The 57,671-nt window shown below is 38.4% G+C and carries 52 protein-coding genes and 3 tRNA genes (1 of these 55 running past the window's edge); 20 read left to right on the forward strand and 35 right to left on the reverse strand.

Annotated elements, in window-relative coordinates; genetic code table 11:
* Positions 1–190: 190 nt before the first annotated feature.
* Positions 191–757: a D-glycero-beta-D-manno-heptose 1,7-bisphosphate 7-phosphatase gene (gmhB, locus tag M997_RS15140; RefSeq protein WP_064720994.1), complete on the reverse strand. Its 567-nt coding sequence runs from the start codon at positions 755–757 to the stop codon at positions 191–193.
* Positions 758–951: 194 nt separating this feature from the next.
* Here gmhB and metN point away from each other — a divergent pair, with 194 nt between their 5' ends.
* From metN to proS, 6 genes are all read left to right on the forward strand, one after another.
* On the forward strand, positions 952–1,983 hold the full coding sequence (metN, locus tag M997_RS15145; RefSeq protein ID WP_064720948.1) for a methionine ABC transporter ATP-binding protein MetN: 1,032 nt from the start codon (positions 952–954) through the stop codon (positions 1,981–1,983).
* Positions 1,976–2,629 (forward strand): methionine ABC transporter permease MetI, encoded by a 654-nt coding sequence (locus tag M997_RS15150; protein WP_064720949.1) that lies wholly within the window; start codon positions 1,976–1,978, stop codon positions 2,627–2,629. The genes metN and M997_RS15150 overlap by 8 nt, the downstream gene beginning before the upstream one ends.
* Positions 2,630–2,695: 66 nt before the next feature.
* Complete coding sequence (locus tag M997_RS15155) at positions 2,696–3,511, forward strand: MetQ/NlpA family lipoprotein (RefSeq protein ID WP_064720950.1); 816 nt, start codon at positions 2,696–2,698, stop codon at positions 3,509–3,511.
* 134 nt (positions 3,512–3,645) lie between these two features.
* A complete protein-coding gene (gene rcsF, locus M997_RS15160; protein ID WP_082918456.1) occupies positions 3,646–4,056 on the forward strand; it encodes an Rcs stress response system protein RcsF in 411 nt (136 codons plus the stop codon).
* Positions 4,053–4,760 carry a tRNA (N6-threonylcarbamoyladenosine(37)-N6)-methyltransferase TrmO gene (tsaA, locus tag M997_RS15165; protein WP_064720951.1) on the forward strand — a complete coding sequence of 236 codons (708 nt, stop codon included), beginning with the start codon at positions 4,053–4,055 and terminating at the stop codon, positions 4,758–4,760. Before rcsF ends, tsaA begins: the two co-directional genes overlap by 4 nt.
* Positions 4,761–4,985: 225 nt before the next feature.
* A complete protein-coding gene (gene proS / locus M997_RS15170; RefSeq protein WP_064720952.1) occupies positions 4,986–6,701 on the forward strand; it encodes a proline--tRNA ligase in 1,716 nt (571 codons plus the stop codon).
* 103 nt (positions 6,702–6,804) lie between these two features.
* Here the strand turns inward: proS and nlpE are convergent, their stop codons facing one another.
* The gene (nlpE, locus tag M997_RS15175; protein WP_082918457.1) at positions 6,805–7,479 is read right to left on the reverse strand and encodes an envelope stress response activation lipoprotein NlpE; all 675 of its coding nucleotides are present in this window, start codon (positions 7,477–7,479) and stop codon (positions 6,805–6,807) included.
* 261 nt (positions 7,480–7,740) lie between these two features.
* Here nlpE and rof point away from each other — a divergent pair, with 261 nt between their 5' ends.
* Positions 7,741–8,001: a Rho-binding antiterminator gene (rof, locus tag M997_RS15180; protein WP_064720954.1), complete on the forward strand. Its 261-nt coding sequence runs from the start codon at positions 7,741–7,743 to the stop codon at positions 7,999–8,001.
* Positions 8,002–8,033: 32 nt separating this feature from the next.
* On the opposite strand, the gene tilS is transcribed toward rof, so the two are convergent.
* The 18 genes from tilS to rpsB form a co-directional block, all read right to left on the reverse strand.
* Positions 8,034–9,374, reverse strand: a complete 1,341-nt coding sequence (gene tilS, locus M997_RS15185; RefSeq protein WP_064720955.1) for a tRNA lysidine(34) synthetase TilS — start codon at positions 9,372–9,374, stop codon at positions 8,034–8,036.
* A gap of 171 nt (positions 9,375–9,545) precedes the next feature.
* Complete coding sequence (accA, locus tag M997_RS15190; RefSeq protein WP_064720956.1) at positions 9,546–10,505, reverse strand: acetyl-CoA carboxylase carboxyl transferase subunit alpha; 960 nt, start codon at positions 10,503–10,505, stop codon at positions 9,546–9,548.
* A 12-nt stretch (positions 10,506–10,517) separates the two neighbouring features.
* Complete coding sequence (gene dnaE, locus M997_RS15195; RefSeq protein ID WP_064720957.1) at positions 10,518–14,000, reverse strand: DNA polymerase III subunit alpha; 3,483 nt, start codon at positions 13,998–14,000, stop codon at positions 10,518–10,520.
* A 22-nt stretch (positions 14,001–14,022) separates the two neighbouring features.
* Positions 14,023–14,613: a ribonuclease HII gene (rnhB, locus tag M997_RS15200; protein ID WP_064720958.1), complete on the reverse strand. Its 591-nt coding sequence runs from the start codon at positions 14,611–14,613 to the stop codon at positions 14,023–14,025.
* A 2-nt stretch (positions 14,614–14,615) separates the two neighbouring features.
* On the reverse strand, positions 14,616–15,785 hold the full coding sequence (gene lpxB / locus M997_RS15205; RefSeq protein ID WP_064720959.1) for a lipid-A-disaccharide synthase: 1,170 nt from the start codon (positions 15,783–15,785) through the stop codon (positions 14,616–14,618).
* 7 nt (positions 15,786–15,792) lie between these two features.
* Complete coding sequence (gene lpxA / locus M997_RS15210) at positions 15,793–16,596, reverse strand: acyl-ACP--UDP-N-acetylglucosamine O-acyltransferase (protein WP_064720960.1); 804 nt, start codon at positions 16,594–16,596, stop codon at positions 15,793–15,795.
* A gap of 3 nt (positions 16,597–16,599) precedes the next feature.
* Complete coding sequence (gene fabZ, locus M997_RS15215) at positions 16,600–17,052, reverse strand: 3-hydroxyacyl-ACP dehydratase FabZ (RefSeq protein WP_064720961.1); 453 nt, start codon at positions 17,050–17,052, stop codon at positions 16,600–16,602.
* Between the two features lie 124 nt (positions 17,053–17,176).
* On the reverse strand, positions 17,177–18,205 hold the full coding sequence (lpxD, locus tag M997_RS15220; RefSeq protein ID WP_064720962.1) for a UDP-3-O-(3-hydroxymyristoyl)glucosamine N-acyltransferase: 1,029 nt from the start codon (positions 18,203–18,205) through the stop codon (positions 17,177–17,179).
* Between the two features lie 3 nt (positions 18,206–18,208).
* Positions 18,209–18,706 carry an OmpH family outer membrane protein gene (locus M997_RS15225; RefSeq protein ID WP_064720963.1) on the reverse strand — a complete coding sequence of 166 codons (498 nt, stop codon included), beginning with the start codon at positions 18,704–18,706 and terminating at the stop codon, positions 18,209–18,211.
* A gap of 85 nt (positions 18,707–18,791) precedes the next feature.
* Entirely contained in the window at positions 18,792–21,185 is a 2,394-nt protein-coding gene (gene bamA, locus M997_RS15230; protein WP_064720964.1) for an outer membrane protein assembly factor BamA, read from the reverse strand.
* Positions 21,186–21,224: 39 nt separating this feature from the next.
* Complete coding sequence (gene rseP / locus M997_RS15235; protein WP_064720965.1) at positions 21,225–22,577, reverse strand: sigma E protease regulator RseP; 1,353 nt, start codon at positions 22,575–22,577, stop codon at positions 21,225–21,227.
* Between the two features lie 9 nt (positions 22,578–22,586).
* The gene (gene cdsA, locus M997_RS15240; RefSeq protein ID WP_064720966.1) at positions 22,587–23,450 is read right to left on the reverse strand and encodes a phosphatidate cytidylyltransferase; all 864 of its coding nucleotides are present in this window, start codon (positions 23,448–23,450) and stop codon (positions 22,587–22,589) included.
* 1 nt (position 23,451) lies between these two features.
* On the reverse strand, positions 23,452–24,153 hold the full coding sequence (gene uppS, locus M997_RS15245; RefSeq protein ID WP_239994702.1) for a polyprenyl diphosphate synthase: 702 nt from the start codon (positions 24,151–24,153) through the stop codon (positions 23,452–23,454).
* Between the two features lie 282 nt (positions 24,154–24,435).
* Positions 24,436–25,629 (reverse strand): 1-deoxy-D-xylulose-5-phosphate reductoisomerase, encoded by a 1,194-nt coding sequence (gene ispC / locus M997_RS15250; protein ID WP_064720968.1) that lies wholly within the window; start codon positions 25,627–25,629, stop codon positions 24,436–24,438.
* A gap of 194 nt (positions 25,630–25,823) precedes the next feature.
* The gene (gene frr, locus M997_RS15255) at positions 25,824–26,381 is read right to left on the reverse strand and encodes a ribosome recycling factor (RefSeq protein ID WP_064720969.1); all 558 of its coding nucleotides are present in this window, start codon (positions 26,379–26,381) and stop codon (positions 25,824–25,826) included.
* 111 nt (positions 26,382–26,492) lie between these two features.
* Positions 26,493–27,221: a UMP kinase gene (gene pyrH, locus M997_RS15260; RefSeq protein ID WP_064720970.1), complete on the reverse strand. Its 729-nt coding sequence runs from the start codon at positions 27,219–27,221 to the stop codon at positions 26,493–26,495.
* 140 nt (positions 27,222–27,361) lie between these two features.
* Positions 27,362–28,213: a translation elongation factor Ts gene (gene tsf / locus M997_RS15265; RefSeq protein ID WP_064720971.1), complete on the reverse strand. Its 852-nt coding sequence runs from the start codon at positions 28,211–28,213 to the stop codon at positions 27,362–27,364.
* Between the two features lie 134 nt (positions 28,214–28,347).
* Positions 28,348–29,073 carry a 30S ribosomal protein S2 gene (gene rpsB / locus M997_RS15270; protein WP_036934040.1) on the reverse strand — a complete coding sequence of 242 codons (726 nt, stop codon included), beginning with the start codon at positions 29,071–29,073 and terminating at the stop codon, positions 28,348–28,350.
* Between the two features lie 691 nt (positions 29,074–29,764).
* On the opposite strand from rpsB, the gene map reads away from it, so the two are divergent.
* The 4 genes from map (at position 29,765) to M997_RS15290 (ending at position 34,683) form a co-directional block, all read left to right on the forward strand.
* Entirely contained in the window at positions 29,765–30,562 is a 798-nt protein-coding gene (gene map, locus M997_RS15275; RefSeq protein WP_064720972.1) for a type I methionyl aminopeptidase, read from the forward strand.
* A gap of 159 nt (positions 30,563–30,721) precedes the next feature.
* Positions 30,722–33,367, forward strand: a complete 2,646-nt coding sequence (gene glnD / locus M997_RS15280) for a bifunctional uridylyltransferase/uridylyl-removing protein GlnD (RefSeq protein ID WP_064720973.1) — start codon at positions 30,722–30,724, stop codon at positions 33,365–33,367.
* A 34-nt stretch (positions 33,368–33,401) separates the two neighbouring features.
* Positions 33,402–34,226 carry a 2,3,4,5-tetrahydropyridine-2,6-dicarboxylate N-succinyltransferase gene (dapD, locus tag M997_RS15285; protein WP_064720974.1) on the forward strand — a complete coding sequence of 275 codons (825 nt, stop codon included), beginning with the start codon at positions 33,402–33,404 and terminating at the stop codon, positions 34,224–34,226.
* Between the two features lie 70 nt (positions 34,227–34,296).
* On the forward strand, positions 34,297–34,683 hold the full coding sequence (locus M997_RS15290; RefSeq protein ID WP_064720975.1) for a DUF3461 family protein: 387 nt from the start codon (positions 34,297–34,299) through the stop codon (positions 34,681–34,683).
* Positions 34,684–34,853: 170 nt separating this feature from the next.
* On the opposite strand, the gene M997_RS15295 is transcribed toward M997_RS15290, so the two are convergent.
* From M997_RS15295 to syd, 7 genes are all read right to left on the reverse strand, one after another.
* Positions 34,854–35,297 carry a flavodoxin gene (locus tag M997_RS15295; protein ID WP_064720976.1) on the reverse strand — a complete coding sequence of 148 codons (444 nt, stop codon included), beginning with the start codon at positions 35,295–35,297 and terminating at the stop codon, positions 34,854–34,856.
* A gap of 83 nt (positions 35,298–35,380) precedes the next feature.
* Positions 35,381–35,686 carry a hypothetical protein gene (locus M997_RS15300; RefSeq protein ID WP_064720977.1) on the reverse strand — a complete coding sequence of 102 codons (306 nt, stop codon included), beginning with the start codon at positions 35,684–35,686 and terminating at the stop codon, positions 35,381–35,383.
* Positions 35,687–35,708: 22 nt separating this feature from the next.
* Positions 35,709–37,046 (reverse strand): hypothetical protein, encoded by a 1,338-nt coding sequence (locus M997_RS15305; protein WP_064720978.1) that lies wholly within the window; start codon positions 37,044–37,046, stop codon positions 35,709–35,711.
* Between the two features lie 156 nt (positions 37,047–37,202).
* Positions 37,203–38,648 carry a PTS glucose transporter subunit IIBC gene (gene ptsG / locus M997_RS15310; RefSeq protein ID WP_064720979.1) on the reverse strand — a complete coding sequence of 482 codons (1,446 nt, stop codon included), beginning with the start codon at positions 38,646–38,648 and terminating at the stop codon, positions 37,203–37,205.
* A 300-nt stretch (positions 38,649–38,948) separates the two neighbouring features.
* Positions 38,949–39,713 (reverse strand): tRNA pseudouridine(65) synthase TruC, encoded by a 765-nt coding sequence (gene truC, locus M997_RS15315; RefSeq protein ID WP_064720980.1) that lies wholly within the window; start codon positions 39,711–39,713, stop codon positions 38,949–38,951.
* An 11-nt stretch (positions 39,714–39,724) separates the two neighbouring features.
* Positions 39,725–40,045, reverse strand: a complete 321-nt coding sequence (locus tag M997_RS15320) for a YqcC family protein (RefSeq protein ID WP_064720981.1) — start codon at positions 40,043–40,045, stop codon at positions 39,725–39,727.
* Between the two features lie 463 nt (positions 40,046–40,508).
* Complete coding sequence (gene syd / locus M997_RS15325) at positions 40,509–41,060, reverse strand: SecY-interacting protein (RefSeq protein WP_064720982.1); 552 nt, start codon at positions 41,058–41,060, stop codon at positions 40,509–40,511.
* A 154-nt stretch (positions 41,061–41,214) separates the two neighbouring features.
* Here syd and queF point away from each other — a divergent pair, with 154 nt between their 5' ends.
* The 3 genes from queF (at position 41,215) to xni (ending at position 44,276) form a co-directional block, all read left to right on the forward strand.
* Entirely contained in the window at positions 41,215–42,060 is an 846-nt protein-coding gene (queF, locus tag M997_RS15330) for an NADPH-dependent 7-cyano-7-deazaguanine reductase QueF (RefSeq protein ID WP_064720983.1), read from the forward strand.
* A gap of 92 nt (positions 42,061–42,152) precedes the next feature.
* Positions 42,153–43,520, forward strand: a complete 1,368-nt coding sequence (gene ppnN / locus M997_RS15335) for a nucleotide 5'-monophosphate nucleosidase PpnN (RefSeq protein ID WP_064720984.1) — start codon at positions 42,153–42,155, stop codon at positions 43,518–43,520.
* Positions 43,521–43,526: 6 nt separating this feature from the next.
* The gene (gene xni / locus M997_RS15340) at positions 43,527–44,276 is read left to right on the forward strand and encodes a flap endonuclease Xni (protein ID WP_064720985.1); all 750 of its coding nucleotides are present in this window, start codon (positions 43,527–43,529) and stop codon (positions 44,274–44,276) included.
* Positions 44,277–44,422: 146 nt separating this feature from the next.
* Here xni and rlmM read toward each other — a convergent pair whose 3' ends face one another.
* Genes rlmM through M997_RS15355 form a run of 3 tightly spaced genes read right to left on the reverse strand, consistent with a single transcriptional unit; the run spans position 44,423 to position 46,873 of the window.
* Positions 44,423–45,520, reverse strand: a complete 1,098-nt coding sequence (gene rlmM, locus M997_RS15345) for a 23S rRNA (cytidine(2498)-2'-O)-methyltransferase RlmM (protein WP_064720986.1) — start codon at positions 45,518–45,520, stop codon at positions 44,423–44,425.
* Positions 45,513–45,908, reverse strand: a complete 396-nt coding sequence (locus tag M997_RS15350; protein ID WP_064720987.1) for a DUF423 domain-containing protein — start codon at positions 45,906–45,908, stop codon at positions 45,513–45,515. Before M997_RS15350 ends, rlmM begins: the two co-directional genes overlap by 8 nt.
* A gap of 44 nt (positions 45,909–45,952) precedes the next feature.
* Complete coding sequence (locus M997_RS15355) at positions 45,953–46,873, reverse strand: transcriptional regulator GcvA (protein ID WP_064720988.1); 921 nt, start codon at positions 46,871–46,873, stop codon at positions 45,953–45,955.
* A gap of 657 nt (positions 46,874–47,530) precedes the next feature.
* On the opposite strand from M997_RS15355, the gene csdA reads away from it, so the two are divergent.
* On the forward strand, positions 47,531–48,739 hold the full coding sequence (gene csdA / locus M997_RS15360) for a cysteine desulfurase CsdA (RefSeq protein ID WP_064720989.1): 1,209 nt from the start codon (positions 47,531–47,533) through the stop codon (positions 48,737–48,739).
* Positions 48,740–48,746: 7 nt separating this feature from the next.
* Positions 48,747–49,199: a cysteine desulfurase sulfur acceptor subunit CsdE gene (gene csdE, locus M997_RS15365; protein WP_064720996.1), complete on the forward strand. Its 453-nt coding sequence runs from the start codon at positions 48,747–48,749 to the stop codon at positions 49,197–49,199.
* Between the two features lie 81 nt (positions 49,200–49,280).
* Here the strand turns inward: csdE and tcdA are convergent, their stop codons facing one another.
* Complete coding sequence (gene tcdA / locus M997_RS15370; RefSeq protein ID WP_064720997.1) at positions 49,281–50,129, reverse strand: tRNA cyclic N6-threonylcarbamoyladenosine(37) synthase TcdA; 849 nt, start codon at positions 50,127–50,129, stop codon at positions 49,281–49,283.
* 110 nt (positions 50,130–50,239) lie between these two features.
* On the reverse strand, positions 50,240–51,334 hold the full coding sequence (gene mltA / locus M997_RS15375) for a murein transglycosylase A (RefSeq protein ID WP_064720990.1): 1,095 nt from the start codon (positions 51,332–51,334) through the stop codon (positions 50,240–50,242).
* 258 nt (positions 51,335–51,592) lie between these two features.
* Between mltA and M997_RS15380 the strand changes: the two genes are divergently transcribed.
* The 3 genes from M997_RS15380 (at position 51,593) to M997_RS15390 (ending at position 51,890) form a co-directional block, all read left to right on the forward strand.
* Positions 51,593–51,669 (forward strand) — tRNA-Met (locus M997_RS15380).
* A gap of 44 nt (positions 51,670–51,713) precedes the next feature.
* Positions 51,714–51,790: transfer RNA gene (locus tag M997_RS15385), tRNA-Met, on the forward strand.
* Between the two features lie 23 nt (positions 51,791–51,813).
* Positions 51,814–51,890, forward strand: a tRNA-Met gene (locus M997_RS15390).
* Positions 51,891–52,116: 226 nt separating this feature from the next.
* Here M997_RS15390 and amiC read toward each other — a convergent pair.
* On the reverse strand, positions 52,117–53,379 hold the full coding sequence (gene amiC / locus M997_RS15395) for an N-acetylmuramoyl-L-alanine amidase AmiC (protein ID WP_064720991.1): 1,263 nt from the start codon (positions 53,377–53,379) through the stop codon (positions 52,117–52,119).
* A 241-nt stretch (positions 53,380–53,620) separates the two neighbouring features.
* Between amiC and argA the strand changes: the two genes are divergently transcribed.
* A complete protein-coding gene (gene argA, locus M997_RS15400; protein ID WP_064720992.1) occupies positions 53,621–54,955 on the forward strand; it encodes an amino-acid N-acetyltransferase in 1,335 nt (444 codons plus the stop codon).
* Positions 54,956–55,038: 83 nt separating this feature from the next.
* Here the strand turns inward: argA and recD are convergent, their stop codons facing one another.
* Together recD and recB are read right to left on the reverse strand one after the other, a co-directional pair.
* Complete coding sequence (recD, locus tag M997_RS15405) at positions 55,039–56,952, reverse strand: exodeoxyribonuclease V subunit alpha (protein ID WP_064720993.1); 1,914 nt, start codon at positions 56,950–56,952, stop codon at positions 55,039–55,041.
* Positions 56,949–57,671, reverse strand: part of the annotated coding region (recB, locus tag M997_RS15410; protein WP_064720998.1) for an exodeoxyribonuclease V subunit beta (this coding region is incomplete at its 5' end). 2,571 nt of the annotated region lie beyond the right edge of the window; 723 of its 3,294 annotated nt are in view. The genes recD and recB, both read right to left, overlap by 4 nt.

Here is a 57,671-nt window from a genome sequence, read left to right on the forward strand (position 1 = left end):
CATTCTACATCTTCCTCATTCAGTGTCAAGCGTTATTTTATAAGGCTTTTCACTTTATTTTTTGTTCTCTCAGTCAGTTCGCTTAGCGCCCTGTTCCGTGACAACGAGGACGCATTATAGGGAGTTTTCTGAGGCTGGCAATAGTTTTTTTAAAAAAAATGTTCGTTTGTTGGTAAATTAAACGAAGTGCCTATTTTTTGTGGCTTTTTATCCATTTTGGCAAGTCAGCCAAGCTATCTAGGATAAAATCTGCACACATTTGTGCCTCTTCAGTGATCTCTTTTCCTGTACGAACAAGAACTTTATTACCCACTCCCGCAGATTTTGCCGCCAACATATCTTCTTTTTTATCACCAACCATATAAGAAGAAGCCATATCGATGTTTAATTGTGCTTTTGCATCCATAAACATCCCCATCGCTGGTTTGCGACAATCGCAGACTTGTTTATATTCAGCAACACTCGCATCTGGATGATGAGGGCAATAATAGATACCATCTAAATCAACGCCTCTATCTGCTAAGGACCAATCCATCCACTCTGTAAGATGTAAAAATTGATCTTCACTATAATAACCACGACCAATTCCTGACTGGTTAGTCACTAAAACCAAGGCATAGCCCATTGCTTTTAGTTCCGCCATTGCTTCAATGACACCATCAATAAACTCAAAGTTATCAATTTCAGATACATAACCGTGGTCTATATTAATTGTTCCATCGCGATCAAGAAAAATCGCAGAAATCCCATTACTCACCAGCATTACTCCATTCAGATATTTGTTGTTAGTATCGCATGTTTTCTCTTATATAGAGAATGGAATCCATGCCTTTCTTTCTTTATTAGTCAGGAGTTGTTTTTTATTGACTTAGCCGTCTAGACGCCTTAACATCTATTTTAACTCGGGCAGAATAGTCTTTATGTCCATATTCTACTTATATAAAGAACAACATGATTAAACTGACGAATATAAACAAAGTATTTAAGCAGGGAACGCGTTCAATACAAGCGTTATCAAATATTAACCTGCATGTGCCCCAAGGGCAGATTTTTGGTGTTATCGGATCGTCAGGAGCGGGTAAAAGTACACTTATACGTTGTGTGAATATGTTAGAAAAACCAACTTCAGGAGAAGTTCTTGTTGATGGGCGTGACCTAACAAAGCTGTCTGATAAAGAATTAACAAAAGCTCGCCGCGGTATTGGCATGATTTTTCAGCATTTCAACTTACTTTCTTCAAGAACAGTATTTGATAATGTAGCCTTACCTTTAGAACTTGATAACACGCCACGTGCCAATATTACAAAGCGTGTAGATGAACTGCTAGAATTAGTTGGCCTATCTGATAAAAAAGATTATTACCCAGCCAATCTATCTGGTGGACAAAAGCAACGTGTTGCAATTGCACGCGCACTGGCTAACTCACCCAATGTTCTATTATGTGATGAAGCCACCAGCGCATTAGACCCTGCAACAACACGTTCTATTTTAGAATTATTAAAAGATATTAATCGCCGTTTAGGATTAACTATTTTACTGATCACTCACGAAATGGATGTAGTAAAACGTATTTGTGATCAAGTGGCAGTCATTAGTGGTGGTGAATTAGTAGAAAGTGATGCGGTGAGCCAAGTGTTCTCTCACCCTAAAACACCCGTTTCTCAGGCATTTATTCAATCAACATTACAATTGGATATTCCTGAAGATTATCAAGAACGCATGAAACCCGAGTGGGAAGAAGGTTTGTTCCCATTATTGAAACTTGAATTTAATGGTCAATCGGTTGATGCCCCATTGATGTCTATTGTCGCCCGTCGTTTTGATGCAGATATCAATATTTTAAGTTCTCAAATGGATTATGCAGGTGGTGTTAAATTTGGCGTTATGTTAGCTGAATTACACGGTAAAAATGGTAACACTGAAAAATCTATTGCATTTTTAGAAGAGCATCATGTGAAAGTAGAGGTTCTCGGTTATGTCTGAAGGAATGATTTATTTATTAATTGGTGGGATCTGGGAAACCTTAGTCATGACCTTCGTCTCTGGCTTTTTCGGTTTTGTTATTGGATTACCGTTAGGCGTATTGCTATATGTTACGCGTCCTGAGCAAATAATGACAAGTTCATCGACCTATCGGACTATTTCAGCATTGGTCAATGTGTTTAGGGCAATTCCTTTTATTATCTTACTCGTATGGATGATCCCATTTACTCGTATGGTAGTAGGTACATCCATTGGCTTACAAGCTGCTATTGTTCCTTTAACTGTAGGTGCGGCACCTTTTATTGCTCGTATGGTAGAAAATACCTTACTAGAAATTCCAAATGGATTGATTGAAGCATCTCGCTCTATGGGTGCAACACCAATGCAGATTATTAAAAAGGTTTTATTACCAGAATCTTTACCTGGCTTAATTAACGCGGCAACCATCACACTAATTACATTAGTGGGTTACTCAGCAATGGGGGGTGCTGTCGGTGCTGGCGGTTTAGGGCAGATTGGTTATCAGTATGGTTATGTTGGCTATAATGCAACAGTAATGAATACAGTAATTGTTCTACTCGTTATTCTTGTTTTTATCATTCAGTTTATTGGTAATCATTTAGTTAAGCTTACAACTCATAAATAAAAGCATTAAAGGCTTTATATCATCTATAGAGCCTTTTATATAAACGGATCAAATAAGGGTAAATGTATGTCATTAAAATTCAAATCGCTTGCAGTGGTAAGTGCATTAGTTGGCGCACTGGCATTAGCTGGTTGTGGTGAAAAAGACAAAGATCCGAACCATATTCGTGTCGGCGTTATTTCAGGTTCAGAACAACAAGTAGCTGAAGTTGCCAAACAAGTTGCTAAAGATAAATATGGTCTTGATGTTGAGCTCGTTACTTTTAATGACTTTGTGATGCCAAATGAGTCACTAAGCCGTGGCGATATCGATATTAACGCATTTCAACATAAGCCTTATTTAGATCAACAAATCAAAGATCGTAATTATAAGATTACTGCTGTAGGTAATACTTTTATTTACCCTATTGCAGGTTATTCTAAAAAAATTACTGATTTAGCTGATTTACCCGAGGGCGCACAAGTTGCTATCCCTAACGATCCGACTAACTTAGGTCGTTCATTATTATTGTTAGAAAAAGTAGGTTTAATTAAATTAAAAGAAGGTGTCGGGTTATTACCAACAGTCCTCGATATAACTGAAAACCCAAAAAATCTGAAATTAGTTGAATTAGAAGCACCACAATTACCACGATCTTTAGATGACCAAAAAATCTACTTAGCCGTGATAAATACAACCTACGCGAGTCAAGTAAACTTAACACCAGCAAAAGATGGTATTTTTGTTGAGGATAAAGACTCTCCTTACGTAAATATTATTGTTGCTCGTGAAGATAATAAAGATTCAGAGAATGTGAAGAAATTTATTCAAGCATATCAATCAGATGATGTGGATAGTGCCGCAAATAAAATCTTTAATGGTGGTGCTGTAAAAGGTTGGTAATTATTCATTATCTAACTTAATAATAAAAAAGGCGGACATTTGTTCGCCTTTCTCTTTTTTACTTGGATAATTTGCATTAAATTAGAGTCGTTTAATTTTTGTATAGACAATAAATAATAAAGAGGATGTAACCCATGCACATGCGCTTGCTACTTATTGGCATCATAGCGCTGTTTATGACAGGCTGTTCAGTCAAAAATTCATCTGATGTTGATCAGTCTAAATTTACGGATATGCGTTTAAATAAACCCGGCCAACCACAAAAACCAAAAGAGAAAACTGTTTCTCCTGTTCGTGTTGTTGAGAAAACAGAAGATCTTTTAGGTGCGCCTTTTAAAGATCTGGGTATTGTTTCTGGTGAGTCTTGTCGACAAACATTACAAGACCCACCCGCCAGCTTGCCTATTGCGAAAAAAAGAATGGCAACAAAAGCAGCTTATAAAAATGCCAATGCCGTTTTATTACATGAATGCCAGATTGTAACGGGGTTAGGTTGTTATCAATCAGCGATTTGCGAAGGCACAGCACTATTAATTACCCAATGAATTCCCTTCAAATTACACCTATAGGGCATATTGTTAGCCCTTATAAAGAGAAATTTGCCGTACCACGCCAACCTGGTTTAATTCAGGATGGCGGTGGTCAGCTTATTTTTCACTCTCCATATAATAATCCCGATGCAGTAAGGGGTTTAGAGCAATTTAGTCATTTGTGGCTACTGTTTATCTTTCACCAAACAGCACAACATGGATGGCATCCTTTAGTTAGACCTCCGCGATTAGGAGGAAATGCAAAAATGGGTGTATTCGCTACTCGCTCTACTTTTCGCCCTAATCCTATTGGTATGTCGTTAGTTGAACTGAAAAAAGTAAAAATAGATAATCAATCGGTTATTTTAGAATTAGGTAGCCTAGATCTTATCGACGGCACACCCATTATTGATATAAAGCCTTATCTTCCTTTTGCTGAATCTCATCCTGATGCAATTGCGGGTTTTGCTCAATATGCGCCTGATGATGAAATGGCCGTTTTCTTTTCTCAACAAGCATCAGAACAACTGCAACATTATGCTAACGAATATCCTAATCTTTCTCGCTTTATTACCCAAGTTTTACAGCAAGATCCTCGTCCTGCTTATAAAAAAGGGGAACAAAGTGATAGAGTATATGCAGCACATTTACTTGAGTTTAATATTCGCTGGCAAGTTAATGGGCAACAAACGCTTGTAGTGAGCATTGAACCACGATAATTTGCTCTAACAGTCATATACAATGCTATGATGAATTATCAATGCTTATTTTTTTATAAACTCTGGTAGTTCTTCTATTGTCTTTGAACAAATCAGATTGAAAAAAACGCTTTGCCCCTTTTGGCAGACTTAAGTCACTGGTAGACTAAAGTCTTTCCCTATTTATATTGATGTAGACTGGCGTGACAGTCAGCCTAAGTATTTTTGTTCTAATGGAACCTAATAATGCGTACTAGCCACTATTTGCTCTCTACTTTAAAAGAGACGCCTGCTGATGCAGAAATTGTCAGCCATCAACTTATGCTTCGCGCAGGCATGATCCGTAAACTTGCGTCTGGTCTTTATGACTGGATGCCAACCGGTGTTCGTGTTCTACGAAAAATTGAAAAAATTGTTCGTGAAGAGATGGATAACGCGGGATCGCTTGAAATTTCAATGCCTGTTGTTCAACCCGCAGATTTATGGCTAGAAAGTGGTCGCTGGGAACAATATGGCCCTGAATTGCTACGTTTTGCTGACAGAGGCGAGCGCCCTTTTGTTTTAGGTCCAACACATGAAGAAGTTGTGACTGATATCGTTCGTAACGAAATCACCTCTTACAAACAACTTCCACTCAATCTGTACCAAATTCAAACTAAATTCCGTGATGAAGTACGCCCTCGTTTTGGTGTTATGCGTTCTCGTGAATTTATTATGAAAGATGCATACTCTTTTCATATCTCTCAAGAGTCTTTACAAGAGACTTACGACAGAATGTACGAAGCCTATAGCAAAATCTTTACTCGTATTGGTCTTGATTTCCGTCCAGTACTTGCAGACACAGGTTCTATCGGTGGTAACGCATCACACGAATTCCAAGTATTAGCAGATAGTGGTGAAGACGATATCGTCTTCTCTACAGGTTCTGACTATGCAGCTAATATCGAGCTTGCAGAAGCAGTAATGCCAGCAACACCTCGCGCTGCGGCAACAGAAGAAATGCGTTTAGTCGATACGCCAAATGCAAAAACTATTGCTGAGTTAGTTGAACAATTCAATCTACCGATAGAAAAAACAGTAAAAACACTGATTGTTCATGGAACAAAAGAAAGTGGTCATAGCTTAGTGGCATTACTTGTTCGTGGTGATCATGAACTTAATGAAATTAAAGCAGAAAAATGTGACATCGTTGCATCACCTTTAACTTTTGCAACAGAAGCTGAAATTCGCCAAGCAGTCAATGCAGGTCCTGGCTCATTAGGCCCAGTTAATTTACCGATGCCAATTATTATGGATCGCGCGGTTTCTGTAATGAGTGACTTTGGTGCTGGTGCAAATACCGATGGTAAACACTATTTTGGTATTAACTGGGAACGTGACTTACCTGTTGCTGAAATTGCTGACATTCGTAATGTCGTTGAAGGTGATCCAAGCCCAGATGGCAAAGGTACTTTGCTTATCAAACGAGGTATTGAAGTTGGCCATATCTTCCAACTTGGCACAAAATATTCAGAAGCATTAAAAGCAACAGTACAAAACGAAGAAGGCCATAACCAAGTTGTGACTATGGGTTGCTATGGTATCGGTGTTACTCGTATTGTTGCTGCGGCAATTGAACAAAACCATGATGAGCGCGGTATTATTTGGCCTGATGCCATTGCACCATTCCAAGTTGCTATTTTACCAATGAATATGCATCGCTCTTATCGTGTAAAAGAAGTCGCTGACAAACTTTACAACGAGTTACGTGCGCAAGGTGTTGATGTTCTGTTTGATGATCGTAAAGAACGCCCTGGCGTGATGTTTGCGGATATGGAATTGATTGGTATTCCACACACTATCGTTATTGGTGATCGCAACCTCGATAATAATCAAATCGAATATAAAGCCCGTCGCAGTGATGATAAATCATTAGTTAATGTTGATGACGTTGTTGCTTTTATCAAAGAGCAATTAGCTTAATAAATAAAGCGCCTCTTTTGAGAAGCAAACTAATAACAAAAAACCCGCATTAGCGGGTTTTTTTATACTTTATGATAATAGCTTATCAAAAGAACCTTTCGTATTAGCCCCTACCACGATGACTAGCACAAGAACCATGACGATTAAAGCGAGTCTCTCCAGTAACAACTAATGCAGGATCAAAGCGTCCATCTTCCATTGATGGACGAATGCTATAATAACCATCCACTTCAAGATAAACTGGCGTTCCACCCTCAACACCTGTTGAGAAGTAACCTGTTTCTAAAGTTAAACCTTGAGCCGCATAAACGCGTCCAGATTGGCAATCTTTAAATGTTCCAGCGTCAGCTAAATACGTAAACTCACCCGATAATTTTCGAGGTTGAACTTTAACGAGTGAATAATTTAATTCTGAATTAATAACATTACCATCGATATCTAGCATCACCAATTTATCTTCTTTAGGAAGATAATAACTTTTTTCACCATAACTATTGGTTAATGCCAGCTTATCTTTACTTAACGCCCAAGTGCCTGATTCAAAAAAACTACCTTTATCATCAGCAGAACCTTGGTAACGCTGCTCCATAACATAAGAGCCATCTTGATTTACAAGGATTGTTGTGTCGATACCAGAGCAATCGGCACAAGGTAAAATACTATTGTATGTTTGATCAACAATCTTACCATCAAGTGATAAGCCAATATTATTTTGGCAACCTGATAATACAAATAACCCAGCAGCAATTGCTGCACATAAAAGTTTTTTCCCCATCATTTACTCCCTCATTCTGGGTACTTTATAATTACTCATTCTGTTTATGATTCTAGCATTTTTTATAACAAAAAGGGCTAATAAAACTAGCTTTAAGATAAATGCACCCTCCTTTGATAGTTATTTCTCAAATAACCTCTCATTAAGAACTATTTCAGAAAATTATTACAATATCTATTGTGCTCACATCGAATAACAGCATAATGATTTTATTCTGAATTATTCACTGGCGGCAATACCGCCACGAACGAGTGGTGAGGGAATATGTCAACAAATACAGAATATCAACCAATTAACTGTGATGACTATGAAAATTTGGAGTTAGCTTGCCAGCATGGAATGCATCTCCACATTGAGTTACATAGTGGTGAACTTATTGATGGTATTGCAGATGATCTTTTCTTAAGCAAAAAGGTCGAGTATCTGAAAATAAAGACCCCTGACGGTTCTAAAGATTTACGACTGGATATTATCGCCAGTTTTTCTAATCCCGAAATTGGGACTGTGGTTATAAAATCAGAGTAATCGCGAGTAAACAACCGCCCAAAGGCGGTTGTTTACTGATAAGTCTCTTGCCACTCGATAATAATGTTCTGTTCTAATGTTGCTTTTCCCTCAAGAGTAACAAAAGTATTAACCGCTGCAATTAATGTATCATTGAAATAAATCAATGGGATACGAGTTCTACGCCAAGGTGCAATACCCAATTCTTGCCAGATTTTTTTGCTATGTCTTGGGAGTTCTCTGCCAACAATACGCAAAGATGGCTGAGTAAGACCAAAACGAACGGTGACCTTCTCCGTGTTATAAGGTGCTCGGATCACCATTTCTTGGCCTTGTGCTACTGCTGAATGAACAATTAACACCCCTAAAGCTTCAGGTAAAACTAATGGCTGAGGTAATGACCATTCAATAACTTTATCTATTGGTTCATTGATGATAGGAATAAGATAAAGCCGTTTCTTATAACGGCGCACTTCATCCTCAATAAAGCGTAACCTAGGTTCAGCACCTTCTTTGGCTAAGGCTACTTCTTCCCACAAACGTAAAATCTGTTCCCTTGAAGGCATCGCTTTGTTTAAATAAGCAAACCAACGTCTTAATAAAGCATTACGTTTTATTGTACTGCACATTGCAAGAGCATCGATATCAACGCTATTTTGCTTGTCCATTAATAAATTAAGCTCTGAATCAAGTAATTCGTCTAACAGTGCTTCTTGCTCACCACAAAGTGCGGCACTACGGGTGACAGCTTGAGAGAAGTGATCCCACCGTTGAGTTAATAGTGGCATGATATGTAAGCGTAAAAAATTACGGTCATAGCGATCATCTTGATTACTATCGTCTTCAATCCAATGTAAATTTTGCTGATTTGCATAGTCTTCAACTTGCTTACGCGTGATATTTAATAATGGGCGAAGCAAGTAACTATGCTCAAATGGCATCTTAGCGGGCATAGATGAAAGTCCCGCGGGCCCACTTCCTCGTTTTAATGCCAGAAAAAAGGTTTCAGCTTGATCATCTTGATGTTGTGCCGTAACTAGGACTTGTTGTGGTTGTAGATGTTTTCGATAAGCCTGATAACGAGCCTCTCGCGCACCACTTTCAATGCCTGCGCTTTTACTTTCAACCTGCACTCTTTCACTGATAAAGGCAACATTCCACTGTTGGCAAAACTGTTCACAATGTTTTAGCCAATCATCTGCTTTAGCATTTAATCCGTGATGTACGTAAATAGCAGTTAACTCTAAGGGTAACTGGTATTCATCGCGTAAACGAACGAGCCCTTGTAATAAAACCGTTGAATCAACACCACCACTAAAACCGACTAAAATTGCCGAGTGATGACCCATTTGTTGTTTAATTTCATTAAGGATAGGATTAGAACTCAGTGCCATAGCATTATCATTTATCAGTAAAATTCTGGTGATTATGTTAAGTCTTTTGCCTCGCTTTTGCACTAACACAAAACATATTGATAATTAAAACAAAAAAGAAAACACAAAAAAAAGCAGAATAGTTATTATTCTGCTTTCTTAATCATTAAACCTAAATTGCTGTTATAAAAATTAACAGTAACCGTATTCCATTAAACGTTGGTAACGGCGGTTTTTTAATTCTTCTGATTCAAATGCATCTAACTCTTCTAAATCAGCTTTAATTTGCGCTTTTAGTGAAGTTGCAATTTCATCGTAATTACGATGTGCACCACCTAAAGGTTCCGCAATAACGTTATCAATAAGTTTTAGCTCTTTTAAGCGATTCGCAGTAATTCCCATCGCTTCTGCAGCTAAAGGTGCTTTATCTGCACTTTTCCAAAGAATTGAAGCACAACCTTCTGGTGAGATAACAGAATAAGTACTGTATTGCAGCATATTAACTTTATCACCGACACCAATAGCTAATGCGCCACCAGAACCACCTTCGCCAATAACAGTACAGATAATTGGCACACCAAGGCGTGACATCTCTCTTAAATTACGAGCAATAGCTTCAGATTGTCCACGTTCTTCTGCACCTACACCAGGATAAGCACCTGGAGTATCAATGAAAGTGATAATTGGCAGATTAAAACGTTGTGCCATTTCCATTAAACGCAGTGCTTTACGGTAGCCTTCTGGTGCAGGCATACCAAAGTTACGACGAATTTTTTCTTTGGTTTCGCGCCCTTTTTGGTGCCCAATAACCATAATAGGACGACCATCTAAACGAGCAATACCACCCACTATCGCTTTATCATCAGCATAAGCACGGTCGCCAGCTAATTCTTGGAAGTCAGTAAAAATACGATGAATATAGTCCAGTGTATAAGGTCTTAATGGATGACGAGCAAGTTGTGCAACTTGCCATGATCCAAGATCAGAGAAAATCTTACGTGTTAGCTCTAGGCTTTTTTCTCTTAGGCGCGAGACTTCTTCATCAATATTAATATCAATTTTTTCATCATGTTGGCTAACTGCGGTCAGCGAATCAATTTTCGCTTCTAACTCGGCAATTGGCTGTTCAAAATCCAGAAAATTAAGACTCATAACATTCCTATTCTAGTCAAATTCTAATTCCACCTGCTCATTACCCAGCAGAGTTCGCAGATCGGTCAAAAGCATATCCGTTGGCGTTATACGCCATGTCGCACCGAATCGTAGGCGGGCGCAGGCATCGTGCTTTTGAAAATAAAGATGAACCGGTATCGTGCCTGAACGATGTGGCTCTAAAACGCCGCGAAGACGATTTAATAATTGCTCATTAATTTGCCTGTCCGACAACGATATAGCAAGCCCTCTTGCATATTTTTCACGGGCTTCGCTTATATCCATAAGCTCACGGACAGTCATTTTAAGCCCACCGTTGAAATCATCAAAGCTGACCTGCCCGGTAGCAATTAAAATTCGATCTTTTTCCAATAAATGTTGGTATTTATCCAATGCATCGGAAAATAACATAATTTCAAGCCGACCAGAACGATCATCAAGGGTACATACCCCAATTCGATTACCTCGTTTAGTGGTAAAGACTTTAGATGCCAAGACTAAACCAGCAACTTTAACCATTTGGCCACGAGGAGTCGGTGTCAGATCTTTTAGACGCGTCCCAGCCGCGTATCGTTCAATTTCTTTTAAATAACGAGTGATGGGATGACCCGTTAAATATAAACCAAGTGTTTCTCTTTCACCCTCTAAAACAACCTGCTCTGGCCACTTAGGCACATTAGCATAAGAGCGCTCAACTTGCTCTGGTGCTTCAGCTAACACACCAAACATATCCGATTGCCCTATAGCTTCGGCTTTAGCATGTTGATCTGCCGCTTTTAGCGCATCTTCTAATGAAGACATTAATGCAGCACGATGAGGGCCAAGTTTATCAAATGCACCAGCCATGATCAGTTTTTCCATGACACGGCGATTTAATTTTTTCGTTTCTGTTCTGGCACTTAAATCAAAGATATCTTTAAAATGACCACCTTGCTGACGCGCCTCAACAATAGCTTCAATTGGCCCTTCGCCAACACCTTTTATTGCACCAATACCATAAACTATTTCACCTTCATCATTAACGTGAAAATGATAAAGACCACTATTGATATCTGGCGGTAAAACTTTTAAGCCCATACGCCAGCATTCATCCACTAATCCAACGACTTTTTCAGTGTTATCCATATCAGCAGTCATTACTGCTGCCATAAATTCTGCTGGATAGTGTGTTTTTAGCCATAGTGTTTGATAAGAAACCAGAGCATAAGCGGCAGAGTGAGATTTGTTAAATCCATAACCTGCGAATTTCTCCACAAGGTCAAAGATCCTCATGGCTAATTCGCCATCGACGCCATTTTTAATCGCACCCTCTTCAAAAACAGAGCGCTGTTTTGCCATTTCTTCAGGTTTTTTCTTACCCATGGCGCGTCGTAACATATCTGCGCCACCCAGTGTGTATCCAGCCAATACTTGGGCTATTTGCATAACCTGTTCTTGATACAAAATAACACCATAGGTAGGCTCTAAAACTGGTTGCAGACTCTCATGTTGCCATTTCACATCAGGGTAAGAAATTTCTTCAACACCATGTTTACGGTCGATAAAGTTATCAACCATTCCTGATTGCAAAGGCCCAGGCCTAAACAATGCAACAAGGGCTATCATATCTTCAAAACAGTCAGGGCGTAGACGTTTAATTAAGTCTTTCATACCACGGGATTCCAACTGGAATACCGCTGTAGTTTCAGAGCGCTGTAACATATCAAAACTGCGTTGATCTGTGAGGGGGATCGCTGCAATATCTACAGGTTCAAGCTCTTTTTTTGCGCGCCGGGCATTAATCATTTCTAATGCCCAGTTAATAATTGTTAGTGTCCGTAAGCCCAAAAAGTCAAACTTCACCAGCCCTGCATATTCGACATCATTCTTATCAAATTGGGTAACTGGGTTGTTTCCTTCCGCATCACAATAAAGTGGCGCGAAATCGGTAATTTTAGTCGGAGCAATGACCACACCGCCCGCATGTTTTCCTGCATTTCGCGTTACCCCTTCTAATTTACGCGCCATATCGATAAGGGCTTTCACCTCTTCATCAGCGTTATAAATTTCAGGTAATTGTGGCTCGGCTTCAAACGCTTTTTCTAACGTCATACCTGGGTCTGGCGGAACAAGCTTTGAAATTCTATCGACAAAACCGTAAGGATGTCCTAATACACGTCCTACATCACGAATAACCGCTTTTGCCGCCATCGTACCGAAGGTAATGATCTGAGATACTGCATCACGACCATACATTTCAGCAACATGGTCGATAACTCGGTCGCGTTTTTCCATACAGAAGTCGACGTCGAAATCGGGCATGGAAACACGTTCAGGGTTAAGAAAACGTTCAAAGAGTAAGTCAAATTCTAATGGATCAAGGTCAGTAATTTTTAACGAATAGGCCACCAGCGAACCTGCACCAGAACCACGACCTGGCCCTACAGGTACGCCATTATCCTTGGACCACTGAATAAACTCCATCACGATAAGGAAGTAACCCGGAAATCCCATTTGGTTAATAACTTTTAATTCTATATCGAGACGTTCATCATATTCAGGACGTTTCTTTTTGCGTTCTTCTGGATCCGGAAAAAGAAAAGCTAAACGTTCTTCTAACCCTTCTTTTGATTTCTTAACTAAGAAATCTTCTGTACTCATATCCCCTGTTGGAAATTGAGGAAGAAAGTATTCACCTAACCTAATTGTGACATTACAACGTTTGGCAATTTCAACGCTGTTTTCTAATGCTTCAGGAATATCAGCAAACAGCTCACACATTTCTTCTTCTGTGCGCATATATTGCTGTGGGCTGTAATTTTTGGGACGCTTGGGATCCGAAAGTGTAAAACCATCATGAATAGCGACGCGAATTTCATGAGCATCAAAATCCCCCGCGTCAAGAAAGCAGACCTCATTTGTTGCAACAACAGGAAGCCCCGTTTCAGCAGCTAAAGCAACCGCCTGATGAAGATAAGCTTCTTCATCAGGACGACCTGTACGGATCAACTCTAGATAATAACTATCAGGGAAATGCGTTTGATAATATTCAAGACATTGGTCAACTAATGGACGATTACCACGAAGTAAAAATTTACCAACATCCCCCATTCTGCCGCCAGAGATTAGCAACAACCCTTCTTTATAGGTTGTTAGCCATTCTTGTTTAATAACAGGGCCGGCAGCGCCATAGCCATGTTTATAAGCTTCAGAAATAAGTAACGTAAGATTTTGATAGCCAACATTATTACGTGCAAGAATAGTTAGGTGAGCATACTCATCACCTAATAGTTCAGTTTCAAGATAAACATCAGCACCCACTATAGGTTTAACACCTGCACCGTGAGCTGCGCCATAAAATTTCACTAACCCACATAAGTTAGTAAAATCAGTAATCGCAAAAGCAGGCATTCCCAGCGAAGCCACTTTCTTCACAAGAGGCCCAGTTTTTGCCAATCCATCGATCATTGAATAATCGCTGTGAACCCTAAGATGGATAAAACGAGGATCTGCCATAATTCTTTAATTACTCTGTGGGTTACTCTAAGTTTAAGGCGCGTTTTACAGGAGCAAAACTTTTTCGGTGATAAGGTGTTGCACCTAATAAAGCCAGTTTTTCCATATGAAAAGCCGTTGGATAGCCTTTATGTTTAGCAAAACCATATTCAGGATAAAGTGTATCTAACGCTTCCATTTCTCTATCACGAGTGACTTTAGCCAAAATCGATGCTGCACTTATTTCTTGCACAAGACTATCGCCTTTTATTACGGCTTGAGATGCCATCGGTAATGTTGGACAACGATTACCGTCCACTAACACCATATCTGGTGTTAATGATAATCCAGCAACAGCACGCTCCATCGCCTTCATTGTTGCCCAAAGAATATTAAGTTGATCAATTTCTTCAGGTTCCGCTCGCCCAATTGCCCAGCACAATGCTTTTTCTTTTATTTCATCATAAAGCGCATTACGTTTCTTTTCCGTCAGCTTTTTAGAGTCATTTAATCCTTCTATTGGATTAGCGGGATCTAAAATTACTGCTGCTGTTACAACTGCGCCGACTAAAGGCCCACGGCCAACTTCATCAACACCAGCGATACAATTTGCTTTTGGATATACAAATTCCATTATTAACCTGCCAATTCTAATACTGCGTTCGCTGCTTGCTCATCAGCATTACAACGAATAGCTGAATGTAGCTGTAAAAATGTCTCTTTTAATTGCTGCACTTTTTCGTTGTCAGTTAAAAGGGGCAAAAGTTGTTCTGCTAACGCCTCTGGCTTGCAATCTTCTTGCAATAACTCTTTTATAATTTCTCGTCCTGCCAATAAATTAGGCAAAGAGACATAAGGCGTTTTAACTAATTTTTTTGCTAACCAAAAAGTAAAAGGTTTCATACGATAGCCTACAACCATTGGACATTTTGTTAGCATACATTCTAAAGCTGCGGTGCCTGATGCAAGTAAAGTCGCATCACTGGCAGTCATTGCTTCTCTCGCTTGACCATCTAACAACTGAATATCAAGCTCAGGAGCAACAGCTTGATGAATTTGTTCAAACTGAGCTCGGCGTTTTGCATTTACCAGCGGTACTAAAATATGTAGTGCAGGAATATGTTGTTTTAGTAATTTTGCTGTTTTTATAAAATCAGCACTCAACATTTCTACTTCAGCATGACGACTTCCTGGTAATAATGCTAAACAGGTAACATTTTCAGCAATACCTAGATGCTCTCTAGCTGCATTCTTGTCTGGATTAAGTGCAATAGCATCTGCCATTGTGTGACCAATAAACCGACAAGGAACCTGATATTTATCGTAAAACGCTTTTTCAAAAGGAAGAAAAGCCAACACTAAATCCGTAGCTTTACCAATTTTGAAAACGCGTTTTTGACGCCAAGCCCATACAGAAGGGCTGACATAATGAATTGTTTTAATCCCTTTTTGCTTTAAACGCCCTTCAAGGGTGATATTAAAGTCTGGGGCATCAATTCCAACAAAAACGTCGGGTTTAAGTTCTGAAAACCGCTGAGTAAGATCTTTTCTGATCTTAAGTAATCTGGGTAAACGTTCTAAAACTTCGACGATCCCCATAACCGCGAGCTCCTCCATCTCGTACCAAGCTTCACAACCTTCAGCTTGCATAAGAGGACCAGCTACACCAACAAAGCGGATATTAGGATGTTTGAGTTTAAGAGCGCGGATTAAACCCGCGCCCAGGATATCACCGGACGTTTCACCAGCTACTAAGCCGATAACTAACGGACGCTGATCAATAGATGGTTGGCCTGACAAGGTCATATCCTAATTAGCGAATAATGCCACGGTTGGATTGTGCTGAGTGCTCAAGAAAATCACTGAACATTTTGACATACGGGTTATTATTATCCGCAACCAATTGTCCAATTTCTTCACGTGCTTCTTCCAGCGTTTTACCATTACGATAAAGTATTTTGTAAGCATTACGAATAGCGTGAAGATCTTCCTTAGCAAAACCTCGACGTTTTAATCCTTCGATATTTAGTCCATAAGGTGTTGCATGGTTTCCTTGTGCAATAACAAAAGGAGGAACATCTTGTGCAACCCCTGAACATCCGCCAACCATTACATGGGAACCAATTTGGCAAAATTGATGAACCGCACTCATGCCACCAATAATAACGAAATCCCCTAAAGTGACATGTCCGCCAAGGGTGCCATTATTCGCAATGATACAACGATCACCAATAATACAGTCATGAGCGACATGTGTATTGATCATCAGTAAATTGTCATTACCAATCTTGGTTAAGTTGCCACCTTGTGTCGTGCCACGATGAATTGTCACACTTTCACGAATAAGGTTGCGATCACCAATAATCACTTCGGTCGGTTCACCACGATATTTCAGATCCTGATTAGCTTCACCTATCGAGGCAAACTGATAAATTTGATTATCACGACCAATACGGGTATGCCCATTAATAACAACGTGAGATTTAATATCGCTACCTTCACCAATCTCAACATTGCCACCAATAACGCAAAAAGGGCCAATGCGAACATTAGCACCAATTACCGCACCCTCTTCAACAATTGAAGAAGGGTGAATTACTGCGGATTTATCTATCATAGGCTAAACCTCACGGCGGCGAGCACACATCATCTCAGCTTCGCAAGCAATTTCTCCATCGACTTTAGCGACGCCTTTAAAGCGTGCAACACCACGGCGTTCTTTAATGAATTCAACTTCTAGGATCATCTGATCACCAGGTAAGACAGGACGTTTAAAGCGAGCACCATCAATAGCAGCAAAATAGTAAAGTTCAACGGGCTCCAGTTTACCTACACTTTTAAATGCTAAAATACCTGTTGCCTGTGCCATCGCTTCTAAAATCAACACGCCAGGAAAAATAGGTTTACCCGGAAAGTGACCTTGAAAGAAAGGCTCATTAAAAGATACATTTTTTACTGCTCTTAGAAATTTCCCTTCTTCAAAATCAAGGACACGATCAACCAATAAGAATGGGTAACGGTGTGGAAGTAAATCTAAAATTTCTTCGATTTGCAGAGTATGATTCTCACTCATTGCAATACTCTTCCTGTCTAATAAAACTGAGTCTAATTAATAATGACACGACCTGCTGTGACTCAAAAAGTGAGTTAACTCGCAGGTCGCAAAATGGGTAACAATAGTCTGACGACATGTTTTGTTACTTATCGCTACTTTCTACTTGACGTTCTAGCGACTTTAGCCTTTTTTGCATTTCATCAATTCGCAACACAAGTGCTGCGGTTTTACGCCATGCTTTGTTAGGTTGTAACGGGATACCTGATGAATAAACACCCGGCTCAGTGATAGGACGCATTACCATACCCATTCCTGTTACCGTTACTTTATCACAGATTTCCATATGACCATTGATAACACTTGCTCCACCAATCATACAGTAGCGCCCTATTTTCAGGCTGCCCGCCATAATGACACCACCCGCAACTGCGGTATTGTCACCAATAATGACGTTATGTGCGATTTGGCACTGGTTATCAATGATAACACCATTACCAATAACTGTGTTATCTAATGCGCCACGGTCGATAGTTGTACATGCACCAATTTCAACACGATCACCAATCACAACAGAACCAAGTTGTGGGATTTTAATCCAGTTACCGCGCTCATTGGCATAACCAAAACCATCCGAACCAATTACAGTACCAGATTGAATTAAGCAATCTTTACCAATAATAACTTCATGATAAATAGATACATTTGCCCATAAACGACTATTATCACCGATACATGCTTTTTTACCAACAAAACATCCTGCGCCAATCACAACGTTATCACCCAGTTCAACGCCTGATTCAATCACAGCATTTGCACCAACTGAAACATTCTGACCTAATTTAGCCTCAGGCGAAATGACAGCCGTTGGATGAATATCTTGCGCTGGGCTTGGTGTTGTATCCATTATCTGAGCCATTTGTGCGTAGGCAAGATAAGGATTTTTTACAACAAGTGCCGCGACTGGGCAAAAAGGAAGATCCGCCTCAGTTAAAACAACCGCGGCTGCCTTACACTCAGTTAATTTTTCACGATAACGGCTATCGGAAAGAAATGTAATTTGTTCACTATTTGCTAGGCTCATTGAAGCAAGACCGGCGATGGTAATATCACCATCGCCGTGTAACTGTGCATTCAACTGCTGCGCAAGCGAAGCTAATCGAATTGAAGACATCTATTATTTAACCTGTTTTTGAACCTGAGCAGTAATATCTTTACCATCTGCAAAATAAGGAACAGTATTAGCATCTAAAACAACATCATAGCCTTCTTTTTTCGCAACAGCATCAACCGCATCTAATACACGTTTCATGATTTTGTTACGTTCTTCAGCTTGGCGACGACTAAAATCTTGCTCAAAAGCTTGCGCTTTTTGTGCGTAAGCTTCACGTTTAGCAACCAGATCTTTCTCTGTATTTGCACGTTGTGTTGCATTCATTGTCGGTGCGTCTTTCTGATATTTTTCAACTGCAGTTTGCAGTGCTTTACCTAAATTTTGTAATTCGGTGTCTCGCGATTTGAACTCATTTTCCAATTGTTTCTCTACCGCATCTCGGTTAGGAATTTGTTGGAGAACTTGACCGATATTCACAACAGCAACATTATCTGCGGCTTGAACACCTGCTGACATCGTCAATGCCATTCCTAAGGCAGCGGCACATAACAATTTTTTCACGATATACTCCTTAAAACCTAATATTTTGTCAGAATTTGGATGCCTTTTCATTTAGATGAATAAGGCATCAACTTTACTTACATCGCTACCACGTTCTACCAATATTAAATTGGAACTGCTCTGATTTATCGCCTTCGTAATCTTTTATCGGTCTCGCATAAGAGAAAACTAATGGACCTAATGGCGATAACCATTGTAACGCAACACCTGTCGAAACACGGATATCACTTGCTCTACTGTAATCAGGCATACCTGCAGTCCAAGCTGAGTTAGTGCTACTCCACTTGGTATCCCATACTGTACCTGCATCAACAAATAGTGAGGTTCTCACTGATGAAGAATATTTATCATCAATAAATGGTGTTGGCGTAATTAGCTCAAAGCTAGCAACTGCCATTGCATTACCACCGATAGCATCACTAGATGGCTCACCTGGTTTTGGCTTGCCATCTTTATCTAAATAAACCGCTTTAGGGCCGATATTATTTGAGCGGAAACCACGAACAGTACCTGAACCACCCGCATAAAAGTTTTCATAGAATGGTAATTCTTTACCGCCTAATCCATCACCGTAACCTAGGCGTCCGCGAACTAAGGTGACCCATGTTTCTTTTTCGTTGATTGGATAGTAAGCGGAGCCATCCCACGTTACTTTGTAATATTTGTTATCTGAGCCTGGAATAGTAATACGGCCGCTTAGATTACTCTTCGCACCTGAAGTTGGGAAGAAACCACGGTTTAAATTATTAAATGTCCAACCTAAGCTAACAGTATAGTCATCCGCATTAAATGATTCACGGCCTTCAAAATCGGGATTTTGACCCATGCTTTCAAGGTAACGCCACATAGCAACCTGAGGTTCCATACGTGACAGACCATTATGAGTATAACCTAAACCAAGGCGAGCAGAGTTATACTCATTTATTGGAAAGCCTAAACTACCATCGACACCATAAGATTTATTAGTATAGCCTGATAAATCTGCATCATTAGCGCGGAAGTCGTTATAGAAAATACGTCCGCCTAAACTCACACCATTAACAGTGAAGTATGGATCAGTCACAGACAATTCAGCATAAGTGGAGTAATCATTTTTACTCGCATTAATTGCTACTGCGTTACCTGTACCAAGCCAGTTATCTTGAGTGACACCAACTTGGAAGCTAACACCACTTTCAGTACCAAAACCGACACCAAAGTTTAATGAACCGGTATTACGTTCTTTTACACGATAAACAAGGTCAACCTGATCTGGCGACCCCGGAATACGTTGAGTTTCTGTTTCAACGTTTTCAAAGTAACCTAAACGATTTAAACGCTCTTTACCTTGTTCAACTAAATCACTTCCTAACCATGCACCTTCCATTTGACGCATTTCACGACGTAAAACATCATCTTTTGTGATGTCATTACCCGCAAAGCGAATTTGGCGTACATAAAAACGGTTACCGGCATCAACATTAACATGCAATTTAACCGTTTTATTTTCATCATTTATTTCAGGGTTAGTCATTACTCGTGGATAAGCATATCCATAACGACCCAACAGATTTTTAATATCATTTTCTGTTTTAGTGACCTGAGCACCGTTATAGAGTGACCCCGGTGCTATTTCGATAAGATCCTGAATTTGTTTAGTGTATCCTGCCGTATTACCATTTACTTCGGTATTTTCTACGGTATATTTTTCACCTTCTTTCAGGTTAATCGTAATATAAATACCTTTTTTATCCGGCGTTAAGCTGACATTAGTTGATTCAATATCAAAACGCGCATAACCACGGTCAAGATAAAAACTTCTTAAGGTCTCTAAGTCACCCGCTAACTTTTGCTTCTGATATTTTTCATCAGCAGCTAAGTTCCACCAAGGCACATCATCACGCAATTGAAAACGATTAACGAGCTCAGCGGTTGTAAAAGCTTTATTACCAACAATGTTGATTTGCTGAATTGTTGCTGATACACCCTCAGCAAACACCAGTTTTAAGTCAACACGGTTACGCGGAAGTGGCGTAACAACAACTTTTACGGTCGCATTATATTTACCAACGCTGTAATAGAAATCTTCAAGCCCTTTTTCAATATTTGCCAACATAGTACGGTCAAGAGTTTCACCGATACGAATATTGGAAGCTTCAAGGTTTTGTGTGAGCATCTCTTCTTTCACTGCTTTATTACCAGAAAAGGTAATGCTGGCAATCGTTGGGCGCTCTTTAACTTGAACAATCAGGGTATTTCCGTCACGCAGAACTCGAACATCATCAAAGTTACCCGTTGCAAATAATGAACGGATAGTTCGACTGATATCATCATCACCAACCGAATCTCCGACTCGGACAGGCATGTTCAGTAATGCTGCACCAACGGCGACGCGTTGAAGACCTTCAAATTGAATGTCCTGAACTACGAATCCGTCTGAACCGTATGCAGTGGCGCTGCCCAGCAGCAGCGACGCTATAAGCAACTTTTTCATCGCCATCGTTGTTTTGTGTTTTCCTAACCGGTCTCTGCTTACCAATTATAAGCGAGAGAAATCATTGAAAAGTGCAAGTCCCATTAACAGCATCAATGCCATAATACCAATGCGATAACAGAAATCTTGTACACGCTCAGATACCGGCCCTCCCTTTATCTTTTCGATAACCAGGAAAAGCAGGTGCCCGCCATCTAAGACAGGCAGGGGAAACAAGTTAATGATCCCCAGATTGACACTGATAAGAGCAATAAACATCAAATAATAAACAAAACCAGAATCAGCGGACATTCCTGCACCTTTCGCAATGGAAACCGGTCCACTGAGGTTAGTCAATTTGACATCACCCACCACTAACTTGCCAATCATTTTGACAGTTAACCCCATTAACTGCCACGTTTTATCAGATGCTTCGTATAGCGCTGAAAATGGGTTGTATTGCTGCATTATCAAATATTGCTCATCTGGTGGCAGTATTTGTAATTGAGCACCCACTTGTCCCACTTGGGTTCCATCTTTAAGCGCTATAGCTGTAGGCGTTATTGCTAATGCCAACATAGAACCATTACGATCAACTGTAAGTTCTAGCGTTTTATTTGGGCTTTGACGCACAAAATAAGTAAATGGATGCCAGTTATCAATTGGCTGACCATCGACTTTAACGATACGATCCCCTGCTTGTAAACCTGCTTTTTCAGCAGCAGAGTCCACCGTTACCTCAATAATTTTTGAATCTAACCGCGCACCAACAGGCATTATGCCTAGTGACGCAATAGGATCTTGCTTTTCAGGATCAAAGCGCCATTGTTGTAAATTCAGTATATTCTCACTCTCCATTTGAGAGTTAGGGTCGAATACAATAAAAGAAACTTCTTTTGCACCGATTTTACTGACTAATGCTAAACGAACTGCATTCTGATCAGGCGTTTCGATACCTGCAACGGATTTTAGTTCCATTCCCGGCATTAATTTCGCTTGTTCTGCGATAGAGTCGGGACGAATATCTGCAATAACAGGTTTTAAAGCAGGAACGCCTATCATAAATACAATCCAATAAGCGACTATCGCTAATAGAAAATTAGCAATTGGCCCCGCTGCAATAACGGCGGCTCTTTGACCTACAGTTTTATTATTAAAGGCAAGATGGCGACGTTCAGGTGTAACTTCACCTACCCGCTCATCTAACATTTTTACATAGCCACCTAAAGGTATCCATGCGACAACAAATTCAGTGCCGTGCTTATCTGTTTTTCGCCAAATTGCTTTGCCAAAACCAATAGAGAAACGCTCTACATAGATACCGCAACGTCTTGCCACCCAAAAATGCCCAAACTCATGTACCGTAATCAAAATACCAAGAACGATAATAAATGCGGCCAGATTCCAAAGGATACCCATTACTTACCTTTATAGTATAAAACCAGAAGAAATTAGGAATACTAATCCTGCAAATACTGGAATAGCTGCCGTTAAACTATCAATTCTATCAAGAACACCACCATGCCCCGGAATTAATTGGCTACTATCTTTAATACCTGATACACGTTTAAACATACTTTCAGCCAGATCACCAAAAACAGAAACAATAACCACAACACCTGAAATTAACAGTAAATGGTTAGGAACTTCCGTTATTGGAGCAAAATAAGTAAACAACCACGAAGCAATACCTGCTGTAATTAAGCCACCGACTAATCCCTCTAGAGTTTTGCCTGGTGATACTTTAGGTGCCATTTTATGTTTACCTATCAAACGGCCAAACGCATAAGCACCTGAATCTGCAGCCCAAACCAGTAACATGACATAAAGCAGCCACCATGCTCCTGTATAAGAGTTGGTGCTATAGCCAAACATACGCAACGCCATCATGCCACAATAAAAAGGAACAATCGTCAATATACCGAACAATAACTTAATAGAAACTGAATTTTTCCACATATTTGCTGAATTCGGATAACTTACAACTAATAATATTGCGGCAATCCACCAGATTAATCCTGCCCACAAACCATTTTTTATCATTGGAGTGTCAAGTAGGTGATTAAAATCAGGCAAAGAAAATTGCATAACGAGCAATAAAGCAGCAAAACCAATCCCAGTAGCTACGCGTTTACCTTGTGAATGCCAGCCCACAAACTGAGCCCACTCCCATCCGGCTAAACCTGATATAGCAATAATGACTAATCCAAAACCTGCTGGAGGAAGAAGAAATAGTGCAGCAATAACAATAGGGATTAAAATTAATGCGGTAATGACACGATACTTAAGCAAGTTATCCTCCCAGATTTATAGTATCTGTTTCTGATGTAGTACCACCGAAACGTCTTTCCCGTTTAGCAAAAGCATCGAGTGCATTCTGAAAAACTTTTTCATCAAAATCAGGCCATAGAACCTGCGTAAAATAGAGCTCAGCATAAGCAATCTGCCAAATAAGAAAATTGCTTATACGGTGTTCACCACCTGTACGAATAACCAAGTCAACATCAGGCTGATTATGCAAACAAAGGTGTGAAGATATCGACTTTTCATTAATATCTTCGACACTAATTTCCCCTTTTGCGAGGGATGTCGCTAATATTTGTACACTTTGAGTAATATCCCATCGACCGCCATAGTTAGCTGCAATATTTAAATTTAATCCTGTATTACCTGCCGTCAATGCAACAGAGCTTTTGATTCTATCTTGTAAGCGACGGCTAAAACGGCTGATATCGCCAATTACCGTGAGTTTAACGTTGTGTTTATGTAAGCTTTTTACTTCATTGTCTAAAGCAAACACAAATAATTCCATTAGAGAACTAACTTCCTGTTCTGGCCTATTCCAGTTTTCACTACTAAACGCATACAGCGTCAGTGATTGAATTTTATGTTTTACGGAAAAGCTAACTGCATCTCTAACTGCTTTAATTCCCGCGCGATGCCCCGTTACTCGGAGTTTCCCTTGCTTTTTAGCCCAGCGTCCATTGCCATCCATAATGATAGCTATGTGCTTTGGTTTTGATGCGGATGAATCGTCACTGGATAAGTTCACTCAATTTAACCCTTTGCTAATCTGATACTGATACAGACAGTCCTCTTCGGATACCTCATGCACAAAAAAAACCGTGTAATCCACGGCTTTTGGCAAAGCCTCAAAGTTGCTAAAGCGGTCGCTTTAGTAATGAACTGTTAATTTTCATTATTGTCTTTAGTGATTTGGCAACTATACCATTAGCCAGAAAGACGAACAAACACCCTATATTAAATATAATCACCATTATACAAATTGTGCGATGATCTGATTAGTTTCTAACCTTGCCAATTGATCAATTTCTAAAACATCATCGATACTTTGAGGCTCTGATAGGTCAAAATGTTCAACAACTTTGCGATTAATTTTAGCAATATCAGTAAATTTCACTTTTTCGCACAAAAAAGCATCAACAACGACTTCATTAGCAGCATTTAACACTGTTGTTGAAGCTTGGCCTCTTTTCGATGCCTCAATGGCAAGTGCCAAACAAGGGTAACGTTGATAGTCTGGTCGAATAAATTCTAAAGATTGAATCTCAAAAAAATCTAATGCTTTTGCCCCTGACTGTGTTCGATGTGGATAAGCCATCGAATAAGCAATCGGTGTTCTCATATCAGGTTCACCAATTTGAGCAATAATACTACCGTCACGATACCGAACCATTGAATGAATCACAGACTGAGGATGAATAATGACTTCCATTTCTTCTTCTGACGCATTAAAGAAATAGCGGGCCTCTATATATTCTAACCCTTTATTCATCATTGTTGCTGAATCAACGGAGATCTTACGTCCCATTGACCAATTTGGGTGTGCACATGCTTGATCTGGCGTCATTGCATCAAGCTCTTCTAATGGGGTATAGCGAAAAGGACCACCGGAACCTGTTAATAAAATACTGGTCACTCCTTCTGTATCTAAAGAAGCATGACCTAAATTCTCTTGAATGGCTTTTGGCAGGCTTTGATAAATTGCATTATGTTCGCTATCAATAGGTAACACTTTTGCACCATATTTAGCTACAGCATCAAAAAAAAGACGCCCGCTTGTAATTAGCGACTCTTTATTCGCTAATAAAATACGTTTACCTTTTTCTATTGCTGCAAGTGTTGGTTTTAAACCTGCAACACCAGTAATTGCTGACATAACTTGATCAGCTTCATCCAATGCAGCAATTTCATTAATTGCATTATTGCCTGATAAAATTTCTGTTCTACACGATGTATTCGCTAATAATTGCTTAAGTTTTTTAGCACTGTTTCCATCTGCCATTACTGCGAATTTAGGATTAAAGGAGAGACACTGTTGCGCCATTATCTTTTCATTTTTCCCTGCCGCTAGGGCAAGAACCTGATATTCCTCAGGATTATTTTCAATAACGGAGAGTGTACTTGTACCTATAGACCCCGTTGAGCCTAATATAGTTATTTGTTTCATTTATTAATCTGTCTATATATCTACAACGTTTTAATTAAAGAGAATTATATCAGTATGGAGAGAGAAAAGAGGGCAAAAGATGAGAACTTTACTAAATAATGTGACAAACCGAGGGTATTAATCTCAAACTCTCAGATAAATCCCCAAAAATAATGCCGCTTAAAGCGGCATTATCAAAAAAAGGATTTCAAAAATCAGAATTCCATTAACTCTGCTTCTTTCAGTGTTAATGCTTCATCGATTTTTTTAATAAACATGTCAGTTAATTTTTGAATTTCGTCTTGTGAACGACGTTCGTCATCTTCGCTGATTTCTTTATCTTTTAGTAATGCTTTGATTTTATCATTAGCATCACGACGAATATTACGAACAGAAACACGACCTTGTTCAGCATCACCACGAACAACTTTAATTAAGTCTTTACGACGTTCTTCTGTTAATGGTGGCAGTGGAACACGAATAATAGTGCCAGCAGATGAAGGATTTAAGCCTAAATCTGATGCCATAATCGCTTTTTCTACTGCAGGTGCTAAAGAACGGTCAAATACAGTGATTGCCAAAGTACGGCCATCTTCTGCAACAACGTTAGCAACTTGGTTTAATGGAGTTGGTGCGCCATAATATTCGACAACAATGCCGTCTAAAAGGCTTGGTGATGCGCGACCTGTGCGAACTTTATTAATTTGGCTTTTTAGTGCTTCAACGCTTTTTTCCATGCGTTCTTGAGCATCTTTTTTGATTTCATTAATCACGTTATAAACCCTTGGGAACTGGTTATCTTCCAGTCGATATACTAAATATCGACATAAATGAATTAGCGTACTCTCGATGGTAACGCCAAATTATACCGTTGTCTCTGTGTATTAAGCGTGAGAAATCAAAGTTCCTTCACTTTCACCCATTACAACCCGACGTAAAGCACCCGGTTTATTCATATTGAATACGCGGATAGGTAAATTATGGTCTCGGGCTAATGTGAATGCAGCAAGATCCATGACTTTCAATTCACGTTCTAATACTTCCTGATAAGTCAGACTTTCATAAAGTACTGCATCAGGTTCTTTTGTTGGATCGGCAGAGTAAACACCGTCAACTTTCGTCGCTTTTAATACGACATCAGCTTCAATTTCAATACCGCGTAAACACGCAGCAGAATCGGTAGTAAAGAATGGGTTACCTGTACCAGCCGAGAAAATGACTACTCGGCCATGGCGTAATAAGCTAATTGCTTCTGCCCAACTGTAGTTATCACAGACACCATTTAGAGGAAATGCCGACATAAGGCGTGCGTTTACATATGCACGGTGCAATGCGTCACGCATTGCTAAGCCATTCATTACTGTCGCTAACATTCCCATGTGGTCACCCACGACACGGTTCATACCTGCCGCCGCAAGACCTGCGCCGCGAAACAAGTTACCACCGCCAATTACGACACCGACTTGTATCCCCAATTCAACGAGTTCTTTGATTTCCTGAGCCATGCGATCAAGTACACTCGCATCGATACCAAAACCTTCTGCACCTTGCAGGGCTTCACCACTCAGTTTTAATAAAATTCGCTGATATACAGGTTTTGCATTGGTTGCCATGGTGTTCTGTCCTAAGCAGATTAGTTAATTGGAGGTTTTAGATAGCCTTCTCTTTTTATAAGAAGAAGTAAACAAACAGCCAGTGGAGATTCTAACAAAACAGAACCGCCATTAGGCGGCTCTGTAAACGCAAAGCGTTATTATTTGCTCATTGCAGCAACTTCTGCTGCGAAATCAGCTTCAACTTTCTCAATACCTTCACCCACTTCAAAACGAACGAAGTTGATAACATCAGCATTGTTTTCTTTCAGCAGTTCGCCAACAGTTTTGCTTGGATCCATAACGAAATGCTGACCAGTCAGAGAGATCTCACCGGTGAATTTGTTCATGCGACCGATAACCATTTTTTCTGCGATTTCGCGTGGTTTACCTGATTGCATTGCAATGTCCATCTGAATTTGGTGTTCGTGTTCAACAACATCAGCTGGAACATCTTCAGGACGAACATATTCTGGTTTGCTTGCAGCTACGTGCATAGCGATATGTTTGATCAGTTCTTCGTTAGCGCCTTTAGCAGAAACTAAAACACCAATACGAGCACCATGCAAGTAAGTACCCAGTTCGTCAGCTTCTAATACAGCAACACGACGGATGTTGATGTTTTCACCAATTTTAGCAACCAGAGTAGTACGTGCTTCTTCAAATTTTGCTTTCAGTGCATCGATATCAGCGGTTTTGTCTGCTAATACTGCAGCCATAACGTCTTTACCGAAAGCGATGAAGCCAGCATCTTTTGCTACGAAGTCTGTTTCACAGTTCAGTTCAACTAGCGCACCGAATTTACCATCAGCAGCAACTTCTGCCAGGATGATACCTTCAGCTGCAACGCGACCTGCTTTTTTAGCCGCTTTTGCTTGACCTGATTTACGCATGTTATCGATAGCTAACTCGATATCACCATTCGCTTCAACCAGCGCTTTTTTACATTCCATCATACCTGCGCCAGTACGTTCACGCAGTTCTTTTACCAAAGCAGCGGTAATTCCAGACATTTGTTTTATTCCTCGATTTTCTATGGTAAACCATAGATGTTCTCATAGCAGATGTGTAAAGGGGGCCTATGAAGGCCCCCTAACCAATATATAGCAATACCTGGTTAAATAAGGGCTCTTACGAGCGTGCCTTATTATTCAGCTTCGACTAAGCCTTCTTCAGCCTGAACAGCCAGATCTTGAGAACGACCTTCACGAACAGCTGTTGCTGCAGCGGTCAGATATAATTTAACCGCACGGATTGCATCATCATTACCAGGGATAATGAAGTCGATACCGTCTGGATCAGAGTTAGTATCAACGATAGCAAATACTGGGATACCCAGGTTGTTTGCTTCTTTGATAGCAATGTGTTCGTGTTCAGCATCGATAACAAACAGAGCGTCAGGTAAACCGCCCATGTCTTTGATACCACCCAGGCTGTTTTCTAACTTACCAAGTTCACGAGAACGCATTAACGCTTCTTTCTTGGTCAGTTTGTCAAAAGTACCGTCCTGAGATTGTGATTCTAAATCTTTCAGGCGTTTGATTGACTGACGAACAGTTTTCCAGTTAGTCAGCATACCGCCTAACCAGCGGTGGTTTACAAAAAACTGGTCACAGCTTTCTGCTGCTTCTTTAACAGCTTCAACGGCAGAGCGCTTAGTACCAACAAACAGGATTTTGCCTTTACGAGAAGCAATTTTGTTCAGTTCAACCAAAGCTTCATTGAACATTGGAACAGTTTTTTCCAAGTTAATGATATGAACTTTGTTACGCGCACCAAAGATGAAAGGTTTCATTTTTGGATTCCAGTAACGAGTTTGGTGACCGAAGTGAACACCGGCTTGCAGCATATCGCGCATTGAAACAGTTGCCATTTTAAACCTCTATAAAATTAAGTTTGGGGTTATTTCGTCCACAAACCCCATACGACCGACTCATCGGCTGTAAAGGTCAACCTTTACATAAGAGCACCCCGGCGTATGTGTCGATTTGTGTGTGTAATTTACACAATTGAATTTTTCAGATTTACTGTCACTCGCCACCATAGCAATAAGCTAATAACGCAATAACAGAACTCCGGCGCGCTTTATACCATAAATTGCAGCAAGAAACCACTATTAGTTACTTTTAATGGGGGCGTTTTTCAAGCGAAACAAGCCTCTAAAATAGATAACAAAACGCATTAGAATAGGCATAAAAACGAATACTACTCTGATATCAATTAGGTAGCCTGTTAGATAATACCCGCTCTACTTTATTAAAATAAATTTATTTAAATAGGTAAATAGAAATAGAGAAAACAGCGTTATTACATTTTAAAACAGGATAAAGGGGCTAAATTAAAAAAGCGCAATATGAAAAGACATTACTATTAAGAAAGCGTATGTTCGTCATTTATATTGATATCATAAGATTGTATTCATTCCCTTTATTGGCACATAAAGTTTCTGCTGATATCATAAATGGTAATCAGAATTATTTCTCACATCCTAATTCATTTACCTATAATACATTGTATATCTCAATACACTGTATTGTGGCTTTTAATATAGACGAAGAACTCAAATGGCTATTGTAATCAAGACTGAAGAAGATATTCAAAAAATGCGCGTCGCAGGTCGCCTTGCGGCAGAAGTTCTTGAAATTATCGCACCGTATGTAAAACCTGGCGTCAACACAGGGGAACTAGACCGTATTTGTCACGAACACATTGTAAATGTGCAACAAGCGATTCCAGCTTGCTTAAACTATCATGGTTTTCCCAAATCGGTTTGTATTTCTGTAAATGATGTTATTTGCCACGGTATTCCTAGCGAAGATAAAATTCTTAAAGATGGTGATATTGTTAATATCGATGTCACTGTAATTAAAGACGGCTTTCATGGTGATACCTCAAAAATGTTCATTGTAGGTAAGCCAACTATCCAGGGTGAACGTCTATGTCGTATCACACAAGAAAGCCTTTATCTGGCAATTAAAATGGTAAAACCAGGGATTCGCTTACGTGAATTAGGTAGAGCTATTCAAAAATTTGTCGAAAGCCATGATTTTTCTGTTGTTCGTGAATACTGTGGTCACGGCATTGGTGAAGGTTTTCATGAAGAACCACAAGTTCTTCATTACGATGCTGATGACAGTGGTGTTGTGCTACAAAAAGGCATGGCTTTTACTATTGAACCAATGGTAAACACAGGTGATTACCGTATTCGCACCATGAAAGATGGCTGGACTGTCAAAACTAAAGATCGTGGCTGGTCTGCACAATATGAACACACACTTGTTGTTACAGATAATGGTTGTGAAATCATGACGCTACGTAAAGAAGAAGAACCCTTTATTTCTGCCGTATTAGTTAACGAATAAAACACGCCAATACAATATAAAATGTAAAAGCGACATATTTTTTCGAGATATGTCGCTTTTTTTATTTTCTTCAGTATGAATTAACAGAATTGCTAGTCAGGTTATCGTTTTCACATTAGTCTTAATATCATAAGCAAATATTGAGTAAGAAGACCAACGATGATAATCAAAAATGCATTTCAGGTGCCGCCACCTTCCCCACTTTTGCTAACCGAAAATGAGCTAAATTGCGCTGAGCTTAAGCTTTCTATTGAACAATTTCAGTTATGGCTTGCTGATGCTTTTCATCATGATGTTGATGTTGCTCTATTACTTCACGCTCGTAGTCATTTTATTGATGAACTTTTGATGCAACTTTGTCGACATACAAAATTAGAAAATTACCCTGATCTGACAATCGTGGCTGTTGGTGGCTACGGTAGACAAGAGTTACATCCCCTTTCTGATATCGACCTGCTTTTTTTAAGTGACGCGCCATTATCACCACAAGCCGCAGATATTGTTAGCAAGCTCATTACATTACTTTGGGATATACGCCTGGAAGTGGGTGCCAGTGTAAGGACGATGGAAGAATGTCTGCTAGAAGGGCTTTCTGACCTAACCGTTGCAACTAATTTACTCGAAGCGCGGTTTATTTGTGGTAATCACACACTCTATCAACAACTAATTAATCATATATTTAGCCAAGGTTTTTGGCCATCGCCACTATTTTTTGCCGCAAAAGTTGAAGAACAACAACAAAGACACCAACGTTTCCATAGCACTAGTTATAATCTTGAACCTGATATTAAAAGTAGCCCCGGTGGGCTTCGCGATATACATACTCTGATTTGGGTTGCTCATCGTCATTTTGGTGCCACATCTGTGGCTGAAATGGTTAATTTTGGCTTTTTAACTCCAGCTGAAGGGCAAGAACTTTTAGAGTGCCAATATACTCTTTGGCGGATCCGTTTTGCACTTCATTTAGTCCTTTCTCGCTATGACAACCGCCTATTATTTGACCGTCAATTAAGCGTTGCACAGCTGTTAAATTACAAGGGTGAGGGAAACCAACCAGTAGAGAAAATGATGAAGGATTATTATCGAGTAACTCGCCGAGTTAGCGAATTAAACGATATGTTACTTCAACTATTTGATGAGGCAATTTTAGCATTACAACCTAATGTAAAACCACGCCCACTAGATAGTGAATTTCAACTCCGAGGCACGTTAATCGATGTCATTGATGAAAGCTGTTTTCTTGATGATCCTGTCGTTATCATGCGTCTGTTCTTACGCATGGCTGAGCATGAAGGGATAACTGGGATTTATTCTACAACGTTACGCCATTTACGTTATGCACGCAGACATCTTGTACAGCCTTTATGTGAGTACCCACTAGCAAGACAAGTTTTTATGCAGATACTGCGTCATCCTCGTGCTGTATCAGGTGCTTTTGTTCCAATGCATAAACACAGTGTATTGGGGGCTTATTTCCCTCAATGGAATAATATTGTTGGTCAAATGCAGTTTGACCTTTTTCACGCATACACTGTTGATGAACATACAATCCGTGTTTTACAAAAATTAGAAAGTTTCGCAAACTCAGAAAATCGCGAAAAACACCCACTTTGCGTTGATATTTACCCTAAATTACCACAACTTGAGTTATTACGTTTAGCCGCACTATTTCATGATATAGCAAAAGGGCGTCAAGGTGATCACTCGCTCTTAGGTGCGAAAGATATTTGTGATTTTGCACAGCAACATGGTTTTAACCAGCGTGAAATTGCATTAGTAGAATGGCTTGTTAGTCACCACTTACTTATGTCCGTTACTGCTCAACGTCGCGATATTCAAGATCCAGATGTTATTTTTCAATTTGCCTCTGAAGTCAACAACGAGAGCCGATTACGCTATTTACTTTGTCTAACCGTTGCTGATATCTGTGCCACTAACAGTAGTTTGTGGAATAGCTGGAAACAGAGCCTATTACGAGAACTTTTCCTTTCTACTGAAAACCAGTTACGCCAAGGAATGAAGTCGATTCCTGATTTACGTGAACGAATTCGTCATCATCGTATGCAAGCACTAACTATCTTGCAAAAAAAACAGATTGATGAAGAAAAACTTCAAATTGTATGGAACCGTTGTCATGCTGACTATTTTTTACGTCATACGCCAGAACAACTGGCTTGGCATGGTCAAGCATTAGTTGAACACAACAGCGCAGATCCCATGGTGCTCATTAGCCAAAAAGCCATACACGGTGGTACCGAAATATTTATTTGGTGTGCTGATAGACCATCACTGTTCGCGTCTGTTGCTGGAGAATTAGATAGGCGTAATCTAAATATTCATAATGCCCAAATATTTACTAACCGAGATAATATGGCGATGGATACGTTTGTGGTGTTAGAGCCTAATGGCAAACCACTTACAGTTGATCGATATAACTCCATTCGCAAAGCACTTATCCAAGTTGTTTCAGCCCCTTATAATTCCAATGCAAAAACGCGCACACTCCCCGCTAAGTTGCGCCATTTTGATGTTCCAACAAAAATTAATTTTGTTGCCTCACATCATAATAAACGCACCTATATGGAGCTTTTTGCCCGTGATCGCCCAGGTTTATTAGCCATTATAGGTAAAGTGTTTGCCGATCTTTCCCTTTCATTACATGGCGCTAGAATTACAACTATCGGTGAACGAGTTGAAGACTTTTTTGTTTTAACAGATAGCGAAAATAAAGCACTAAATAAAAAAATGAAGGATGAAGTTGCAGAAAGGTTGACAAAAGCCCTAGTTTCAAAGGATAAAATATAGAAACCCACGACAATACATATAGGAAATACTATTGATGCAAGCATTACAATCTATTATCGATAACGCATTTGAACACCGAGCTGATATCACCCCAAATAACGTAGAACTTCATGTTCGTGATGCCATTAATAACGTTATTGCACTACTAGATAGCGGAAAGCTACGTGTCGCAGAAAAAATCAATGGTCAGTGGGTAACACATCAATGGTTAAAAAAAGCCGTTTTACTCTCTTTTCGCATTAATCATAATCAAGTGATTGATGGAAGTGAAAGTCGCTATTTTGATAAAGTACCGATGAAATTTGCAGATTATGACCAAGCTCGATTTGAAAAAGAGGGGTTCCGTGTTGTTCCTCCTGCCGCTGTTAGACAAGGCGCTTATATCGCTCGCAATACGGTATTAATGCCTTCCTATGTCAATATTGGTGCTTATGTTGATGAAGGTAGTATGGTCGATACATGGGCGACAGTGGGATCATGTGCGCAAATTGGTAAAAATGTTCATTTATCTGGTGGTGTAGGTATTGGTGGTGTATTAGAGCCACTGCAAGCAAACCCAACTATTATTGAAGACAACTGCTTTATTGGTGCACGTTCAGAAATTGTTGAAGGTGTTATTGTTGAAGAAGGTGCTGTTATTTCAATGGGTGTTTATATTGGCCAAAGCACCAAAATTTATGATCGAGAAACCGGCGAAGTTCATTATGGTCGCGTTCCTGCTGGCTCGGTTGTCGTTTCTGGTAATTTACCGTCTAAAGATGGCAGCTATAGCCTTTATTGCGCAGTTATTGTGAAAAAAGTAGATGCCAAAACCCGTGGGAAAGTAGGCATTAATGAATTGTTAAGAACTATCGACTAATATAAGAACAGCGGATAGAATTATTTCTGTTCGCTATTCTTTCATTCATCTCTCTGTTAGGTGCCAATATATGTACGATAATTTAAAAAATTTAGGGATCCCGCATCCTGAAGATATTGACCGCTACTCTCTACGCCAAGAAGCTAATAACGATATTCTTAAAATCTATTTTCGCAAAGATAAAGGCGAGTTTTTTGCTAAAAGCGTAAAGTTTAAATATCCACGCCAACGTAAAACTATTTCTGATGGCCAGTCTGGTCAAGGTTTTAAAGAAGTAAATGAAATCAACACTAACCTACGTTATGTTATTGAAGAATTAGATAAAATTTGTCAACGTGACCAAGTTGAAGTGGATTTAAAACATAAAATTCTTGATGATTTACGTCACCTTGAACATGTTGTTGCTAATAAAATTGCTGAAATTGAAGCTGATTTAGAAAAACTAACTCGTCGTTAACAGATTAGATAAAAATTATTCTAAGAGTCTAGTTAAAATTATTTTCAGCTCAAAACAAAAAATAACGCCACAAATTTAACATCGTTATGCGGCGTTATTTTTTAATAAAGTATTATTTAGCAAGATGTTATTTGAACATTGAGTATTTAAACATTGAGTATTAGCAGATATTAGTTTAATAGCTTAGCCCAGTGTTCTAACCATTCTATAGCAAATACTTCAGGCTCTGCGATTTCTATACCATCAATCTTCAATACTTCACCAATGCGTTTTGCTTGATGTTCTTGTAATAGTTCGTCGAATTGCATACCACCGCCACAATAATGGTCGTAGCTACTATCGCCCAAAGCAATTAAGCCATAGTTTAAATTAGGCTGATAACCCAAATTATCGCGTAACTCATGATATAACGGTGCGATATTATCTGGTAAATCACCTTGACCTGTAGTTGAGGTAATAACTAAAACTGTCGAATATTTTTGCCAATCAGCTAATGTACCGTCTTCATAAACATTGGCTTGATGTTTATGTTCAATCAAAATACGCTGAGCCTCTTCTGCCACCGCTAATGCGTTGCCGTAAACAGTTCCTACAAAAATGCCAATTTCTGCCATGATATTCTCGTTCAATAAGTTATACTTTAATACTCAATAACCTCAATTAATAAGATATAAAATTAAAGCTTTCTTCTCAAGCCTTATTTATATTTAAAAATAGAATGTAGAATATTTTTTGTCTGATCGTGTCTGCTATAAATATAATCAAGAATATTTGTTGATAAAGATATATCTTTTATCATGTTGATACTATTAAGTAGAAAAAATTCTTCGTCAGCAACCCTTACATGTTTTCCGCTTTCTAATTTCCCCCCCCAAGAGCACGTATTAGATAAATATCCTTCTGATTTATTTAAATATTCAATTGCGTTATCAATTTTTTCTTTATCTTTATTTAAATCATTGAGTGTTCTTTCATGCTTAATTGGAAAGAAAAATTTATACACATATGATAAAACACCTTCAACCCTATATTTTATTTTCAATCACTTTAGATAAATCATTAAGTTTATTTTTAAGCTCAATGGTATCTTTTATTTTTAAAAAAAATTTACAATTAAGTTTTATCCTATCAATATAGATTCTAAAATTTACATTATACTCTGATAAATTGTTTTTTTGTTTTTCTATTTCATTTATATTATTTAAAAACTCTTTAAACTTATCTTCTAATTTTTTAGTTTCAGTAAAAAATTTATTATATTTCTCTTTCTTACCATTGATATCATTATTGTCATTTTTTTCATTGAGAATACCAACTGCCTCATTGTGTTGTTTTAATACTATTGCCAATATTTCAATTTTATATTTTCTACCTGTTTCACTACTTTCACTTAATTCAAACAAGCTACTTTTAAAGAAATCAATAATATTATTACTATTTTTTATATATTTTTTATCACATTCAAAAAAATCACTATAATACAGATATCCTAAATTTTCATTGTAAATTTTAAAAATTTCATTAAAAATAGGAATATAACTCTCTACCTCATGCTTAATTTCATTGATACGATTTATCTTTTTTAATATTTTTTCATCTAGAACTTTATTATTAGGTAATTCTTTTGGCTTGATATTGTTATTTTCTTCATTAAAACTAAGACTAGCTTTTAAATTTAATATTGAAAACTGACTATTTAACGATATAATTCCATTAGGAAAAATATCTTTTTTGTTATCAACTGAATCAATTATTTCTGTTATATTTTTTTTATTAAAAAAGTTAATGATTTTATTATTAATAAACTCAACATTTATTTTATCACTAATAGAGCTAGCTAAGTTTAAGATGGAGGAAATTAATTTATCTTTTTTTGAAAAGAATAAACTAACCTCTTTATTGTTATCATTAATTAATTTATTCAATAAAACAGATGATTTTGTATAATGATAGAGTTTATTTAAAATATTCGAAAAATCACTTAATTTATTTATATCTTTTATTAACACTTTATTTTCATCTGGCGTGAAAAAATTAATCATCTCCTTATCTCTTAAAAAGCTTGTTATTTTATCATTATGTTTTCCATTCTCTCTAATATAATCAGAAATAGCATTTTCTATTTTATTTTTTAAATCATTAATTATGATACTATCGATATAAAGAGTCGAGTCATTATCTTTAAAAATAAAAAATTTATTATTTTCATTTATTTTATTTGTTATACAATTATCAGTATTAGCACAAAAACTTATATTTTCAGTTAATAAAAAATAAATTTTATTTTTATTAATCTTATTAGTATCATTGGAGCTCAAACATTCATACAAATCAGTATAAGAAACACTTGTTACATTACTCATAAATATTAATACCTTATTATTACAAAGCAAAAATAATAATAGATATTAGTGATTTTTTATTTCAAATAATAAGCAATAAATGATAAATGATAATAACAAAAAAAGTACCACAATAATTTAATTGTGGTACTTTTTTATATTTAAAATAAAAATATATTATTTAGTCGTATCCAAAGATCGCATATATTCATCCATATCTGTTTTTAAATTATCAGACTTAGGACCAAAGATTGCTTGAACACCAGAACCGACCACTACGACACCTGCTGCTCCCAGTTTTTTCAAACCTTCACGATCAACCTTTTCAATATCTTTTACACCAATACGTAAACGTGTAATACACGCATCCAAGTTCGTAATATTATCTTTTCCGCCAAAAGCAGTGACTAAAGACTGCCCCATAGCACTTGTATCGGCTTGTTGAGTATTTTTATCTTCAACTTCACGACCAGGTGTTTTCAGATTTAATTTCACAATAAGGAAACGGAAAATAGTGTAATAAGTTGCAGCATAGAGTAAGCCAATAATTGGGAACAGATAAAGCTTGCTACTGTTGCCACTTAAAACGATAAAATCAATTAAACCATGAGAGAAACTAGTACCATCACGCATACCTAATAAAATACAAATCACAAATGCTAAACCAGCCAAAATAGCGTGAATAACATAAAGAATAGGCGCAACAAACATAAATGAGAATTCGATAGGCTCAGTGATCCCGGTTAAGAAAGCAGTTAATGCCGCCGAAATCATGATACCACCGACTTTTAAACGATTTTCAGGTCGTGCTGTATGCCAAATAGCAATTGCTGCCGCAGGTAAACCAAACATCTTGAATAAGAAACCACCTGATAACATACCCGCAGTTGGGTCACCAGCCATATAACGAGGAATATCACCGTGGAAAACTTGCCCTGCACTATTTACATACTCACCAACTTGCATTTGGAATGGTACATTCCAGATATGATGTAAGCCAAATGGCACTAATCCACGCTCTACAACACCATAAATACCAAAGGCTACAGCTGGATTTTGGTAAGCAGCCCATTCAGAAAAACGTTGGATAGCTGTACCGATAGGTGGCCAAATAAAAGCCAAAATAACGCCAACAAAAATTGCAATTAAACCCGAAATAATAGGCACAAAACGTTTTCCAGCAAAGAATCCTAAATATTCAGGTAATTTAATACGGTAAAAACGATTAAACATTGAAGCTGCAATAACACCAGCAATAATACCACCTAAAACACCAGTATCTGTTAAGTGTTGTGCTTCAATATCCGCAGCTGAAAACCCAAGAACCCACGGTGCAACTACAGTCATGGTTTTAGACATAATGCCGTAAGCAACAACCGAAGCAAGTGCTGATACACCATCGTTGTTGGTAAATCCTAATGCAACACCAATGGCGAAAATAAGTGGCATATTAGAGAAAACGGAACCACCCGCTTCAGCCATTACTTGAGAAACAGATGTAGGGATCCACGAAAGATCCGCAGAACCAACCCCTAATAAAATACCGGCAATGGGCAGTACAGATACCGGTAACATCAAGGATTTTCCGATTTTTTGTAAAACAACAAATAAGTTTTTAAACATCGAGCAGACTCCCGGAGTGTGGCTTGTATGTATTATTGGTTTTTTAATTATATGTACTAGTGTGGGTTAATCTCATTAACTTATCTTATGATAAGCTCTATTTATTTTACATCATAAAATAAATCATCAGTTGAATAGTTGATAGCTGTCACGTTTCAAAACATACGGTTTTATCAATTTAAATAATTATATATTTTACAAATAATTAGAAATAAATTTAATTTGCGCAATCCATCAAGACTTATATAAACAAACCTTGATGGTCACGAAAGGAAAGGGGTAGTAACGCGGTGCAACAAATTAAAAGTGGCAAGCTAAATCATCGCCATATTGTTCTAATTCTGGCCTTAATCCACGCCAGCCAAATTGGTTGATCAAATGCTGCCAAGGTAGATCCCATTTAGCTGTTAAATTGAGCGCCTGTCCTGTTATTGGATGAGTTAAGTTTAGATGGCTTGCGTGTAACATCAAGCGATGGGATTGAAAATTATTTACTACACCTCGGTTTTGTCGCAAGTCACCATGAGCAGTATCACCAATAATAGGGTGGCGAATATGAGACATATGCCGACGTAACTGATGTTTACGTCCGGTTTCTGGACGTAATTCAAGCAAACTAAAACGAGAGGTAAGATAACGACCTATAGCAACATCTTTTTCAACTATTGCTAAAGGTTGGCAATGAGTCACACATTTTTGAATTTGCGCTGGTTGTGTAGCAAATTTATCAGCAATTTTATCGAGTTCTTCAATCAGAGGGCTATCTATCACGGATGCTTCTTCAACATAACCCCGAACGACTGCATGATAAATCTTTTCTGTTTTATGCTGTTCAAAATATTGAGAAAGTTGTCTTGCAACATCAGAAGAAAGCGCCATCAGTAAAACACCCGAAGTAGGCCGGTCAAGACGATGCACAGGAAAAACATGTTGCCCTATTTGATCCCTTAATGTTTGCATCACAAAGACAGTTTCATGCCTATCGAGCCAACTACGGTGAACAAGCCATCCAGCGGGTTTATTCACCGCAACAAGGTATTCATCTTGATAAATAATATCTAGCATCTTCTACCTTATTATTTAAAAAAAGTATCAAGTTCACGTAAGTGAACTAATAAATCAGTGTAATCACGAGTGCTATCATCTTTAAAAGCTTCTTCATAATAAGGTGAAATTGAAAAGGCATTAGGCAATGGCATTTCATTTTCAATCATAGAGACTAAACGTGGTATCAATACCCATTGCAGCCACTCATGAGCAGCCATCGTATCAATATAGAAAGGCTCTTTACTTTCAAATGCGCCATCGCAAGGTGGCTCTGATTGCCACAATGCTATTTTTCTCATTTCTTCTTCGATAAGTAACAATTGGGCTAAAATGCGTTTTTCAGGTGTCATCGGTTATTCCTTATAAAAATACAGAGTAAGAATAACATTGGGGGTGATTCACAGAAAACAAATAAAAAATAAAAGGAGCCGAAACTCCTTTTAGACAAAAATATGACTGTCTGTACAACACATGCATCCTAGCAAGACCGTTTTATTCTATCCTTAATACTTCGTCCTTATCTCGCATTAATAGAAATATCCTTATTTCCTGCATCCTTGATTACTTTACGTTATATCGGCCACCAAACAATTCCTATGTTGGTAGGCGTAGAATGCCAATAATTAGTTAGTCAAACAACCCACAGTATAAAAGCAATATAATTTTAAAATTCATAAATAAAAACAATAAATTATTAACTTATTGCTCTTACTGAAAAAATAAGATGTTAACTTTAAATAGTGACACTTAGATCAAAAAATAATATTCATTTTGTAAGAGATATCTCACATGTAAAACAGGTTAAAGATTACATTATTCATCAAAAATAGGCGTTAATTCTGATAGAAAAATAGAGAGACTTTCTGCTAGTACTTCTTTTTTCTTTTGACCAAAGGTTTCAAGAATAACTTCACCAGAAACATTACATACAGAAATAATATCTTTTTCTGAATCTGTTGTGCCAATAAAAAGAGTTGGTGTTAGTTTAAGTCGTTTTTGCGTAACAAGGTGGCCAATTATGTTTTCTTGTAAGCGAATAAAATCTTCTTCGCTCCAAATTTGAATCAAACTGAAATTAATATTTCTAAAGCGAACCTGCATGTCACCTGCAAATTGAGTACTAAAATAATCATGTAACTCAGGGCGAATAGTTATCCCCATCGCTTTTTCAACTTTTTCTAATTTATGAATCCCTATAAAAGGCTGAGGTAACCAATAAACGATTTCATCACCAGTTCTTGTAATACAAGTAGATGGAACACCATACAAATCCTGACTTGCTGGTGGTAACCCAGATTTCTCTTGCCATAAACTGACATATTCCTGAGTCAGTTTTTTTAATTTAGAAGCAATATTCTCTGTCATTGTTATCTGCTTTATATTGATAAAATAGAATTAATTACCTTATGTTACCTGATAATAACGATAATTCAGAGCAGCAAAAAAAGCATTCATATACTATTGATGTTTCAATAGTATAATTAGCACTCTTTTATTTTTGACCGTTAGGAAGCCAATTATGCCTTTATATCAGGGAGATAAAACCCTTGCATCATTATCATTAGGCAAAGAAACACAATATCACGAACAATATAATGCAGAATTATTACAAGGTGTACCTCGCAGCCTTAACCGTGATGCTTTATCTCTAAATGCAGAAAATTTGCCTTTTCATGGTGGCGATATTTGGACGCTTTACGAATTATCTTGGCTAAATAACAAAGGATTACCCCAAGTTGCCATTGGGCACGTTGAATTAGATGCAACCAGCGAAAATCTGATTGAATCAAAAAGTTTTAAACTTTATCTCAACAGTTTTAACCAAACTCGATTTGATAATTGGGAAGCCGTTGAAAAAATATTACGTCAAGATTTAACATCCTGTGCCAAAGGCCCCGTTAACCTATCTCTTCACCCTCTTTCGCATTTTACATCACAACCTATTATTGATTTTGCGGGAGAGTGTATTGATAACCAAGATATCGAAATTAATAATTATCAATTCGATACTCAATGGTTAAACCAATCAACAACAGATATATTTGTTGAAGAAACGTTAGTTAGCCATCTGTTAAAATCAAATTGCTTGATTACTAATCAGCCAGATTGGGGATCAGTCATGATCCAATATAAAGGCAAAAAAATTGACCGTGAAAAGTTACTTCGTTATTTAGTTTCTTTTAGGCAACATAACGAATTTCATGAGCAGTGCGTTGAGCGAATTTTTAATGATATTATGCAGTTATGTTCACCAGAAACATTAACTGTATATGCAAGATATACACGCCGTGGCGGATTAGATATCAATCCTTGGCGGAGTAATTGTGAGTTTGTTCCAGAAAATGGTCGATTAGCCAGACAATAACAGGAATAATGCCTGTATGTTAATATGATCTGTGTTATACAAAGATCAGTTTGCACATCAGTTTGTTATTTCGGGAGAAAAAGGAGTCCTACGTGATAACTCATGTCAGCCCATTAGGTTCCATGGATCTGCTTTCACAGCTAGAAGTTGATATGCTAAAAAGAACAGCAAGTAGCGATCTTTACCAGCTATTTCGCAACTGTTCTCTTGCGGTACTCAACTCTGGTAGCCTTACTGATAGTAGTAAAGAACTGTTATCTAAATACCAAGATTTTGATATTAACGTATTGCGCCGCGAACGAGGCGTCAAACTAGAGTTAGTCAATCCTCCTGAAGACGCCTTTGTTGACGGAAAAATTATTCGATCACTGCAAGCAAACTTATTTGCAGTGCTACGTGATATTTTATTTGTTCATGGTCAGATAACCACAGCAAAACGCGATCTTCACTTAAACTTAGAAAATAGCACTCATATCACAAATACCATTTTCTCTATTTTGCGTAATGCCAGAGCACTGCATATTGATGAAGATCCCAATATGATTGTTTGCTGGGGGGGTCACTCTATCAATGAAACTGAATACCTCTATGGTAGAAAAGTAGGTAATGAATTAGGTTTACGTGAGTTAAATATCTGTACAGGTTGTGGACCAGGTGCGATGGAAGCACCGATGAAAGGTGCCGCTGTGGGTCATGCTCAGCAACGTTACAGAAATAGCCGCTTTATTGGTATGACCGAGCCTTCAATCATAGCCGCTGAGCCACCAAATCCATTAGTTAATGAATTAATTATCATGCCTGATATTGAAAAACGTCTGGAATCATTCGTTCGTATTGGACATGGTATTATTATTTTTCCAGGTGGTGTTGGTACTGCAGAAGAGTTGTTATATCTGCTCGGTATTTTAATGTCGCCAGAAAATCAGGATCAAGTATTACCTCTTATTTTGACAGGTCCTAAAGAAAGTGCGGATTACTTCCACGTACTTGATGATTTTATCGCCAATACATTAGGTGATGAAGCAAGACGTCATTACCAAATTATTATTGATGATGCCCCTGAAGTGGCTCGTATCATGAAAAAATACATGCCATTGGTTAAAGATAATCGCCGCAGTACTGGTGATGCTTATAGTTTTAACTGGTCAATGAAGATTAATGCTGATTTACAGCACCCTTTTGAACCAACTCATGAAAATATGGCATCACTAAACTTAAGTACTGATCAATCACCTGAAAAATTAGCAGCTGACTTACGTCGTGCTTTCTCTGGAATTGTGGCAGGTAATGTCAAAGAAGTGGGTATGAAAGCGATAGAAGCTTATGGCCCTTATAAAATCCACGGTGATAGCGATATTATGCGTCGTATGGATATTTTATTAGCAGGTTTTGTTGAGCAACACCGTATGAAATTACCAGGTGGCACAGCTTACCAACCTTGTTATGAGATTATCAGCTAATTTATTATGATACATTTGCTGATTATTGATGCTTTAAACCTGATCCGCCGTATCCATGCGGCATCAGGTTCTTCTTGCCTTACTGTGTGTGAGCAAAGCGTTAATCAACTCCTTGGTCACACACAACCAACCCATGCTGTTGCTGTATTTGATGAAGATGACAGAAATGGCAGTTGGCGACATCAGCTACTCCCTGAATATAAAGCAGGACGTACACCAATGCCTGATGATTTACATCAACAGTTACCTGAAATCAAAGCGATGTTATTTAATCTTGGTATACAAAGTTGGCATTCTGGTGGGGATGAAGCTGATGATGTTGCTGCGACCCTTGCGAGTAAAGTCGCTAAAGCAGGTTATCGCGTTACCATTATTTCTACTGATAAAGGCTATTGCCAATTGCTTTCCCCTTCTATACGTATTCGTGATTATTTTCAACGTCGCTGGCTAGATCTTGATTTTATTCGCACCGAGTTTGGTGTTGAACCATCTCAATTAACAAACTATTGGGGCCTAACTGGAGTTAGCAGCAGTAAAGTTTCTGGTGTTGCTGGTATTGGACCTAAAAGTGCGACAGAACTGATCCAAGCTTATCCGGATCTAGAGTCGCTTTATCAGAATATTGAAAATGTGCCTAAAAAATGGCAAAACAAACTGATTGCGCATAAAGAAGCTGCTTTTATCAGTCGAGAAATAACTACATTACGCACAGATATTCACTTAAACGGCAATCTTCAACAACTGCGTTTAAAATAGTAAAAATCTGAATAGAATCTGAAATAGAAGTAGTAAAAAAATTAAACCAATATAAATCAAAACAAAAAAGCTGAGTGTTTATAAACTCAGCTTTTTTTGCAAAGATTCATCAGTAAGCCATTGAAATAGCAGCACTCTTTTTCTAACTAAAATTCACGTTCAGGACGATAAGCGGCCCAAATATTTTGAATGTGAACAGTAATTTCTTCACGATCATGATAAAGATGTTTAGCTTGAACTTTAGCATTAATGCCTTTCTCGGCCAGCTCTGTTCTGATTTTCTCAAGAATATGAGAAACCTCTTCATAACGTTTTTTCATTGGCAGCTTTAAATTAAAAATAGCCTCTCGGCACCATTCATTTACAACCCATGTTGTCATCAATGCCGCTACTTTAGCTGGCTTTTCAACCATATCACAAACAAGCCACGTGTTATTTTTTGAGGTAGGTTCAAATTTAAAGCCATCTACTTGATGATGACGAACTTGCCCTGTATCCATCAAAGATTGTGCCATAGGGCCGTTATCAACAGCATGAACCATCATACTGCGTTTTACTAACTGATAAGTCCAACCACCGGGGCAAGCACCTAGATCAACCGCTCTCATTCCACTCGCTAAACGTTCTTCCCACTCTTCATAAGGAATAAAAATATGAAAAGCTTCTTCAAGTTTTAGCGTAGAGCGGCTTGGCGCATCTGATGGAAATTTTAATCGAGGGATCCCCATATAAAATGGAGAATTATTAAAACTATACGAATAACCGACATAACAGCAACCCGGTGCAATAAAAAACACATGGATAACAGGTCTGCTAAAATTCTCTACTTTTAATAAAATTTTCTCATTACGTAACTGACTACGCAGCGGAACCGTAAATTTACGACAGAATTTTAATAATTCTTTGCTTTCATTAGTGTCAGCAACTTCAACGCGCAATTCACCCGCTTTTTCAGCACCACTATGTAACATGCCAACAATAGGCGTGATTCTATCTTCAGGTGGTAAATTTTTTAATAATTCGCCCGTTACAAACATTTGACGAGCAAAAATTAATTCACGGAAATTTACTTGGCGTGCGATCTTATCTGCATCACCTTCTTGATAACATTCAAAAATAACATAACCACTTTCTTCTTTAACACGAGGAAAGCCATACACGCCAATTTGACCTGCTTTGTCGGTTATCTCAGCCGCGCACTCTTTTTCAAAACCTTGGCGACAATATAATGCAACTTTATTCATGGCGAGACGCCGGTGCCCTTAGACGCAAAGCGCCAATAAAAATTAATGTCCAACCGATAAGAAAACTAAATCCACCAATTGGTGTAAAATAAGATAATAATCTAACTTGTGTCAGCGCCATACAATAAAGACTACCGCTGAAAAGTAAAATACCCACACTAAAGAAAATGCCCGCCCAGTAAAACCATAAAACTGTTTTACGCATCAACATGGCGGCGATACCGACTAATAACAGCGTATGGACAATTTGGTAACGCATTGCGAGTTGAATATAGTCCCAGTGCTGGGGTGATAAATGAGGTGCTAATTTATGCGTCGCAAAAGCACCAAAAGCGACATAAAAGAAACCACTAATAGCAGAGAACATAAGCAATGTACGACTATTCACAGTTCATTCCTTTCTGTATAGAAGTGTGCTTGCCAAAGCAAATATTAAGATGTTGTCAATAAGCCTAGTTTTTCTTGTTCAGTAGCAGCTTGCGATAAAATCCATTGGCGAAAAGCAGCAATTTTACCTAGTTCAGCTTGGCTATCTTGGCAAACTAAATAAAATGCATTTTTACTGACTAACACATCCTGAAAAGGTCTTACTAAACGACCTGATTCAATTTCACTACGAGCCATTACATTATTAACTAATGCAACGCCTTGTCCATGTACAGCGGCCTGAATTACCATTGAGCTATGACTAAAAATAGGCCCTTGCTGAACGTTTATCTGATTTTGTATCTCTAATTGGCGAACATATGCTTGCCAGTCTCGGCGAGAAGTATCATGCAGGAGTGTATGATAAATCAGATCTGATGGTGTTTTTAGTGGTTTTTCACCTGTTAGCAAAGAAGGTGCACAAACCGGAATTAAATATTCTGCATAAAGTCGGTCTGTACGCAAGCCTGTCCAATTACCTCGACCATAAAAAATAGCCACATCAACATCATCAGCAAGTTTATCTTCTTCTCTATCGACTGCTTGTATACGCACATCAATACCGGGATAAGCCTGATTAAATCCAGATAATCTAGGCACTAACCATTGAATCGCAAAACTTGGTGAAAGGCTAACCGTTAATGCGCCTTTTGCACTTCGAGCAAGCAATTTGCGAGTTGCCTCGTTAATCGATGAAAAAATCTCTTTTATATCGAGGTAATAACTCTGTCCTTCTTCTGTTAATAAAAGAGAACGATTGCGCCTTCTAAATAATTTTAGCCCAAGAAATTCTTCTAGCGTTTTAATTTGGTGACTGACTGCCGCTTGAGTAACAAATAATTCTTCTGCAGCTTTAGTAAAACTTAAATGACGCGCCGCTGAATCAAAAACCCTAAGCGCATTTAGCGGAGGTAAACGTTTAGACATATTCGGCTCTTAAACCCTTATTTTGGCTGTTGGTAGATCCTAACATTCATCATTAGTTTTTTTTATGCGAAGCATTATAAATTGTCCCTTGATGATTAGCCAGTAAATACCTATAGTAAGCGCACTTCCTAAGCCGGAACGAAAAGTTGTGTAGTAGCGATACTTCAAACTTTTGGCTTTGTGGTTGTGATGTTGTGTTTGCAAGTTGTCTGGAAATTCCAGACTTGGTAGCTGATGCTACTGTTTTTTTTCACTTCCTGTACATTTACCCTGTCTGTCCATAGTGATTTTATAGTGCACCGCCAAGGCGGTGCTTTTTTTATTCACTATTTTCACTTATTTCTTTTCTTTATTCCTCTTCATTTCAACGTTTTCATCCAAAATCTAGCGAGATCCTCTTGTTATTGTGCTAAAAAAAACCTTAAAACAATTTACGTAAAATAAAAAAACAAAAATATGTAATATAAAATTACTCTTGGTAAGATCCAATTGCGTGATCTTTCATCTTCTATATCGTGTTACCATTTGTTCAATCAGACACTACAAGCAATAAATGCGGCTTTTCCGTTATAAAAAAATATAATTAACCCAGAACTTTCACACTAGACTTTTACTACAGATCAATAAAAATTATCTGACGACTAACTCGACCTAATTATGAACACATTTTCTGCTGATTTATTTCGACAACAATTTCCAGCTATTAAAGAAAAGACTATCTATCTTGATAGCGCAGCCACCGCTTTAAAACCTTTAGCAATGATAGAAGCTTCAGATATGTTTTATCGCCATAGCCCAGCGACTGTTCATCGCAGCCAATATCAACAAGCCAAAGAAACAACCCAACGGTTTGAATCTACACGCCAATTAGTCGCTGAATTAATCAATACACCTGATAGCGACACCATAATTTGGACAAAAGGAACAACTGAATCTCTAAATTTGATTGCTCAAGGGTATTTTCGCCCTCGCTTACAACCTGGTGATGAAATTATTGTCAGCGAGCAAGAGCACCACGCAAATCTTATTCCTTGGCTAATATTAGCTCAGCAGACCGGGGCTCATATTATTCGCTGGCAAATTGAAGATGATTTTTTGCCTTCAATTGAAACATTGTCAAACTTGCTTAATGCACGCACCCGTGTTGTTGCTATCAGCCAAATGTCGAACGTTACTGGCGCACAAATTGCATTAGATAAAGTTTCGCGTTGTGTACACCAATACAACTGTTTATTAGTGGTTGATGGCGCGCAAGGTATTGCACACCATGCTACAGATGTTACTGCATTAGATATTGATTTTTATACTTTCTCAGCACATAAACTTTATGGACCAAATGGTTTAGGTGTTTGCTATGGAAAACGCAAATACTTAGAAGCGATGTCACCTTGGCATGGTGGCGGTAAAATGCTGACTAACGCGACATTCGAGGGTTTTACACCTGCACCTATTCCGCATCGTTTTGAAGCAGGAACACCCAATGTTGCGGGTGTACTCGCCTTTTCAGCAACCTTAGCATGGCTAAAAACGCAAAATATGCATCAAGCTAATCAATATGCTCTTGAGCTTGCCGTTAACGCTGAAAAACGTTTGAGTGAATTTAATGGATTCGTTAGCTATCGAGCATCTCATTCACCAGTTATTTCTTTTAATTTTGCAGGTATTCACCATAGCGATTTAGCAACATTAATTGCTGAAAAAGGTATTGCGTTACGAACAGGCCAACATTGTGCACAACCTCTTATAGATGCCTTAAATATAACGGGCTGTTTACGCATCTCTTTTATGCCCTATAATCAGCCAGCAGATATCGATGCATTTATTGATGCTGTTGATTTCGCTCTAACACTATTAAAAGATGAATAATAATAAAATGAGTGACAACACACAAAACCCAGCAACAATTCACCCTTTTGGTGATGAAATCACCTTAGATTCATTATTAATTGATTTTCAAAAATCAAAAGCATGGGAAGATAAATATCGCCTACTAATTCAACTCTCACGCAAATTACCAGCGCTACCAGATGAATTAAAAACAACAGAAAAAGAGATCAAAGGTTGTGAGAATCGTGTTTGGCTGGGTGTTGAATTAAAAGCAAATGATAAATATCACGTTTATGGCGATAGTGATGGACGCATTGTAAAAGGCTTATTGACGATTATTTTAACCGCAGTTGAAAATAAAACGGCGCAAGAAATAGCTGATATCGATATGTTGGCGATTTTTGATCAATTAGGATTGGCTAATCAAATTAGCCAATCTCGCACTGACGGAGTGAATGCGATTATCGCACGATTGAAATCACTCACCTCTCAATCTTGACCTTAATTTTATACTCTAAATAATTCAAGGTGTAGCTAGGCGACCAGTGAATGAGTCGCTAGGAGCATACACAGTATGTGACTAGTGCGAATGAACGCTGTCAACAACGCTACAACTTGAAATATGACGAGTACGTTGAGCCTTTGCTAGCATTTTCTTTAATGCGTGAGATACAGCAATAAAACCGAACGATGCCGTTACCATTGTTACTGCGCCAAATCCTGCCGAACAATCCATTCGTTTTACCCCATCCGCCGTACTTTTAGCCGCACATACTGTGCCATCGGGCTGAGGATAAACAAGTTGCTCAGTTGAAAATACACAATCAATTCCCAATTTACCTTTGCTATTTTTAACCACATTAAAATCTGATTTCAGGCGTTCTCGTAGCTTAGCTGCTAATGGATCTTGAATAGTTTTTGCTAAATCAACCACTTGGATTTGCATCGGGTCAATTTGTCCACCAGCCCCCCCCGTGGTAATTACTGGAATTTTATAACGGCGACAATAAGCTAATAACGCAGCTTTGGGGCGAATACTATCAATAGCATCAATAACATAATCAAACTCTTTATTCATCATTTCAGCCACATTATCAACAGAAACAAAATCATCAACGCTCGTGACTTTACATTCAGGATTGATCTCAAGAATACGCTGTTTCATGACGTCACATTTAGGTTGCCCTACGCTCTGTTTTAAAGCGTGGATCTGCCTATTTGTATTCGTTACACATACATCATCCATATCAATCAATGTTATTGCGCCAATACCACTACGCGCTAACGCTTCTGCCGCCCAACTTCCTACACCACCAATACCTACAACACAGATATGAGCTTGGGAAAAGTAAGAGAGCGCTTGCTGTCCATAAAGCCGCCCGATGCCAGAAAAACGTTGTAAATAAGAGTCTGATAATGAATTTTGCATAATGCTATAACAACCTAAATAACAGAGGTAATCATGGCTATTGTTAATAATAGCCATATCGTTTCAATGATTTTACCGTTAATAGTAGTGAGTTGGATAGTAAATCGTATTTATTGAGCAGGATTCAGTAAACTAAGTTGTGATTTTTTAAGCACCCATACACGGCCGTAATGATTATAAAACCCAGCCATTTGTCCAGCCTCTTTGCCAATACCATGGTAAATATCAAAGTGATGTCCTTTTATCGCGCCACCCACATCTAATGCCACCATTAAACGCATTTGGTATTCACCCGTAAATTTTCCCGTATTATCCAGCACAGGAATTTCTGCAAGTAATACCGTGCCTGGTGGGATTATGCTTCTATCTGATGCCACAGAGGCTTTTGCAATTAAAGGAATAGCACTTGCACCACGAACTGGCGTAAATGGTTCTGGCTTGAAGAAAACAAAAGAAGGATTTTCTTCTAATAATTTTCTGACTTCAACATCGTTGTGTTTATCTGCCCATTCGCGAATAGCCAGCATCGACATATCTTTTCTATCGACTTCACCGTTATCTATTAATACCTTGCCAATGCTGCGGTAAGGATGCCCATTTTTACCCGCATAACCAAAGAAAGTTAATGGTTTACCATCACCAAAATCGACATAACCACTCCCTTGAACTTCCATCATAAAATTATCCATGATCGAGTTACTATAAGCAGCAATTAGTGACTGGCTTAATGCACCATTATAAATCGCCGCACGAGAAGGCAATTTAGAACGACTATTAGCCGGCATTTTATAAATAGGGTATTTAAAATCACCTTGTTGAGTTAAGCGAGCTTCAAGTACCGGGGTGTAATAACCCGTAAATTGAACGTTTCCGTAATTATCAACACCTTCCATTTGGAAAGCCGATAAATTAAATTGGCGTAGTTGACGGGTATCTGCACCAGAACGCAACCAATTTTCTATTGCTTGAAACGTTTCTTTATTACTGTTGTATAAACGGGATGAGGTTTGATTTATCTGATTCACTTGCTGAAGATAATCAGGCCCATTAATAGGAGTACCTTGTGTATTTGGCGTATTTACTTCAATAAGATCTTGTTTAAGTTTTCCATCTTTATATTGCTGTCCTAAATCTGTTGGACGATGACATCCCGTCAAGGCAAACATAAACATGCCTAGGATTAATGATTTGCGCCAAGTAAACATTTTATATGCCCGCTAATTACTAAAATTTGTATTTTAAGGTTAGAAAGATACCAAAGCCAAATCAATAAAGATATGGATACACAATCACTTGAGAAATTTTTCCTATTACCAAGACAAATTAAGCTAGCCCAATAAGTATAACTGGCTAATTTTACATCTTGATGTATTATTTCTGACCGTTTTTAAAAGAAAACTATAAAAATTTCATAAAAAACTTGCAACTCAGCAGATCCTGAGTATAGTGCCCCTCTGTGGAGACGCGGGGTGGAGCAGCATGGTAGCTCGTCGGGCTCATAACCCGAAGGTCGTCAGTTCAAATCTGGCCCCCGCAACCAATTCACAAAGCAGTAAAGGCAGTAAAAGTTTTATAGTAATCAGTCGCGGGATGGAGCAGCATGGTAGCTCGTCGGGCTCATAACCCGAAGGTCGTTGGTTCAAATCCAGCTCCCGCAACCAATTTCTATAAACAATAATTCAGTCGCGGGATGGAGCAGTATGGTAGCTCGTCGGGCTCATAACCCGAAGGTCGTTGGTTCAAATCCAGCTCCCGCAACCAATTCTTCTAAAGATTTTCTTCTCTTCAAATATTCAATTTTTAACTACTTCTCAAAAAATTCTAAAACTAAAGCATTGCTTGGTTATCTTTATGATCGTCATTGATTAATATCTACTATTCCCCCACTCTATCTTAGAAATAAAACCAATAGTGTCGATAAAGCGAACAGTAAAAAGCGCAGAGTACACTTTCTACTGTCGATATTAATCTTGATGATAAATACTAATTAGCGATCCGCTAAAGTTAACTCACCACCATTAGCAAAATACGCTTTAATCCCTTTAAAAATAGATTCAGCCATTTGTTGTTGGAATTTAGCCGTTTTTAGCTTTTTCTCTTCTTCAATATTACTAATAAATGCAGTTTCTACCAGGATAGAGGGGATTTCTGGCGCCTTTAATACCGCAAATCCAGCTTGGTCTACTTTGTTTTTATGAAGCTTATTAATGCCACCAAGTAACTTGAGTACTTCACTACCAAATTTCAGGCTGTCATTAATCGTTGCTGTTTGCACAAGATCAAGCATGGCATGGTCTACATAACGGTCACCACTTTTACTCACCCCACCGATTAAGTCAGCCTCATTCTGAGTTTGGGCAAGATAACGCGCCGTATTACTTGTTGCACCATTTTTGGATAATGCAAAAACAGATGAGCCTCTTGCAGAACGATTAGTAAAAGCATCCGCATGAATAGAAACAAAAAGATCTGCCTGCATTTTTCTCGCTTTAGCAACTCGAACGGTTAATGGAATAAACACATCTTCATTACGAGTCATATACGCTTTCATTTTCGCATCTTTATCGATAAGCGTTCTTAAGCGGCGAGCAATCTGCAACACCACATCTTTTTCACGAGTTTTATATTTGCCAATAGCTCCTGGGTCTTCACCACCATGCCCCGGATCGATCATGATAATAATAGGTCTATCGCGCCCAGCTCTACCGGGTTTACGCGTATCCGTTTGGGCTGGTACAGCTTGTTGTAAATCACCATCGTTATACTCACGCAACAGTGCTAATAACGGATCATCTTCTATCTCTGAAGCGCCATTACTTGGATAAAAATCTAGCACCAAACGATTTCTAAATTCAGCAACAGGTTTTAAAGTAAACATTTGTGGCTGAACCGGAGTTTTCACTTCAAATACCAGTCGAACTGTTTTTGGCGTATTTTGACCAACACGCATAAGTTTTAAATAAGGGTCACTCGTTTGAACTTGGTTAGCAGCCCCTTTTAAAACGCTATTAAGCTGAACACCTTCTAAGTCCACCACAACTCGCTCAGGATTTGACAGTGCAAACTGACGATATTTTAATGGAGTACTCGATTCTATTGTCACACGAGTATAAGTCGAGGCAGGCCAAACCCTTACTGCAACAACAGATGCAGATGCGGCTAAACCAACAGGACTGACACTTAATAATAGTAACGCGCCAATTCCTTTAATAAGACGACGACGCGTTTGATTATGCTCTGAATGACTCATTGAAAATATTCCACAAAACAATTAACGCCAATAAATACTGAAAGAGAGATAAAATAGACTGCGAACGAAAAACTTTACCCAATCCACTCATCACTGTCACTTAAAAACAGCACAAATACACACATTTACACAAATATTCTGCCTTCGGCTAAAACAATAAGATAGGATTTTACTTGCCATTCCTCTCCAAAAAGAATAAAAATACAATAAATGCGAATAAAAATTCACTTGAGAGGGTTTTATGAAAGAGCGCAGCACCGAACTGGTCGATGGATTCCGCCACTCGGTTCCGTATATTAATGCACATAGAGGCAAAACCTTTGTCATTATGTTAGGTGGTGAAGCAATCGCTCACGAAAATTTCCCATCGATCATAAATGATATTGGGTTATTACATAGTTTAGGCATTCGCCTTGTTGTTGTGTATGGTGCAAGGCCACAAATTGATTCCGCACTTGAAGCGCAAAAATATGCACCGCTTTATCATAAATACACTCGAATAACCGACAGCAAAACACTTGAGATCGTAAAACAAGCAGCAGGTACATTACAACTCGATATCACTGCTCGTTTGTCAATGAGCTTAAGCAACACCCCACTACAAGGTGCACATATTAATGTTGTTAGTGGTAATTTTGTTATTGCCCAACCTTTAGGTGTTGATGATGGTGTTGATTATTGCCATAGCGGTAAAATTCGTCGTATCGATGAAGAAGCTATTCATCGCCAATTAAATAGCAATGCTATTGTATTAATTGGTCCTGTTGCAGTTTCTGTTACAGGGGAAAGTTTTAATTTAACTTCCGAAGAGGTCGCCACTCAGTTAGCCATCAAACTAAAAGCACAAAAACTTATTGGCTTTTGTTCTTTTCAAGGTGTTGTGGATGAAAATGGCTATATTCTTTCTGAGCTTTTACCTAATCAAGCCGAGGATAAAATTCGCGAACTACAAACTGAAGGCGATTATCACTCAGGCACAGTGAGATTTTTACGAGGTGCGGTAAAAGCCTGTCGTCGAGGTGTAGAACGTAGCCACCTGTTAAGTTATCAATCTAATGGTGCATTAATTCAAGAACTGTTCTCTCGTGACGGTATTGGTACCCAAATTGTCATGGAAAGCGCAGAAAAAGTGCGTAGAGCCAATATTAATGATATTGGGGGCATCCTTGAACTTATTCGTCCTTTAGAACAACAAGGTATTCTGGTTCGCCGTTCAAGAGAACAGCTCGAAATTGAAATTGACCAATTTACGATAATTGAGCGCGATAACCTTACAATAGCCTGTGCTGCACTCTATCCTTATCAATCCGAAAAAATTGGTGAAATGGCTTGTGTAGCTGTTCATCCTGATTATCGTAGCTCTTGTCGTGGTGAAGCTTTACTACAACGTATTTCAGCTCATGCCAAACAGATAGGTTTAGAAAAATTATTTGTTTTAACAACCCGCAGCATTCACTGGTTTCAGGAAAAAGGATTTGAACCGGCTGAAATTGATAAACTACCAATAGAAAAACAAGCGCTATACAACTATCAACGCCGTTCTAAGATATTGATTTTAGATTTACACAAAGAGTAATTTTACTTTTTAGTCATTCACAATGAAAAAGACAGGTATCCCTCTCAATACCTGTCTTTTTCATATTTGTTATCTTGATAAATTTAATAACGCAGTTTATCAACCAACCCGCTACGACGTTGAATTCTTGTTTGAATTGCCATTTTCACCATATATTCAGAAGCATAAAGCGATAATTTCTGTTTTGCTCGCGTCAATGCGGTATAAAGTAATTCGCGGCTGACCACAGGTGAAAACTGATTGGGCAAAACCAATGCGGTATGTGCAAATTCCGAACCTTGTGATTTATGAACAGTCATTACATAGGCTGTTTCATGTTGAGGTAATCGACTTGGTTGAATTGCTTTTAACTTACCATCTGGCAATTGAAAAAATGCTTTCATTTCGCCTTCCTCGTTATTCAACATGATCCCTATATCACCATTAAATAATCCTAACGTACTGTCATTTCGTTGGATCATTATCGGACGCCCAATATATTCTCGCTGATAAATGCTTGAAGGACGACGGATCAAACGCTGGCGATGCAATAACATCTCAATGCGTTCATTTAATCCTGTCACGCCAAAAGGCCCTTCTCTTAATGCGCATAATAGACGGAACTGGTTAAAAGCATTAAGAATAACATCTGGTGATGCATCTTTTGATACCAATAACAAATAGTGATGATATGCACTTGCCGCATCTTGTAACATTCGTCCATAGTTATCGTCAGAATCTAAAGGGATAAAATCAACGTCTTTTACTTCAAAAGCACAATCAGATTCATTTTTTGCCGATAATACTTTAGCTGTATTAAGTAGCTTTATAGCTGTTTGGGTTTGCCCTTTATTAACAGCAAAGGCCAACTGGCCAATACCTGAATCAGAGCCAAAGCGATAACTTTTACGTAGTAAGCAAAGAGAATCACTCACCACAGCAATTGGCGTTTGGGAAACAGGAATTGGTGGTATTGATTTATTTAATTCGCCTTGCGTTAACATATTGATTTGTTCAAATCGATGCTGACTAAAACCATCATCCGCAAAACGACAAATATCACCAAGCACAGCGCCAGCCTCTACAGAGGCCAGCTGATCTTTATCGCCTAAAAAAATCACATGACATTGAGAGGGAAGTGCATCAATTAATTTTGCCATCATTGGTAAATCCACCATAGAGGCTTCATCGACGACTAAAATATCTAACTGTAACGGGTTGTCTCGATGATAACGTACTTGCTGACTTTCAGGCTGAGCGCCAAGCAAACGGTGAATAGTTTGAGCTTGCTCTGGCATCCATTTTGTTTCTTCATCGTTTAAAGAAAGCTGAGCCAAGGCTTTACCTAATGATTCGGTCAATCGAGCGGCTGCTTTTCCTGTCGGCGCTGCAAGTTGAATAATGGGTTTTTCTTGAGCCGTTAACATAACAAAAGCAGCAAGAATTTTTGCAACCGTTGTTGTTTTTCCTGTTCCTGGCCCCCCTGAAATAACTGAGATAGGACTAGTAATAGCAACCGATGCAGCCACCTTTTGCCAATTAGTTTCTGTAGTCTGATTAGATGTTGGGAATAATTTATTTAAAACATCCATCAGCTTTTGGTTATCAAAATCAACTTTTGGGTGCTCTGTTCTAAAAAAGTTAGCAACGCGTTCTTCGTAACTCCACATTCTTTGTAGATAAAGCAATTCGTTATCTAAAATAATCGGAGCTGAACTATTTTTACCATCACTAACACAACCACTGTTTGTTAATTTATCTATCAACTGCTGTGATGAAGATATTCCCATTTCATGCCAGATAGCTTGTGATAACTCAGGTTGTCGTCCATCAAATAATCTATCTTGCTGTAAAATACTTAAAGGTAAACAGACATGTCCCGCGCCGGTTTGAGCACTTAAATAAGCAAAAACAAACAATAAAATCGGGTTGTTATCTTCCACTAGCATTTGAGCAAAACGAACATCTAACGGGCGTAATAGATTTTGAGTGATAGCTTGCTTTAATAATTTAATCATACTTTTTTCTCACTCGTGGTTTCACTATTACTTGTTATATCTTCACCTTTAAATAAGGCATCCAGCGCGAGTACAAAGTCCTCTTTCGGTAAAAATGCATAAACCCCATTTCCGGGATGTTTTGCATCAATACCACGTAAAAATAGATAATAAATCCCCCCGAAATGTCGCTTATAGTCATAATCGGGGATGCGTTGCTGCAAAAAGCGGTGTAACGCCAATGTATAAAGCTGATATTGTAAATCGTAGCGATGATCCATCATCGCATTTGCCATAGCTTCTTGAGTGTAATCTTCACTCGATTCACCTAACCAATTCGATTTATAATCAACTACATAATATTTCCCTTCCCATAAAAAGACTAAATCGATAAATCCTTTTAACATCCCTTGCACTTGTTGAAACTGAAGTGCAGAACATTGAGCTGATAACGGATCATAGCGATTAATTAGCGTGGTTAATTTCGCTGCTGACATTTCTTTTTCAATAGGAATATAAAACTGCAACTCATCAAGCTGCTGATTTTGTGGAATATCTGCTAGGCATAATCCTTGAGCATTTAACGGGGTATGAAACAGTGTTTCCATCCATTCCACCAATAACGCCGCCCATTTTTGATCAAAACCTTGAGCTGATAATTGCTCTTGCATCCATACTTCATCAATAGGTTGAGAAAAATCAAGTACTTCAAGTAATTCATGCAAAAATGTACCAGCAAC

The organism is Proteus hauseri ATCC 700826 (assembly GCF_001654965.1).
Lineage (GTDB): Bacteria > Pseudomonadota > Gammaproteobacteria > Enterobacterales > Enterobacteriaceae > Proteus > Proteus hauseri.

What these genes read in the sequence shown, in the direction of transcription:
- csdA (WP_064720989.1), top strand. Translation starts at nt 47,531, where the DNA reads ATGAACACATTTTCTGCTGATTTATTTCGACAACAATTTCCAGCTATT.
- csdE (WP_064720996.1), top strand. Translation starts at nt 48,747, where the DNA reads ATGAGTGACAACACACAAAACCCAGCAACAATTCACCCTTTTGGTGAT.
- M997_RS15290 (WP_064720975.1), top strand. Translation starts at nt 34,297, where the DNA reads ATGTACGATAATTTAAAAAATTTAGGGATCCCGCATCCTGAAGATATT.
- M997_RS15355 (WP_064720988.1), bottom strand. Translation starts at nt 46,873, where the DNA reads ATGTCTAAACGTTTACCTCCGCTAAATGCGCTTAGGGTTTTTGATTCA.
- M997_RS15320 (WP_064720981.1), bottom strand. Translation starts at nt 40,045, where the DNA reads ATGACACCTGAAAAACGCATTTTAGCCCAATTGTTACTTATCGAAGAA.
- nlpE (WP_082918457.1), bottom strand. Translation starts at nt 7,479, where the DNA reads ATGATGGGGAAAAAACTTTTATGTGCAGCAATTGCTGCTGGGTTATTT.
- M997_RS15305 (WP_064720978.1), bottom strand. Translation starts at nt 37,046, where the DNA reads ATGAGTAATGTAACAAGTGTTTCTTATACTGATTTGTATGAATGTTTG.
- tilS (WP_064720955.1), bottom strand. Translation starts at nt 9,374, where the DNA reads ATGGCACTGAGTTCTAATCCTATCCTTAATGAAATTAAACAACAAATG.
- map (WP_064720972.1), top strand. Translation starts at nt 29,765, where the DNA reads ATGGCTATTGTAATCAAGACTGAAGAAGATATTCAAAAAATGCGCGTC.
- tsf (WP_064720971.1), bottom strand. Translation starts at nt 28,213, where the DNA reads ATGTCTGGAATTACCGCTGCTTTGGTAAAAGAACTGCGTGAACGTACT.
- accA (WP_064720956.1), bottom strand. Translation starts at nt 10,505, where the DNA reads ATGAGTCTTAATTTTCTGGATTTTGAACAGCCAATTGCCGAGTTAGAA.
- lpxB (WP_064720959.1), bottom strand. Translation starts at nt 15,785, where the DNA reads ATGACCTTGTCAGGCCAACCATCTATTGATCAGCGTCCGTTAGTTATC.
- queF (WP_064720983.1), top strand. Translation starts at nt 41,215, where the DNA reads ATGCCTTTATATCAGGGAGATAAAACCCTTGCATCATTATCATTAGGC.
- glnD (WP_064720973.1), top strand. Translation starts at nt 30,722, where the DNA reads ATGATAATCAAAAATGCATTTCAGGTGCCGCCACCTTCCCCACTTTTG.
- rlmM (WP_064720986.1), bottom strand. Translation starts at nt 45,520, where the DNA reads ATGAATAAAGTTGCATTATATTGTCGCCAAGGTTTTGAAAAAGAGTGC.
- dnaE (WP_064720957.1), bottom strand. Translation starts at nt 14,000, where the DNA reads ATGGCAGATCCTCGTTTTATCCATCTTAGGGTTCACAGCGATTATTCA.
- rpsB (WP_036934040.1), bottom strand. Translation starts at nt 29,073, where the DNA reads ATGGCAACTGTTTCAATGCGCGATATGCTGCAAGCCGGTGTTCACTTC.
- truC (WP_064720980.1), bottom strand. Translation starts at nt 39,713, where the DNA reads ATGCTAGATATTATTTATCAAGATGAATACCTTGTTGCGGTGAATAAA.
- pyrH (WP_064720970.1), bottom strand. Translation starts at nt 27,221, where the DNA reads ATGGCAACCAATGCAAAACCTGTATATCAGCGAATTTTATTAAAACTG.
- bamA (WP_064720964.1), bottom strand. Translation starts at nt 21,185, where the DNA reads ATGGCGATGAAAAAGTTGCTTATAGCGTCGCTGCTGCTGGGCAGCGCC.
- amiC (WP_064720991.1), bottom strand. Translation starts at nt 53,379, where the DNA reads ATGAGTCATTCAGAGCATAATCAAACGCGTCGTCGTCTTATTAAAGGA.
- tsaA (WP_064720951.1), top strand. Translation starts at nt 4,053, where the DNA reads ATGAATTCCCTTCAAATTACACCTATAGGGCATATTGTTAGCCCTTAT.
- rseP (WP_064720965.1), bottom strand. Translation starts at nt 22,577, where the DNA reads ATGGGTATCCTTTGGAATCTGGCCGCATTTATTATCGTTCTTGGTATT.
- xni (WP_064720985.1), top strand. Translation starts at nt 43,527, where the DNA reads ATGATACATTTGCTGATTATTGATGCTTTAAACCTGATCCGCCGTATC.
- rcsF (WP_082918456.1), top strand. Translation starts at nt 3,646, where the DNA reads ATGCACATGCGCTTGCTACTTATTGGCATCATAGCGCTGTTTATGACA.
- recD (WP_064720993.1), bottom strand. Translation starts at nt 56,952, where the DNA reads ATGATTAAATTATTAAAGCAAGCTATCACTCAAAATCTATTACGCCCG.
- fabZ (WP_064720961.1), bottom strand. Translation starts at nt 17,052, where the DNA reads ATGAGTGAGAATCATACTCTGCAAATCGAAGAAATTTTAGATTTACTT.
- dapD (WP_064720974.1), top strand. Translation starts at nt 33,402, where the DNA reads ATGCAAGCATTACAATCTATTATCGATAACGCATTTGAACACCGAGCT.
- rof (WP_064720954.1), top strand. Translation starts at nt 7,741, where the DNA reads ATGTCAACAAATACAGAATATCAACCAATTAACTGTGATGACTATGAA.
- M997_RS15155 (WP_064720950.1), top strand. Translation starts at nt 2,696, where the DNA reads ATGTCATTAAAATTCAAATCGCTTGCAGTGGTAAGTGCATTAGTTGGC.
- rnhB (WP_064720958.1), bottom strand. Translation starts at nt 14,613, where the DNA reads ATGGAATTTGTATATCCAAAAGCAAATTGTATCGCTGGTGTTGATGAA.
- proS (WP_064720952.1), top strand. Translation starts at nt 4,986, where the DNA reads ATGCGTACTAGCCACTATTTGCTCTCTACTTTAAAAGAGACGCCTGCT.
- lpxD (WP_064720962.1), bottom strand. Translation starts at nt 18,205, where the DNA reads ATGTCTTCAATTCGATTAGCTTCGCTTGCGCAGCAGTTGAATGCACAG.
- ptsG (WP_064720979.1), bottom strand. Translation starts at nt 38,648, where the DNA reads ATGTTTAAAAACTTATTTGTTGTTTTACAAAAAATCGGAAAATCCTTG.
- ispC (WP_064720968.1), bottom strand. Translation starts at nt 25,629, where the DNA reads ATGAAACAAATAACTATATTAGGCTCAACGGGGTCTATAGGTACAAGT.
- lpxA (WP_064720960.1), bottom strand. Translation starts at nt 16,596, where the DNA reads ATGATAGATAAATCCGCAGTAATTCACCCTTCTTCAATTGTTGAAGAG.
- uppS (WP_239994702.1), bottom strand. Translation starts at nt 24,153, where the DNA reads ATGGATGGCAATGGACGCTGGGCTAAAAAGCAAGGGAAACTCCGAGTA.
- M997_RS15150 (WP_064720949.1), top strand. Translation starts at nt 1,976, where the DNA reads ATGTCTGAAGGAATGATTTATTTATTAATTGGTGGGATCTGGGAAACC.
- metN (WP_064720948.1), top strand. Translation starts at nt 952, where the DNA reads ATGATTAAACTGACGAATATAAACAAAGTATTTAAGCAGGGAACGCGT.
- mltA (WP_064720990.1), bottom strand. Translation starts at nt 51,334, where the DNA reads ATGTTTACTTGGCGCAAATCATTAATCCTAGGCATGTTTATGTTTGCC.
- syd (WP_064720982.1), bottom strand. Translation starts at nt 41,060, where the DNA reads ATGACAGAGAATATTGCTTCTAAATTAAAAAAACTGACTCAGGAATAT.
- M997_RS15295 (WP_064720976.1), bottom strand. Translation starts at nt 35,297, where the DNA reads ATGGCAGAAATTGGCATTTTTGTAGGAACTGTTTACGGCAACGCATTA.
- argA (WP_064720992.1), top strand. Translation starts at nt 53,621, where the DNA reads ATGAAAGAGCGCAGCACCGAACTGGTCGATGGATTCCGCCACTCGGTT.
- tcdA (WP_064720997.1), bottom strand. Translation starts at nt 50,129, where the DNA reads ATGCAAAATTCATTATCAGACTCTTATTTACAACGTTTTTCTGGCATC.